The organism is Zoogloea sp. GDB6, from assembly GCF_056724105.1.
Genome location: NZ_CM161497.1, coordinates 2517134 through 2573765, shown reverse-complemented (window position 1 = coordinate 2573765; position 56632 = coordinate 2517134). Strand labels below are relative to the sequence as shown.

General features: G+C 60.8%; 55 protein-coding genes (2 of these 55 cut by a window edge). 24 read left to right on the top strand and 31 right to left on the bottom strand.

From position 1 onward, the window contains the following. From AC1PQG_RS11610 to AC1PQG_RS11595, 4 genes are all read right to left on the bottom strand, one after another. On the bottom strand, nucleotides 1-299 hold the 5' portion of the coding sequence (locus AC1PQG_RS11610) for an SET domain-containing protein-lysine N-methyltransferase (RefSeq protein WP_481122706.1). 256 nt of this gene lie to the left of the window's left edge; 299 of the gene's 555 nt are visible here — the first part of the coding sequence; its start codon is at nucleotides 297-299; its stop codon lies off the left edge, out of view. Continuing rightward, complete coding sequence (locus tag AC1PQG_RS11605; protein WP_481122705.1) at nucleotides 296-1543, bottom strand: MgtC/SapB family protein; 1248 nt, start codon at nucleotides 1541-1543, stop codon at nucleotides 296-298. The genes AC1PQG_RS11610 and AC1PQG_RS11605 overlap by 4 nt, the downstream gene beginning before the upstream one ends. A 120-nt stretch (nucleotides 1544-1663) precedes the next feature. Continuing rightward, the gene (gene copK / locus AC1PQG_RS11600; protein ID WP_481122704.1) at nucleotides 1664-1954 is read right to left on the bottom strand and encodes a periplasmic Cu(I)/Cu(II)-binding protein CopK; all 291 of its coding nucleotides are present in this window, start codon (nucleotides 1952-1954) and stop codon (nucleotides 1664-1666) included. 77 nt (nucleotides 1955-2031) lie between these two features. Next, entirely contained in the window at nucleotides 2032-2520 is a 489-nt protein-coding gene (locus tag AC1PQG_RS11595; RefSeq protein WP_481122998.1) for a NapC/NirT family cytochrome c, read from the bottom strand. A gap of 1066 nt (nucleotides 2521-3586) precedes the next feature. On the opposite strand from AC1PQG_RS11595, the gene cysK reads away from it, so the two are divergent. Beyond that, on the top strand, nucleotides 3587-4564 hold the full coding sequence (cysK, locus tag AC1PQG_RS11590) for a cysteine synthase A (protein WP_481122703.1): 978 nt from the start codon (nucleotides 3587-3589) through the stop codon (nucleotides 4562-4564). Between the two features lie 712 nt (nucleotides 4565-5276). On the opposite strand, the gene AC1PQG_RS11585 is transcribed toward cysK, so the two are convergent. From AC1PQG_RS11585 to AC1PQG_RS11540, 10 genes are all read right to left on the bottom strand, one after another. Beyond that, entirely contained in the window at nucleotides 5277-6386 is a 1110-nt protein-coding gene (locus AC1PQG_RS11585; protein WP_481122702.1) for a glycosyltransferase family 4 protein, read from the bottom strand. Nucleotides 6387-6689: 303 nt separating this feature from the next. Then, nucleotides 6690-9824 (bottom strand): efflux RND transporter permease subunit, encoded by a 3135-nt coding sequence (locus AC1PQG_RS11580; RefSeq protein WP_481122701.1) that lies wholly within the window; start codon nucleotides 9822-9824, stop codon nucleotides 6690-6692. A gap of 13 nt (nucleotides 9825-9837) precedes the next feature. Beyond that, on the bottom strand, nucleotides 9838-11457 hold the full coding sequence (locus AC1PQG_RS11575; RefSeq protein ID WP_481122700.1) for an efflux RND transporter periplasmic adaptor subunit: 1620 nt from the start codon (nucleotides 11455-11457) through the stop codon (nucleotides 9838-9840). Then, nucleotides 11454-12707, bottom strand: a complete 1254-nt coding sequence (locus AC1PQG_RS11570) for a TolC family protein (protein ID WP_481122699.1) — start codon at nucleotides 12705-12707, stop codon at nucleotides 11454-11456. The genes AC1PQG_RS11575 and AC1PQG_RS11570 overlap by 4 nt, the downstream gene beginning before the upstream one ends. A gap of 90 nt (nucleotides 12708-12797) precedes the next feature. Further along, nucleotides 12798-13139, bottom strand: a complete 342-nt coding sequence (locus AC1PQG_RS11565) for a copper-binding protein (RefSeq protein ID WP_481114117.1) — start codon at nucleotides 13137-13139, stop codon at nucleotides 12798-12800. Between the two features lie 30 nt (nucleotides 13140-13169). Next, a complete protein-coding gene (locus tag AC1PQG_RS11560; RefSeq protein WP_374487306.1) occupies nucleotides 13170-13601 on the bottom strand; it encodes a DUF411 domain-containing protein in 432 nt (143 codons plus the stop codon). Between the two features lie 95 nt (nucleotides 13602-13696). Further along, nucleotides 13697-14371, bottom strand: a complete 675-nt coding sequence (locus AC1PQG_RS11555; RefSeq protein WP_481122698.1) for a c-type cytochrome — start codon at nucleotides 14369-14371, stop codon at nucleotides 13697-13699. A 41-nt stretch (nucleotides 14372-14412) separates the two neighbouring features. Further along, complete coding sequence (locus AC1PQG_RS11550) at nucleotides 14413-15834, bottom strand: multicopper oxidase family protein (RefSeq protein WP_481122697.1); 1422 nt, start codon at nucleotides 15832-15834, stop codon at nucleotides 14413-14415. Nucleotides 15835-15850: 16 nt separating this feature from the next. Next, entirely contained in the window at nucleotides 15851-17293 is a 1443-nt protein-coding gene (locus tag AC1PQG_RS11545) for a TolC family protein (protein WP_481122696.1), read from the bottom strand. 9 nt (nucleotides 17294-17302) lie between these two features. Further along, nucleotides 17303-17620, bottom strand: coding sequence for a hypothetical protein (locus AC1PQG_RS11540; protein WP_374486940.1), 318 nt, complete (start codon nucleotides 17618-17620; stop codon nucleotides 17303-17305). Between the two features lie 180 nt (nucleotides 17621-17800). Between AC1PQG_RS11540 and AC1PQG_RS11535 the strand changes: the two genes are divergently transcribed. The 5 genes from AC1PQG_RS11535 (at nucleotide 17801) to AC1PQG_RS11515 (ending at nucleotide 21217) form a co-directional block, all read left to right on the top strand. Then, entirely contained in the window at nucleotides 17801-18484 is a 684-nt protein-coding gene (locus tag AC1PQG_RS11535; RefSeq protein WP_374486942.1) for a heavy metal response regulator transcription factor, read from the top strand. Further along, a complete protein-coding gene (locus AC1PQG_RS11530) occupies nucleotides 18484-19926 on the top strand; it encodes a heavy metal sensor histidine kinase (RefSeq protein ID WP_481122695.1) in 1443 nt (480 codons plus the stop codon). The genes AC1PQG_RS11535 and AC1PQG_RS11530 overlap by 1 nt, the downstream gene beginning before the upstream one ends. Nucleotides 19927-19947: 21 nt before the next feature. After that, the gene (locus AC1PQG_RS11525; protein WP_481122694.1) at nucleotides 19948-20319 is read left to right on the top strand and encodes a hypothetical protein; all 372 of its coding nucleotides are present in this window, start codon (nucleotides 19948-19950) and stop codon (nucleotides 20317-20319) included. Between the two features lie 162 nt (nucleotides 20320-20481). Beyond that, nucleotides 20482-20664, top strand: coding sequence for a hypothetical protein (locus tag AC1PQG_RS11520; RefSeq protein ID WP_079436208.1), 183 nt, complete (start codon nucleotides 20482-20484; stop codon nucleotides 20662-20664). Nucleotides 20665-20773: 109 nt separating this feature from the next. Continuing rightward, entirely contained in the window at nucleotides 20774-21217 is a 444-nt protein-coding gene (locus tag AC1PQG_RS11515) for a GNAT family N-acetyltransferase (RefSeq protein ID WP_481122693.1), read from the top strand. 43 nt (nucleotides 21218-21260) lie between these two features. On the opposite strand, the gene AC1PQG_RS11510 is transcribed toward AC1PQG_RS11515, so the two are convergent. The 5 genes from AC1PQG_RS11510 to merT form a co-directional block, all read right to left on the bottom strand. Beyond that, complete coding sequence (locus AC1PQG_RS11510) at nucleotides 21261-21536, bottom strand: CopK family periplasmic copper-binding protein (RefSeq protein WP_374486945.1); 276 nt, start codon at nucleotides 21534-21536, stop codon at nucleotides 21261-21263. A 517-nt stretch (nucleotides 21537-22053) separates the two neighbouring features. After that, entirely contained in the window at nucleotides 22054-22467 is a 414-nt protein-coding gene (locus AC1PQG_RS11505; protein ID WP_374486407.1) for a hypothetical protein, read from the bottom strand. Nucleotides 22468-22950: 483 nt separating this feature from the next. Next, entirely contained in the window at nucleotides 22951-24642 is a 1692-nt protein-coding gene (gene merA, locus AC1PQG_RS11500; protein WP_374486408.1) for a mercury(II) reductase, read from the bottom strand. Between the two features lie 10 nt (nucleotides 24643-24652). After that, complete coding sequence (gene merP, locus AC1PQG_RS11495) at nucleotides 24653-24931, bottom strand: mercury resistance system periplasmic binding protein MerP (RefSeq protein WP_374486409.1); 279 nt, start codon at nucleotides 24929-24931, stop codon at nucleotides 24653-24655. Between the two features lie 12 nt (nucleotides 24932-24943). Further along, entirely contained in the window at nucleotides 24944-25294 is a 351-nt protein-coding gene (merT, locus tag AC1PQG_RS11490) for a mercuric ion transporter MerT (protein WP_374486410.1), read from the bottom strand. Nucleotides 25295-25365: 71 nt separating this feature from the next. Here merT and merR point away from each other — a divergent pair, with 71 nt between their 5' ends. Continuing rightward, nucleotides 25366-25773: an Hg(II)-responsive transcriptional regulator gene (merR, locus tag AC1PQG_RS11485; protein WP_079436218.1), complete on the top strand. Its 408-nt coding sequence runs from the start codon at nucleotides 25366-25368 to the stop codon at nucleotides 25771-25773. Between the two features lie 139 nt (nucleotides 25774-25912). Here the strand turns inward: merR and AC1PQG_RS11480 are convergent, their stop codons facing one another. The 3 genes from AC1PQG_RS11480 to cadR all read right to left on the bottom strand — a co-directional run bounded on the left by AC1PQG_RS11480 (nucleotide 25913) and on the right by cadR (nucleotide 29245). Beyond that, entirely contained in the window at nucleotides 25913-26611 is a 699-nt protein-coding gene (locus AC1PQG_RS11480) for a hypothetical protein (protein ID WP_481122692.1), read from the bottom strand. A gap of 42 nt (nucleotides 26612-26653) precedes the next feature. Continuing rightward, entirely contained in the window at nucleotides 26654-28582 is a 1929-nt protein-coding gene (locus tag AC1PQG_RS11475; protein WP_481122691.1) for an FTR1 family protein, read from the bottom strand. Nucleotides 28583-28747: 165 nt separating this feature from the next. Continuing rightward, nucleotides 28748-29245: a Cd(II)/Pb(II)-responsive transcriptional regulator gene (gene cadR, locus AC1PQG_RS11470; RefSeq protein WP_481122997.1), complete on the bottom strand. Its 498-nt coding sequence runs from the start codon at nucleotides 29243-29245 to the stop codon at nucleotides 28748-28750. 114 nt (nucleotides 29246-29359) lie between these two features. Between cadR and AC1PQG_RS11465 the strand changes: the two genes are divergently transcribed. The 8 genes from AC1PQG_RS11465 (at nucleotide 29360) to AC1PQG_RS11430 (ending at nucleotide 40680) form a co-directional block, all read left to right on the top strand. After that, nucleotides 29360-31624, top strand: coding sequence for a heavy metal translocating P-type ATPase (locus AC1PQG_RS11465; protein ID WP_481122690.1), 2265 nt, complete (start codon nucleotides 29360-29362; stop codon nucleotides 31622-31624). 27 nt (nucleotides 31625-31651) lie between these two features. Continuing rightward, a complete protein-coding gene (locus tag AC1PQG_RS11460) occupies nucleotides 31652-32011 on the top strand; it encodes a DUF2946 family protein (protein ID WP_481114107.1) in 360 nt (119 codons plus the stop codon). 135 nt (nucleotides 32012-32146) lie between these two features. Beyond that, entirely contained in the window at nucleotides 32147-33451 is a 1305-nt protein-coding gene (locus AC1PQG_RS11455; RefSeq protein WP_374486414.1) for a TolC family protein, read from the top strand. Between the two features lie 18 nt (nucleotides 33452-33469). Then, nucleotides 33470-34708: an efflux RND transporter periplasmic adaptor subunit gene (locus tag AC1PQG_RS11450; protein WP_374486415.1), complete on the top strand. Its 1239-nt coding sequence runs from the start codon at nucleotides 33470-33472 to the stop codon at nucleotides 34706-34708. Between the two features lie 17 nt (nucleotides 34709-34725). After that, nucleotides 34726-37890: a CusA/CzcA family heavy metal efflux RND transporter gene (locus tag AC1PQG_RS11445; RefSeq protein WP_374486416.1), complete on the top strand. Its 3165-nt coding sequence runs from the start codon at nucleotides 34726-34728 to the stop codon at nucleotides 37888-37890. 149 nt (nucleotides 37891-38039) lie between these two features. Next, nucleotides 38040-39320 (top strand): site-specific integrase, encoded by a 1281-nt coding sequence (locus AC1PQG_RS11440; protein ID WP_481122689.1) that lies wholly within the window; start codon nucleotides 38040-38042, stop codon nucleotides 39318-39320. Nucleotides 39321-39325: 5 nt separating this feature from the next. After that, complete coding sequence (locus tag AC1PQG_RS11435; protein WP_481122688.1) at nucleotides 39326-39991, top strand: hypothetical protein; 666 nt, start codon at nucleotides 39326-39328, stop codon at nucleotides 39989-39991. Beyond that, nucleotides 39988-40680: a PIN domain-containing protein gene (locus tag AC1PQG_RS11430; RefSeq protein ID WP_481122687.1), complete on the top strand. Its 693-nt coding sequence runs from the start codon at nucleotides 39988-39990 to the stop codon at nucleotides 40678-40680. Before AC1PQG_RS11435 ends, AC1PQG_RS11430 begins: the two co-directional genes overlap by 4 nt. A gap of 17 nt (nucleotides 40681-40697) precedes the next feature. On the opposite strand, the gene tnpC is transcribed toward AC1PQG_RS11430, so the two are convergent. Together tnpC and AC1PQG_RS11420 are read right to left on the bottom strand one after the other, a co-directional pair. Further along, nucleotides 40698-41054, bottom strand: a complete 357-nt coding sequence (gene tnpC / locus AC1PQG_RS11425; protein WP_481122686.1) for a Tn3 family transposase post-transcriptional regulator TnpC — start codon at nucleotides 41052-41054, stop codon at nucleotides 40698-40700. After that, nucleotides 41051-44083, bottom strand: coding sequence for a Tn3 family transposase (locus AC1PQG_RS11420; RefSeq protein ID WP_481122685.1), 3033 nt, complete (start codon nucleotides 44081-44083; stop codon nucleotides 41051-41053). The genes tnpC and AC1PQG_RS11420 overlap by 4 nt, the downstream gene beginning before the upstream one ends. 124 nt (nucleotides 44084-44207) lie before the next feature. On the opposite strand from AC1PQG_RS11420, the gene AC1PQG_RS11415 reads away from it, so the two are divergent. From AC1PQG_RS11415 to AC1PQG_RS11405, 3 genes are all read left to right on the top strand, one after another. Next, on the top strand, nucleotides 44208-44579 hold the full coding sequence (locus tag AC1PQG_RS11415; protein WP_481122996.1) for an RtcB family protein: 372 nt from the start codon (nucleotides 44208-44210) through the stop codon (nucleotides 44577-44579). Further along, nucleotides 44580-44777, top strand: a complete 198-nt coding sequence (locus AC1PQG_RS11410) for a hypothetical protein (protein ID WP_481122684.1) — start codon at nucleotides 44580-44582, stop codon at nucleotides 44775-44777. A 118-nt stretch (nucleotides 44778-44895) separates the two neighbouring features. Next, entirely contained in the window at nucleotides 44896-45906 is a 1011-nt protein-coding gene (locus tag AC1PQG_RS11405; RefSeq protein ID WP_481122683.1) for a hypothetical protein, read from the top strand. A 3-nt stretch (nucleotides 45907-45909) separates the two neighbouring features. Here AC1PQG_RS11405 and AC1PQG_RS11400 read toward each other — a convergent pair whose 3' ends face one another. Further along, nucleotides 45910-46953: a DNA-binding protein gene (locus AC1PQG_RS11400; protein WP_481122682.1), complete on the bottom strand. Its 1044-nt coding sequence runs from the start codon at nucleotides 46951-46953 to the stop codon at nucleotides 45910-45912. Nucleotides 46954-47235: 282 nt separating this feature from the next. Here AC1PQG_RS11400 and AC1PQG_RS11395 point away from each other — a divergent pair, with 282 nt between their 5' ends. Then, nucleotides 47236-47829 carry a hypothetical protein gene (locus AC1PQG_RS11395; RefSeq protein ID WP_481122681.1) on the top strand — a complete coding sequence of 198 codons (594 nt, stop codon included), beginning with the start codon at nucleotides 47236-47238 and terminating at the stop codon, nucleotides 47827-47829. A gap of 87 nt (nucleotides 47830-47916) precedes the next feature. Here AC1PQG_RS11395 and AC1PQG_RS11390 read toward each other — a convergent pair whose 3' ends face one another. Next, on the bottom strand, nucleotides 47917-49581 hold the full coding sequence (locus AC1PQG_RS11390) for a sigma 54-interacting transcriptional regulator (protein WP_481122680.1): 1665 nt from the start codon (nucleotides 49579-49581) through the stop codon (nucleotides 47917-47919). 159 nt (nucleotides 49582-49740) lie between these two features. Further along, a complete protein-coding gene (locus AC1PQG_RS11385) occupies nucleotides 49741-50019 on the bottom strand; it encodes a NifU family protein (protein ID WP_481122679.1) in 279 nt (92 codons plus the stop codon). Between the two features lie 484 nt (nucleotides 50020-50503). Between AC1PQG_RS11385 and AC1PQG_RS11380 the strand changes: the two genes are divergently transcribed. From AC1PQG_RS11380 to AC1PQG_RS11360, 5 genes are read left to right on the top strand one after another with little or no spacing between them, the layout of a single operon-like run. Beyond that, nucleotides 50504-51370: a phosphonate ABC transporter ATP-binding protein gene (locus AC1PQG_RS11380; protein WP_481122678.1), complete on the top strand. Its 867-nt coding sequence runs from the start codon at nucleotides 50504-50506 to the stop codon at nucleotides 51368-51370. After that, entirely contained in the window at nucleotides 51367-52257 is an 891-nt protein-coding gene (gene phnD, locus AC1PQG_RS11375) for a phosphate/phosphite/phosphonate ABC transporter substrate-binding protein (RefSeq protein WP_481122677.1), read from the top strand. The genes AC1PQG_RS11380 and phnD (AC1PQG_RS11375) overlap by 4 nt, the downstream gene beginning before the upstream one ends. Nucleotides 52258-52261: 4 nt before the next feature. Then, nucleotides 52262-53107: a phosphonate ABC transporter, permease protein PhnE gene (gene phnE / locus AC1PQG_RS11370; RefSeq protein ID WP_481122676.1), complete on the top strand. Its 846-nt coding sequence runs from the start codon at nucleotides 52262-52264 to the stop codon at nucleotides 53105-53107. Next, nucleotides 53104-54000 (top strand): phosphate/phosphite/phosphonate ABC transporter substrate-binding protein, encoded by an 897-nt coding sequence (gene phnD / locus AC1PQG_RS11365; protein WP_481122675.1) that lies wholly within the window; start codon nucleotides 53104-53106, stop codon nucleotides 53998-54000. Before phnE ends, phnD (AC1PQG_RS11365) begins: the two co-directional genes overlap by 4 nt. Further along, a complete protein-coding gene (locus AC1PQG_RS11360; protein ID WP_481122674.1) occupies nucleotides 53991-54188 on the top strand; it encodes a Nif11-like leader peptide family natural product precursor in 198 nt (65 codons plus the stop codon). Before phnD (AC1PQG_RS11365) ends, AC1PQG_RS11360 begins: the two co-directional genes overlap by 10 nt. A gap of 102 nt (nucleotides 54189-54290) precedes the next feature. Here the strand turns inward: AC1PQG_RS11360 and AC1PQG_RS11355 are convergent, their stop codons facing one another. The 4 genes from AC1PQG_RS11355 to vnfK all read right to left on the bottom strand — a co-directional run. Continuing rightward, nucleotides 54291-54527 (bottom strand): hypothetical protein, encoded by a 237-nt coding sequence (locus AC1PQG_RS11355; protein ID WP_481114163.1) that lies wholly within the window; start codon nucleotides 54525-54527, stop codon nucleotides 54291-54293. Nucleotides 54528-54537: 10 nt separating this feature from the next. Next, complete coding sequence (locus AC1PQG_RS11350) at nucleotides 54538-55011, bottom strand: NifB/NifX family molybdenum-iron cluster-binding protein (protein WP_481122673.1); 474 nt, start codon at nucleotides 55009-55011, stop codon at nucleotides 54538-54540. A 39-nt stretch (nucleotides 55012-55050) separates the two neighbouring features. Next, a complete protein-coding gene (locus AC1PQG_RS11345; RefSeq protein WP_481122672.1) occupies nucleotides 55051-55944 on the bottom strand; it encodes a hypothetical protein in 894 nt (297 codons plus the stop codon). 106 nt (nucleotides 55945-56050) lie between these two features. Beyond that, nucleotides 56051-56632: the final stretch of a V-containing nitrogenase subunit beta gene (gene vnfK, locus AC1PQG_RS11340; RefSeq protein ID WP_481122671.1), read on the bottom strand. It continues 843 nt past the right edge of the window; the window shows 582 of its 1425 coding nt (coding positions 844-1425); its start codon lies off the right edge, out of view — the gene reads right to left on this strand; the stop codon is at nucleotides 56051-56053.

Sequence of the window (56632 nt, the reverse complement as noted above, 5' to 3'; positions counted from 1 at the left end):
TGAACGGCTCGCTTGATCTGATGATAGAAATCATATTCCACAATCTGTCCATCTAGCACTGCCAGCACGACTCCTGCCTCAATATTTCTTGAAGCAAACAGTCCTTTTCCATGAGTATGGCTCGGCAGAACATCAGCCAGTTCGATATTATTGACAATGAAGTCGCAGCAAAACGCATCGAGCGGCGTTGCGATCCTATTTTCCCGCATTTGAAGTTCTGAATCTTCGCGGAAGGCTTCCCCAGAGCGCATCTTCTTTGAACGTTTTTCGGGCTCTGTCTCTTTGTCGCTCTTTCTCATTTCACAAACCAGAGCCCTATGCCTACACCCAGACCAATTCCCGCCATTCCCGGCAAGCAGCGTCGCAGAAAGCCATGTCCCGCAATCCAAGCTAAAAGCGCGGTTTTAAACACGAGATTCGATAGTATCGCGATACCTATGGCGCGAGCTGCCTGTACGGCCTCCAGTTTCTGTGTTTCAAACAATCGAAGTGTGGAAAGAACGATGGCATCCAGTTCAGTTAAACCAGAGATGAATGAAACGAGATAGAGCCCTCGATTCCCAGCCAGATCTGAAAGCCAGGACGCCAGCAGCAGGATCGCTGCGTACATCGTGCCGAATGTGAGTGCAGCTCTAATTTCGGTGGGATTCGTTACCGCAGGTAGCGGTAATTGCTCGCCCTGTCCAATCTCGCGCCATAGAAGAAACACCGCCACCCCTCCTGCCACGAAATTCCCGATCAATACCGGCCAAAGCGTCGCCATCATCTGAGGCGATACGGTTGAAGTAATCACTCCGAGGCGTAAAGGCACGATCACGTTGGCCATTAAAATGACGAATGTTGATAGTGGAGCCAAGTTGGGGGACCGCTGCGCATGGCGCGCATACGCAAGTGTTGTCGCGGTACTCGAAACAAGTCCACCGAGGACACCCAGCAAGGGGGCCCCCATATTTCCAACAATCCGCATTGCAAGATAGCCGGTGAGACTTAAGCCCGAGATCAGGACGACCATAATCCAGACATGGTGTGGATTGAAGGCGCCATAGGGCCCAAAGCCCGTCTTCGGTAGTAGCGGCAGGACAATGAAGCTTAAAGCTGAAAACTGAAGGATTGACGCCAGATCCTGAGGGCTGATCCGCTTGCCCAGGCTTCGCAATTGCGCCTTGAAATGGAGAAGCGTGGCCGAGACGATCGCCACCATGACTGCGTATTGGCCGTGCCCCAGCCAAACCATCGCACCCAAACTAAAGCAAAGAACCACGGCAATACGGGTCGTGTACCCGCCGCCGGAGCCCCCGCTATGCCCCGCCTCTGTGGGCTGGATGGTGACAATCCAAGTGACCGACAATAACGCAATCGGAAGAAAAAATGGGATACCAGCACTTTGACTGACCAAGGCTGCAACGGATCCAAACAGGGCTACCAACGCGGTGGTTCGTAAACCAACCGATGAGCCCGTTCTTTCCCGTTCAATCCCGATCAAAAGACCGATTGCAAGGCTGGTGAGAAATGAGACCAAGTGATCACTGACAGCGGGGGGCACGATGCGCCACCTTTCTACCCATGGCAATCCTGCATCTGTTAGCTTACTGAGATGGGAACGTGATGGTGTCAATACTTGGGAGAGACGATCAATGTAGCTGACACGCCCCGCCGCATTTCATCAATATCCGTCAGAATGATCTTTCTTCAGCAGAGACTCAAGGCGCATGACTTCATCGCCATGCATCATGATCTTCTGACCCTCTCGCGTTTCCATTACAGTATCCGGCTTCATCCTTGTGGCGCGGCCATAGTGGTCCTCCATGGCCATTTTCCCATCCTTGAAAATGTAAAGGGTTGAGCCATCCTTGAGATTAAAGACCTGTTTCGCTTCTGCCCGGGCGGCATCATTCGCGAGCGCCGCGGCACTGATCGCACTCGTCAATACGAATACCAGAATGTATTTGAACATAACTTCCTCCATTGATTATGTCTCGCATTGATCCTTGGGCGCGCCATCATCTCTTCGCCGCGCGATCGGAACGGCCCTCATTCGTTACTATCCCGATACTCCCTGGGCAGTTTGTGTGCAATGCCTTTGTGGCAATCTATACAGGTCTGCCCCTCCGCATCGGCCTTCTGATGCTTTACGAAGACCGTTTGTTTCTGAAACTCGCTACTCATACCGTCATAGCTGTGGCAATTTTTACACTCACGGGAATTTGACGTCTTCATCCTTTCCCATTCGTGCGTCGCGAGCGTCATGCGTTTTGCTTCGAATTTCTCCTTCGTGCCTATAGTGCCAGTTATCTTCCCCCAAACTTCCAGACTGGCCCTGGCCTTGCGGATCATCTTGTGAGTCCAATCCTTTGGAACGTGGCAATCCGAACAAATAGCGCGAACACCTGTTCGATTGCTGTAGTGGATGGTTTGTTTATACTCCTGGAAGACGGTATCCCGCATTTCGTGACATGTCGTGCAGAACTCAAGCGTGTTCGTTGCCTCCAAGGCTGTATGAAAGCCTCCCCAGAAGAAAATCCCCGAAAAAAACCAATCACCAGCACGTGCTAGTGAGAATCACCGCCTCTGCTTTGACTCGGGGATTGATGGGTATTCGCCACGCTCCTAGCTAACTGCCGATGTGCGTCTTCGAGAGCCCTGGCCTCCCGAGCCGAATTCGTGAATTGCAGAGAAAGGGAACGGCAGTGCGCAGCCATCGCCGCGGGATCGCCCTTCGGCCGTCCCAGGTACGAATGTGCCATTTTCTCGTGCCAAGCCGCTTCGGCATCGTAGCTTGCGGCTTTTCGCGAATAGTAATCGGCAATCTGCAGATGCTCTGCCGACGTCTCTGCGCGGGAAATCGTTTCGGGAACGAGGCCTGCTGGGGGTACGGAGGTACATCCAGCAAGCGCAATGAGTACGACTGCGTTGATAGCATGTGCGATTTTCATCATCGCTCCTCATCCGGAATGCTGCTCAACGGTACCATTCGCAGACTGACGGAGAGATATCCACTTAATTACATTTACGTCACCTTTTTGAAAGGATTAAAAATCAAGGAGCGGCATTTAATTTCAAGCAAGGAAGAAGGCTGACTACCTGCTGGCATCAAAGGCAATCAGCCTTCCCTTCAGGTAACGCCCCGGGAGCGGCTTCGGCCTTGCCTAACGCAAGGCGCTGCATGCCCGCTTCTCCGAGGAATCCTACGGTCGTTTTGCGTGGCAGGAGTTCTGGGTGGTTGGCAATGCAGGAGAAGTGGATACCAAGCGCTTGCAAGGGGCACGATGTTGGGCGTGGTCGAGTCACTGAGGATGGTCGGCGACAAGGCTTGCGGTTGGCTTACAGCAATGTAATGCACTTGCTCCGTGAAAGTCAGCTTAGATCGGGCATACTGCCGGCATACAAATGCGGATTGGATTGTTTCAATAACTCTGGTCGGGAGCTCGGATTGGGATTCCTCGCCGAGGATTACCGAAGCGATTCAAGAGGCGCGGATCTCACAGTAGCCACTCGCATTGAATGAGAGAACCTATCCGTGCTTGGCTGGCAGTACGCTGGCTGGCCCTAGATTCAACTGTATTTCCAATAAAAGGAGAGTGACGCTATGTCCAACTGGTTTGCCGACAATTCGCTGTCCATCGGGCACACGCCCCTTATTCGCCTCAACCGCATCGCCGACGGCGCGCCCGCCACAGTGCTGGCCAAGATCGAGGGGCGCAATCCCGCCTACTCGGTGAAGTGTCGGATCGGCGCCGCCATGATCTGGGACGCCGAGAAGCGCGGCCTGCTCGGGCCGGGCAAGGAACTGGTCGAGCCGACCAGCGGCAATACTGGCATTGCGTTGGCCTTTGTCGCCGCCGCCCGCGGCATCCCCTTGACCCTGACCATGCCCGAAACCATGAGTCTGGAGCGCCGGAAGCTCCTCACCGCCTACGGCGCCAAGTTAATTCTGACCGAAGGCGCCAAGGGCATGTGCGGGGCGATTGCCAAGGCCGAGGAGATCGCCGCTTCCGACCCGAACAAGTACGTGCTGCTGCAGCAGTTCAAGAATCCGGCCAATCCGGCCATCCATGAATCGACCACTGGGCCGGAGATATGGAACGACACCGACGGCAAGGTTGATATCTTCGTCTCGGGCGTCGGCACCGGCGGCACCATTACCGGCGTTTCCCGCTACTTCAAGCAGACACGGGGCGCCAAACTGCAGTCGGTGGCAGTCGAACCATCAGCCAGCCCTGTGCTGAGCCAGACCCGCGCCGACGAGCCGGTCAAGCCGGGGGCGCACAAGATCCAAGGCATCGGCGCCGGCTTCGTGCCGCAGGTACTAGACCTCGCGCTGATCGACGCCATCGAGCAGGTCAGCAACGAGGAGGCTGTCGCCTACGCCCGCCGCCTTGCACGCGAGGAGGGCATCATCTCCGGCATCTCGAGCGGCGCGGCAGCGGCCGTGGCCAGCCGCTTGGCGCAACGTCCTGAGAACAAGGGCAAGACCCTCGTCGTCGTTCTGCTGGATTCGGGCGAGCGCTATCTGAGCTCGGTACTGTTCGAGGGCCTGTTCAATGAGTCCGGACTGCCTACGTAATCCAGGATGACCGAGCTTTTGCGGTCGATTCGACGGCGTGACCTTCAAGCCCTGTGAAGACGACTTTCGAGCGAGGTCGGCGGCGAAGGCACTGACCCTGTGCAAGGGGCTCCCTGTAGCCTTGGTCGTGCTGCGCCGCCTGCTCTTGCCATTGATGGGCAGCACCGCGTCTTACCTCATATCAACGATTGCCATCATTTGGTACGCCGGGCAAGCCGGCCAGGCGGTGTTCTTCGAGTTCGCTCGGCTCTGCCTCCGGGCTAAGTCGGCAGACGCGTGAGGACGGATCAAGCTCGCGATGGTCGCGGCCCGTTTGCCGGCGCGCAGCGAGCCGGCAAACGGGCCAGTTCTGGCGCACGATGGCAATCGGCCGGATCTGGTTCTCGATCCAATTGTTATGTGTGCCTTGCAAAAGCACGATCTCATACGACTGCGCTGTTGGTGGGAATTGACTGTGTTGAACGAAATGGATCCCGCGACACGGTTGATGTGCACGAGCAATCAGCCGGTCGCGTCTATTGAGTAGTTTAGTGCGAGTGCGCCGAGTGGACGTGCCCTCCGCTGTCATCAGGGGCGAAGCCAGAGCTTGCGCACCCCCCCAAGATTAGCAGCATGGTCGCAGCCATGGCGATTGCGATTTTCTTCATCAACACCTCCTATCTTTGCGTTAAGTTGACAACAAAATCTGCGCTTATTCTCCCTGCGGTCTGGATCAAGAAGGACGCGAAGCCAAAGTCTTTTGGTATAGCGCAAAGTTCGACGCAACCATCTTTTCAATGGAGAACCTCTCCCGGACAATAACCTGTCCGAGGTGACCCATTACGGAGCATTTCACTGGATTGGAGAGTAAGGAGGCCACCGCATGAGCCATGGCTTCGGAATCCCCCGGATGGACGATAAGGCCGGTGAGTTCATGCTGAACGATTTCAGGCATTCCACCCAAGTTGGTCGTGACAACCGGAATACCGCTCGCCATCGCTTGAAGGCCGACATTGGCAGCCCACTCTTGGAGCACGGGGTGAATCAACAAATCGGAGGCTCGAAGAATGGTCGAAATATCGGACCTAAAGCCTATAAATTGGACATTCTCCCTGAGGCCCAGCGTCTCAACCTGATTCTCCAGCTGTGCACGCATGACACCGCCTCCAACAACCAGTAGAAGAACATTCTTGAAGTGATTTTTCAGACGGAGAAGTGCGTTTAACAGTACAGCATGACCTTTTCCTGGCGCGAGTTGTTCAATCACAGCCAGGATGGGTACATTGGGCGGTAACCGGAGCACCGCTCTTGCCTCAAGCTTGGTCATGGCAGAGTTGTACTCGTTCGCGTCGATCGCACTATGTATAACGCTGATTTTTTCCGAAGGGAATCCTGAAGCTTGCATCTCGCGTGAAATCCAATCTGAGACGCAGGTGATTGCCCTTGGAATCCTTCCGATGCAAAATCTGTTCAAAACACCTGATGAAATCCGCCTATCACTTCTACAAGTAATGATTACGTTGCGATGTCCCGCCCATTTCGCAGCGAGCGCTCCTAGCGTGTCCGCACCCTCGCCGCCATGCAGGTGCACGATATCCGGCTTTACCGCGCGAATGATCCTTATCAGCTTAAAAACGAGCACCAAATCGAGATTTCCGCCGTAGCGTACCCCTTGAACATCAAGCCCCTCACGCCTTGCAACGTGATAAAGCTCACTGCCGTCAGGGCACACAAGCAGCGCAGGCATCCCGTGCCCTTTCAATCCTCGCACTAGGTGCTTGGTTTGCATGACACCGCCGAATAGATGTCGCCCTGTCTCAATGTGTAGGGTTCTGATTGTCATGTCACCTTTTCCATGCCTCCGCTCTACTGTCTCCACATGTACGGCGGTGACAAGAGTTTGCGACCTTGTGACTGACAATCAGATGAGGCAGGAATTACATTTCGGACATGGTCAAGACAGGAATCTTGTTCAAGGTCTCAATAGCTCGTGAGCTTATTCGTATCAGTGGCCGAGCCACTTTGGACCGCTCATGTTTCGCTTGAGACGGGTTGTAGTGGCTGGCATGAACAGAACGGACGTGTGCCGTCACTGCGATCTCGATCACAATGCTGCTATTTGTTTGGCCTTACCTCAGGAAGCGCTCTATTGTTCGATACCTCGGTTAAGGCGCCACTGCTTGACCAGCGCGTAGATCGCGGGGATCACGGCGAGGGTCAGAATGGTCGAGGAGATCATCCCGCCGACCATCGGCGCGGCGATACGGCTCATCACTTCCGAGCCGGTGCCAGTGCCCCACATGATCGGCAAGAGGCCGGCCATGATCGCGACGACCGTCATCATCTTCGGGCGGACGCGCTCGACGGCGCCTTCCATCACCGCCTCGTACAGGTCGCCCACGTGGGGTGCGCGGCCTTCCTCGCGGCAGCGGGCCTTGAGCGCTTCCCAGGCGTGATCCAGGTAGATCAGCATCACCACACCGGTCTCCGCCGCCACGCCAGCCAACGCGATGAAGCCGACCGCCACCGCGACGGACAGGTTGTAGCCGAGCAGCCACATCAGCCACACGCCACCGACCAGCGCAAAGGGCACCGACAGCATGACGATCAAGGTTTCGGTGATGCGCCGGAAGTTGAGGTAGAGCAGCAGGAAGATCGTCAGCAGCGTGATCGGGATGACGATCTTCATCTTCTCGATCGCGCGCTCCATGAACTCGAACTGGCCGCTCCAGGTCACGTAGTAGCCCGGCGGGAACTTGATTTGCGCGGCGACGGCCTTCTTTGCATCCGCCACGTAACCGCCGATGTCCCGATCCCGGATGTCCACAAAGATATAGGCCGACAACAAGGCATTCTCGGTGCGGATGCCCGGGGTGCCTTTCGCCACCATGACCTTCGCCAACTGTCCCAGCGGCACCATCGTGCCCCCCATGGTCGGCACCAGCACTTCGCGGGCGATCTGCTGCGGGTCGGAACGCAGCTCACGCGGGTAGCGCACCGTCACGCCGAAGCGCTCGCGCCCTTCGACGGTGGTGGTCACCATCTCGCCGCCCAGCGCGCTGCCGATCACGTCCTGCAGGTCGCCGACGGCCAGGCCGTAGCGGGCCAGTTGCTCCCGGTCGGGCTCGATGTTGAGGTAGAAGCCGCCGGTGATGCGCTCGGCGAAGGCGCTGGTGGTGCCCGGCACCGTTTTGACGACCGCCTCGATCTCTTTGGCCAGTTTCTCCATTTCAGCGAGATCCTTGCCGAAGACCTTGATGCCGATCGGCGTGCGGATGCCGGTGGACAGCATGTCGGTGCGGGCCTTGATCGGCATCGTCCAGGCATTGGCGACGCCGGGGAACTGCAGGGCCTTGTCCATTTCTGAGATCAGCTTGTCGGTGGTCATGCCCGGCCGCCATTCGGATTGCGGCTTGAGGTTGATGACGGTCTCGAACATCTCCGTCGGCGCCGGATCGGTCGCCGTGTTGGCGCGGCCAGCCTTGCCGAACACCGACTCGACCTCGGGGAAGCTCTTGATGATCTTGTCCTGGGTCTGCATCAGCTCGGCCGCCTTGGTGATCGACATGCCCGGCAGGGAGGCCGGCATGTAGAGCAAGGTGCCTTCGTTCAAGGTCGGCATGAACTCCGAGCCAAGACGCGAAGCCGGATAGATCGACACGCCCAAGGCGAGCATTGCCAGTACGATGGTCAGCTTCTTCCAGCGCATCACTGCTGCGATGATGGGCCGGTACAGCCAGATCAACACGCGATTCACCGGGTTCTTGGCCTCCGGCATGATCTTGCCGCGGATGAACAGCAGCATCAGCACCGGCACCAAGGTGACGGACAGGAACGCGGCGCCAGCCATCGAGAAGGTCTTGGTGTAAGCCAGCGGCGAGAACAGGCGGCCTTCCTGGCCTTCCAGCGTGAACACCGGCAGGAAGGAGACGGTGATGATGAGCAGCGAGAAGAACAGCGCCGGGCCGACCTCCTTGCAGGCGGCCAGCATGGCTTCGAAACGCTCCGCGGTGGAGTGCCCTTCCGGCAGGCGTTCCAGGTGCTTGTGGGCGTTCTCGATCATCACGATGGCGGCGTCGATCATCGCGCCGATTGCAATGGCGATGCCGCCCAGGCTCATCAGGTTGGAGTTCATGCCCAACAGGCGCATCGCGATGAAAGCCATCAGCACGCCCACCGGCAGCATCAGGATCGCCACCAGCGCACTGCGCACATGGAGCAGGAAGACCACGCACACCAGCGCGACGATCAGCGACTCCTCGATCAGCGTGCCCTTGAGGGTCTCGATGGCCCGGTGGATCAGTTCGGAGCGGTCATAGACGGTCTGCACCGACACGCCTTCCGGCAGGCCGGGGCCGATCTCGGCGATCTTGTCCTTCAGGTTGTGGATGACCTCCAGCGCATTCTGGCCGTAGCGGGCCATGGCGATGCCGGCTACCACCTCGCCGTCGCCGTTGAGTTCGGTGAGCCCGCGGCGCTCGTCCGGCGCCAGTTCGACGCGGGCGATGTCGCGCACCAGCACCGGCGTGCCGCCCTCGGCCTTGACCACCAGTGCCCCGATGTCGTCCTTGCCGCGCAGGTAGCCCTTGCCGCGCACCATGTACTCTGTCTCGGCCATCTCCACGACGCGGCCGCCCACGTCCCGGTTGGAGTCGCGGATCACTTGAGCGACCTTCATCAGCGGAATGCCGTAGGCGCGCAGCTTCACCGGATCGACAGTGACCTGGTAGGTTTGCACGAAGCCGCCGATGGAGGCCACCTCGGCGACGCCGTGGGCCTTGGCCAGCTGGTAGCGCAGATACCAGTCCTGGATCGTGCGCAGCTCGGCGAGCGTCTTCTCCTTGGCGATCAGCGCGTACTGGTACACCCAGCCGACGCCGGTGGCGTCCGGCCCGATCTGCGGTGTCACGCCCTTGGGCATGCGGCCAGCGGCGAAGTTGAGGTATTCGAGGACCCGCGAGCGGGCCCAGTAGATGTCGGTGCCGTCTTCGAAAATGATGTAGACGAAGGACGCACCGAAGAACGAGAAGCCGCGCACGACCTTCGATTTGGGCACCGACAGCATGGCCGTGGTGAGCGGGTAGGTCACCTGGTCCTCGACCACCTGCGGCGCCTGGCCGGGGTATTCGGTGTAGACGATGACCTGCACGTCGGAGAGGTCGGGCAGCGCGTCGATGGGCGTACGCAGCACCGCAAACACCCCAGCCGCGAGAATGAACAGTGTGGCGAGCAGAACCAGGAAGCGGTTCCGGCCCGACCAGTCAATGATTTTGGCCAACATGATGGATCCCGTGTCAGTGGCCGGCGTGAGGATTGGCTGCCGGCGCCGAGGCGGCCGCCTTGCCGGCCGGGGCCGCCGAGGTGATGACCCATTCGCCGGGCTGGCGCTCGACGAATTCAACCTCCACCTTGGCCCCTGGCTTAAGGGCCTGGAGCAGCGAGGGATTGGCCACCTTGAACTCCATGGTCATCGCCGGCCACTTGAGGCTGGCGACCGGGCCGTGACTCAGGCTGACCGTCCCGTCCTTGGCATCGACACTGTCCACCGTCCCTTCGGCCCGGTGCCCGGCCGCTTGGGGCGCCGCCGCAGGCTTCTCGCCGTCCTTTCCGGACTTCGGTGCTCCACCATGGCCCGAATGACCAAAGCCACCGACCGCCGCTTTCAGGTTGCTTTCCGCATCGATCAGGAAGTTGGCGGCGACAACCACCTTTTCGCCGGCCTTGACGCCATCCATCACTTCGATATGGTTCTCGCTACGACCGCCCAGCTTCACGTCCCGTGGCTCGAAACGGCCTTCGCCGTGCGCGACAAGGACGATCTGGCGGGTGCCACTGTCGATGACCGCCGAGCTCGGCACAGTCACGACCTGGCCCTTGCCCTCCACCGGTACCTCTACCTGCGCAAACATTGCGGGTTTCAACAGCTGCCCCGGGTTTGGCAACTCCACCCGAACCGCGACCGTTCGCGTTTCCGCATTCAAGGTCGGATAGACATAGCTCACCTTGCCCTCGAAGACCTTGTCCGGATAGGCATTGATGCGCACCTTGGCGAGGCTGCCGCTACGCACCAGGCCGATGTCCTGCTCGAACACGTCAGCGATGACCCACACGGACGACAGGTCGGCCACTTGATACAAGGTGTCGCCCGGCATGAAGCGCATCCCTTGCAAAGCCTTCTTCTCGGTGACGACACCGGCCACCGGGGAGCGGAAGGTCAGCGTGCGCTTGGTGGCACCCGACTTGGCAAGAGCACGGATCTGCTCTTCTGAAATGTCCCAGTTGCGCAGGCGCAGCAAGCTCGATTCGGCCAGTTGCTTCATGCCGCTCTGTGCTTCGCTGCCGGCATCCTTCAGCGCGTCGACGCCCTGGGCGGCAATGGCGTATTCCCGCTGGGCCGACACCAACTCGGGGCTGTACACCTCGAAGAGCGGCTGGCCTTGGGCGACCGGCTGGCCGGTGACATTCACATGCAGGCGCTCGACGTAGCCCTCGAACTTCGGCGAGATCGCGAAGCTGCGCCGCTCGTCGATCTCCACGCGGCCGGCGGCGCGCACCGTGCGGTCCAGGCTGCGCAACTCGGCCGCCTCGGTGCGCACGCCGAGCTTCTGGACCTTGTCGGTGCTGATCTTGATCGCGTTGGCTGCCGCGGGTTCGTCATCCGCTTCGCCTTCATAGACCGGGATGTAGTCCATCCCCATCGGATCCTTCTTGGGCGTCGGCGACGTATCCGGCAGGCCCATCGGGTTGCGGTAATACAGCAGCTTGCGCTCCTTCTTCGCGCCATCCATCGGTGCCGCCGCAACCGGACTGGCAGCGGGTTCATGGCCTGACGAAGGGCGTTGCCCGAGCCAGTAGCCGCCACCGGCAGCCAACGCAACAGCAAGGCCGACCGCAATGCCTGCGCCTGTTTTCATAGGTCTTCTCCGAGAATGCGTTCGATGTCGGCCAGGCGGATCTGTGCCTCGGCCTGGGCCTTGATTTGGGATTGCCGGGCTTGGCGAATCTGCCGCTGGGCGTCGAGCAGCGTGGCGAAGTCCACCTTGCCGGTCTCATAGCCGGCCAAGGCCGCCTTGAAAGTAAGTTCGGATTGCGGCAAGAGGCTCGTTGAGGCCAGGCTCTCGGTCCGGCGAGCCGCATCGAAACCGGACAGGTTTTCGGCCAGATCGCCCAGAACCTGATTGGCGGTCGCATCCCGGCGCGCTTTGGCGGCGGACAGCATGGCCTCGGACTCCCGCTCCTGGGCCCGGCGGCTGCCCTGCTGTAGCGGCAGGTTCAGTTCCACCATCAATTCCCATTCACGCACCGCGCCCTGGTACTGGATCGGCGAAATGCCCAGCGTGAAATCCGGGTAACGGTTCTTGTAAGTGAGTTCGCGACTCTTCTCCGCCGAGCGAATGCGGGCTTCGTCCGCGAAGATCTGCGGGTTCCTTGTCCTGGCCCGCTCTTCCAGGGTCGTCGGATCGAGCTGAGCGGGCGCGGGTAGTGTCCGCAGGCGTTCCGGGGCTGCCAAGGGCGAAGACGTCGGCCTTGCAAGAAGCGCGTTCAGGCGCGCCTGCAGTTGCCGACGTTCGTTCTGCAGGGCGACCAACTCATTTTTCATGCCGGTCTGTTCGACCTGGGCGCGGATCACGTCCTGCTGAGCAGCCAGACCGCCGGCGTAGCGCACCTGGGCGATCTTTTCGAGACGGACCATCAGGTCGAGGATTTCGCGGGTCAGCTGCTCGTTGCGATAGACGTACTGGAGCTGCGAATAGGCGGTCTTGATGCGGGCGGCCAGTTCCGCCCAGGTGCCGCTGGCACGCCCTTCGGCGCCGCGGGCATCGAGTTCAGCGATCTCCCGCTTCAGATCCCGCTTGCCGAGCCAGGGCACGTCCTGCATCAGCAGGTAGCGCGTGCTGCCGACCTGGGCCGGCAGCAGCGCCGGATTCTGTTCGCCCATGCGCGTGATGTCGCGCAGTTCGGTACGGAACTTCGGGTCGGGCAGCGCACCGGCGGGCACGATGCGCTCTGTGGCGGCGTCAGCTTCAAACCGCATCGCCGCGTAGTCGGGGTTGCGACTGCGGGCATAGTTCAGCAGCGAATCCACGTCGGCGCCGATCGGGGCCTCCTGTGCCTGAGCTACCCAACTGAATGCGCCCAACAACGCGATGGCGGCCCACCGCATCCGCCTGCCTCGTATTCTCATGTTCCACTCCCTGGACGGTGACGCCTGGAAGGCGGGTGCTTCCCCGCGCTTCCGACATCGCGAAGCAACTTAGTCGCGCTGCAAGTGCACGACGGTCATGGCGCCGTTGATCTGCTCTGCCATGAAATGGATTGTGTCCCCGGCCTTCACCTGATCCAGCCAGGCCGGATCCTTCACGCGGAACACCATGGTCATCCCCGGCATGCCGTTCGGCAGCGGGCCGTGGGACAGTGTGAGTTTGCCGGCCGACTTATCGACCTTCTTCACCAGACCTTCGGTCATTTGAGATGCAGCCATACCGTGGCCCGCATGGTTGTGGGCCGCCGCGTCGGGCGTTTCATTATCCGCAAAGGCCGGCAGACTGACGGTGCCGACAAGGACGGCAAAGACGATTCCAAGGGTCGTTTTCATGATTTGATCCAGATGAACGCAATTGAATGATCAGTGGCGGGCAAACACGCGGCTGGAGCCATCGGTACGCACGAGCAGCGTCTCGTAGGGCATTGGCCGGTCGCTCTCCATCCCTGGGGAGCCCGGCGGCATCGACGGCACGGCAAGACCAATGGCTTGCGGCTTCTCTTTCAGCAAGCGCTCGACGTCAGCAGCCGGGACATGCCCTTCGATGAGGTAGTTGCCGACTTTAGCCGTATGGCACGAGCCGTAGGCTTCCGGCATGCCGAGCTTCTTGCGCTGCCCCGGAACGTCGGTCACATCGTGCGTCCTGACCTCGAAGCCCCGGGCGCGCAGGTGCTCTACCCATTTCCCGCAGCAACCGCAGTACGGACTTTTGTACACATCGACCGGCGCTCCAGCCAGTACCGAGCCTGCCATCAAGCTCAGGACGGAGGACACGATCAGTGTCTGCAGTTTCATGGCGATTCCTTGGGTGATGGGATGACTCATTTTGGCAAGCGCTCCCCGACGGGAAGCTGTCCCAAAAATTACATTTCGGTAATCTTGGCGCGGCGTCAGTGGTTATGCTTGAAGCCGGGCGGATGGGTGTGGCCCTTCTTCTCGGTGGGCGGCGCCGATGTCGGCGCTTCCGCGTGAGGGTCAGGGTCGTCGTCATGCGCGTGCCCATCGTGATGCCCATCGAGCCCGCTATGGCTGTGTCCCTCGCTGGAGACGACCAAGGCTCGATAGTCGGCAGCGGTCAGCCCGGGGAGCTTCTGAACAAACGCGACCAGATCCCAGATCGCCTCGTCCTCCATCCCGCCCTTGGACCAGGCCGGCATCCCGGACGCTTTGATCCCGTGCTTGATGATCCAGAACTGGCGCGCCTCGGCAAATTGCGGATCGAGCACCGACACCGGCTTGTCGGCCAGTTTGGGGGGCGTCGGATATAGCCCCTTGCGAATCTCCGAGTCTTCCGCACCCGGAGACAAATGGCAGCCCACGCACATCGCATCGTAGTTGCCGGAACCGCGGCGCACGCGCTCGGGATTGGCCAGGTCGATGGGCGGCTTGATATCTCCTGCCCGAACGGCGATGGAGCGCTCCCGGGCGAACTCCAGCAAACGGTAGGTCAGCGGGTGATGCGGCTCATCGGCCGCGATATTGATGGCGCCGGCGTACAGGGCGACGGCGCCCGAGGCCGCGCCCACGGCAGCCAGCGCCGCAACGGTGATCAGGGTCTTGTTCATGATGATGTTCCTCGGTTCTCGTTATCGTGCGTGACCGCAACTTAGTGTCCGGCGTGCGGACCCGGTTTTCGGACCTGAACTTCCGTTGCTGCAGGCTTGCCCTGTGCCGGCATGGACTGTCCTCCCTGGCTGCTTGCACGTGGGGGCTCGGCAGCGGGCCCAGTCCATTCGTAAGCACGCGTTCCAGGCGGTTGCTTGTACCAGCCGGGGTCGGCGTAATCGCCGGCTTTCTGCTCGGCACGGACCTTCAGGACGGTGAACATGCCGCCCATCTCGACGGCGCCATGCGGGCCTTGGCCCGTCATCATCGGAAGCGTGTTGTCCGGCAGCGGCATTTCCATTTCCCCCATGTCAGCCATACCGCGCTCACCCATCACCATGTAGTCGGGGATGAGATCGGTGATCTGCTTGGCGGCCTCCCGGTGATCGACACCGATCATCGTCGGCACGTCATGCCCCATCGCATTCATCGTGTGGTGGCTCTTGTGACAATGGAACGCCCAGTCCCCCGGTTCGTTGGCAATGAATTCGACCTGGCGCATTTGCCCGACAGCAATGTCGGTCGTCACCTCCGGCCAGCGGCCGCCCTTGGGTGTCGGGCCACCATCCGTGCCGGTCACCGTGAATTCATGGCCATGCAGGTGAATCGGATGATTCGTCATCGTCAGGTTGCCCACGCGGATCCGCACGCGATCGTTCTGGCGCACGTTGAGGGAATCGATGCCCGGGAAGGCCCGGCTGTTGAAGGTCCACAAGTTGAAGTCGAGCATCGTATTCACCTTTGGCGTATAGCTACCCGGATCGATGTCGTAGGCGTTCAAGAGGAAGCAGAAGTCCCGGTCCACCTCGTCGATGAGCGGATTTCGCTCCTTCGGATGGGTGACCCAGAAGCCCATCATGCCCATCGCCATCTGGGTCATCTCATCCGCGTGGGGGTGATACATGAAGGTACCCGGGCGGCGTGCCACGAACTCGTAGACGAAGGTCTTGCCCGGTGGGATCTGAGGCTGGGTGAGCCCACCGACACCATCCATTCCATTGGGCAGGCGCTGTCCGTGCCAATGGATGGTGGTGTGCTCGGGCAGGCGGTTGGTGACGAAAATGCGGACCCGATCGCCTTCGACCACTTCAATGGTGGGGCCGGGGCTTTGTCCGTTGTAACCCCACAGGTGGGCATTCATCCCGGGCGCGATTTCGCGCACAACCGGTTCAGCCACCAGGTGAAACTCCTTGACCCCCTTGTTCATGCGCCATGGCAGGGTCCAACCATTGAGGGTGACCACCGGGTTGTAGGGCCGGCCTGCGCCAGTGACGCCGCGGGGAAGATGTGGCGGTGCCGTGTTCGGATCATTCTTCGTGATCAGTTCCGGCAAGGCGGCCATGGCCACCGGACTTACCGAAGCCGCGGCAACGGCACCTCCGGTCAGTCCCAGACTTTGGATGAATGCGCGACGTGATGTCATCGGATGTCCTTTTGGTTCAGTGATCCGGACGGCCGGTGCTGGCCGGTGCGGTGCGTGCGGGAGGAGCCAGGGACGGCTTACCGATCAGGGCCATCTGCAGATCGCTTTGGGCGATCCAGTAGTCACGCAAGGACTCGATGTAGCTGTTCACGCTGGTGATCTGGGAACGGGCGTCGGCCAGCAGATCGAACACCCCGATCAGCATGCCGTTGTAGCGCAGCAGGTTCTCTTCGGCGATCCGTTTGTTGAGCGGTACGATTTCGTCCCGGTAGTGCTTGGCGATATCGAAGCTGCTGCGGTATGCCGAGTAGGCTTCGCGTACTTCCGAACGGGCATTGATTGCCGCCTCGGCCGCGCGTTCGATTGCTTGCCCATAGATGGCTTCGGCCTTGGCGACCTTGCTGCCGCCAAAATCGAAGAGCGGGAGCTCGAAACTCACTTCGTAGCCGCGTTTGTAGCCACTGTCCCGCGTCCCCTCCAGGACGCGCGCCGGACCGAACTCCAGCACGTTGATGAAGCGCGTGGCCTGGGTAAGGCCAAGGTTCTTGGCCAGCGCTTCCGTTTCGAGACGGACGGCCTGGAGATCCAGCCGCTGATCAAGCGCGGTCTGTTCAACGGCCGGCTGTTCGTCGGGTGCCTTGGGCAGATCCGGCAGGCGCTCGGGGAGCTGAATCGACTGTGGCGACGGCAGACCGAGCAGCTTGGTCAAGCGTTCCCGCGCCGCGATATGGACTTGCTCTGCGCGAGCCAGATCGAGAGCGGCTGAGGCATAGAAGCCTTGCTCACGCGCCTGCTGCAAGCGATTGAAATTACCGACCTCGGCCATCTTGCGAGCCAGTCCGGCACCCGCTTCTGCAGCTTGCCTGACTTTCCGGAGGTAACGCACCGACTCCTCCGCGGCGATCGCACCGAAGTAGGCTTTGCGCGTCTCCGAGGCCACCCGGGCAACCTCCAGCGCCGTCATGCGCTGGGTCTGGGCGAAATTCCGCTTCTCGACCTCAACGGCCATGGGCATCGTGATCAGCGCAAACAGGTTGAAGGTCAGTACCTGTTCGATCTTGAACTCGCGCACACCATTCTCGGCTCGACTGGCACGCAGCATGGAGAAATGGGGGTTGGGCAGCCGCCCGGCCTGGACCATTTCAGCTTCGCTGATGCCAAGCTCGTAGAACGACGCGCGCAGCCCGCGGTTGTTATAGATGGCGACCTGAACCGCGTCCTCCACCGTCAGCGGCTTGGTCAGCAATTCGGCGACGCGGGCATCGACCTCCTTGCGGTCCGCATCGTCTCTGGCCCAGCGGGCATCGGCGCCGATTCGGGCACGGGTCGTATCCCGGACCGTGCCGAAGCCTCCGTCCGCAGAAAAGCTGGCACAGCCGCTGAGGGTCAGCGTGCCGAGCACCAGCACGGTCAGGGTCTTGATCAGCCCCAGGGGGCGTACGGATAGGTATGAGCGCATGGCGGCCTCCTAATGATGATGGCCGGCAGGCGGCATGGCCGGCGGCGTCGGCGCCGCATCGCCCTTTTTCTGCAAAGCCTCACGGGCTTCACGAGCCTCAGCGGGCTGGTCAGGCGTAGAGGGGGCTGCATGTGCATCCATTCCGCGCTGGACCGATTCATTGGCGGCGCGCCACGGCCCGACCGGCGGTTCCGACCAGGCGTGGTAATCCGACAGGGAGGACACATACGGGGACGGGCTGGAGCTCGTCTCCAGCAAAGGCGGCGTAGCCGCCCAGACGCTGTTCATCATGGCCAGCGCCGATAGCCCGAGCAAATAGGATCGCATCGGTCTTCTCCATGGGGTCAAAAGGTAGGCTGGGAATCTGGCGTTCCCATGGCGAGCAGTGTGCGGCGCAAAAACCGACAGGAGACTGACCCACGAATTACATCTTTGTAATCTTGGGAAAAACGGAAGTGCGTTGCGCCACACTAGCGCCAGCCGTATGAGCAGGAAGCGAGGAAGACCATGAAAATACTGATCGTCGAGGACGAACCCAAAACCGGGGACTACCTCAAGCAAGGGCTGGTCGAGGCCGGCTTCAATGTGGATTTGGTCCGGGATGGCATGGACGGACTGCATTGTGGAATGAACGAAGCCTACGATCTCATCGTGCTCGACGTGATGTTGCCGGGACTCGATGGCTGGCGCGTCCTGCAGGCCCTGCGCAAGGCTGGCAAGGAGATGCCGATCTTGTTTCTGACCGCCAAAGACAGCGTTGATGACCGGGTCAAGGGGCTGGAGCTGGGCGCTGACGATTACCTCGTGAAGCCCTTCGCCTTCTCGGAGCTCCTGGCCCGGGTGCGCACACTGCTACGCCGTGGTGTGAAGAACAAGGAAGTCGATGCCTTGCGAGCAGCCGACCTCGAACTGGACCTCCCGCGTCGGCGTGTCACCCGAGCAGGTCGGCGGATTGATCTGACCGCCAAGGAGTTTGCCCTCCTTGAACTGTTGCTACGACGACGTGGCGAAGTGCTCCCGCGCTCGTTGATCGCATCGCAGGTATGGGACATGAACTTTGACAGCGACACCAACGTGATCGAAGTGGCCGTGCGCCGCCTTCGCGCCAAGATCGACGACGGCTTCGAGCCCAAGCTGATTCGCACTGTGCGGGGCATGGGCTATGTGCTGGAAGAACAGGAGAGCGAATAGTGCGCACGAGCGTCCGCCGCAAGTCCCTGACCTTCCGCCTGACCCTGCTTTTTGCGGCAGCCTCGACGGCCGTGTTGCTGGTTCTGGGGTTGATCGTGGCCCAGTCCGTCGAACACCACTTCGAAGAACAGGACATGGAGGCCTTGACCGGCAAACTTGAACTGATTCGCCATGCCATGGCGAAGGTCCGCTCACCCACGGACCTGGCGGCCATTCCCCAGCAGATGGATGACTCACTGATCGGACATCACGGCCTGGTCGTCGCACTCAAGGGACCGGATGGGCGCACCCTGTTTGCGACCGAAGGCGCGCCTTTCCCTCAACCGCTGCTGGATCGTGTCAAGACGGCCGGGGTCAATCACCCCTACGTCTGGCAAGTGGATGGACAAATGCCTTTCCGGGGCATTGCGGCCGAGGTGCCGACCGGGGTGCCGTCGTGGCCGCCGGCCGTTGTCGCAGTGGCGACAGATATCTCCCATCACCGCAATTTCATGGACTCGTTCATGAGGACACTGTGGCTCGTCATCGTGGGCGGCACGGCCGCAACCGGTCTGCTCGGCTGGTTCGTCGCCCGCCGAGGCTTGGCACCTCTGCGCGAGATGAGACGGAGGGCAACGGAAGTGAGCGCCCAGCATCTTGACCAGCGCCTGCCAGTGGACACCGTGCCGGTCGAACTGGCCGAGTTGGCCGAATCCCTCAACGACATGCTGGCCCGGCTGGAGGAGTCCTTCACGCGTCTCTCGGACTTCTCGTCCGATCTGGCCCACGAACTCCGCACGCCAGTCAGCAACCTGATGACGCAAACCCAGGTGGCACTCTCGAAGACCCGCACATCAGGCGAGTACCGGGAAGTGCTGGAATCCAACGCCGAGGAGTACGAACGCCTGTCGCGCATGATCTCGGACATGCTGTTCCTGGCCAAGTCGGAAAATGGTCTCATCGTGCCAGGTCAGGAAACCTTTGATCTGGCGGACGAGGTCATGGCCCTGTTCGATTTTTACGGGGCCCTGGCCGAAGAGAACGGCGTGGCCCTCAAGCTAGAAGGTTCAGGATGGGTGACCGGAGACCGGCTGATGCTCCGACGCGCCATCGGCAACCTGCTGTCCAACGCACTTCGCTACACGCCATCGGGTGGGCACATCACCGTAACGGTCAGCGTCATATGCGACAACACCGACACCGAAACCGAAACCGTCCACCTCGCCGTCGAGAACACCGGGGAGCCTATCCCGACAGAACACCTGTCCCGTCTCTTTGATCGCTTCTACCGTGTGGACGCATCGCGCCGCCATTCGGGCGATGGCGCCGGACTGGGCCTTGCGATCACCCGTTCCATCCTCCGCGCGCACCAAGGCGACATCGAGGGTCGGACGGGGGAAGACAGCAACATTTTCGAGATGTGGATACCGACATCGATCGTCACGCCCCACGGCACGGACTGATCCGTTTGCAGGCTCACGGCCATGATCTGCTCAGATGAATTCTCTTCGTCAAACGACCTTTTGCTTGAAGCGACGAGTCGTCGCCTGAAGGCCCTCGGACTGCAAACGCTCCAGGCGACGGATTCGGGAGACGCCGAGACGGTCACGGCCTTGTTTGCCCAGTTCATCGACTGCGCGTATCGCAGCTACGCGTTAGAGGAGCGCTGGCTCAAGGCCTGTGCGAGCCCTGATCGGGAAGCCCATCTTCGGGAACACACCTACCTGATCGAACTGACCGCCGAGCTCTACATGAACCTCATGGACGATGACCGACAGACCTGCGCTTCAATACGTCAGGTACTGCAGGAGGCCTTCCTGCCGCACATTACTGTCCGGGACCGCGGCTCATACTGAACCACCACACTGTGGCTTCATGAGCAGAGTGCGCTATCTGCCGGATATATCCAGTGGATACATTCTCTTTTTTGATCTAGTATCCGAGTGCCTTCCCGCCGCGTGGAAGGCGTTCTTACGTACTGTGCCCTTACCATGAAACACTCTGCCCGCAGCCTTCTTATGAAGAAACACGCTTCGTCCCTCAAGGCGAAGAAGCGGCTTGTCGTGTCCGTGGAGTCTGTCCGGCCGACTCAGGCTGTTCAGGAGCGCGCGGTACATCTGGCCGCTGCGGCTCGGCGCGCCAAAGAAGCCCACTTCCTCGACAAGTACCGGATCGCGCTGCCCCCGGCTGATGCTGCCTGAAGAGGGGTATGGCTACCTCCCGATCACGGAGGTGGAGCCCGCGACCCTTGGGGCATTCACCTGCGGAAAGCCTCGGCTGGACGAGTTCCTGACCACACAGGCGCGGGCCTTGCATGAAGCCAGACTGGGCTTCACCAACGTGGTCTTCCATCAGCAGTTCGAAGGTCCAGTCGGCTACTTCACGCTCGCCAACGACGCGATCAAGCTCAACGACTCCGAGAAGTTCGAATTGGGGTTCGGTGAGCACATCGAACTTGCTGCCTTTCCCGCCGTCAAGATCGGGCGACTTGCGGTCCATCAGGATCTGCAACGCAGGGGAGTGGGCGGCGCCTTGATGGCACTCCTCCTCGGTGACATTCTCAATACGGCGGGCTTGTCTGCTGCGCGATTGATCGTCGTCGATGCGGACAACGACGACGCGGTTCTCTGCTTCTACGAAAAGCTCGGTTTCGAGACCAGCCTGTGGGCGGAAGACATGGCCAAGAACCACACTAAGAAGCGCGCTCCCGCCGCCACGATCAAGATGCACCGGGACGTCTTCAAGGGCCTCTGAACGCGAGTTGAAGCGAATGGTCCGAAGACCATCCGCCACCACCTCAGAACTTCGGGTTCAGCGTTCCCTTTTCGGTGATTGTCTTCCACAGGGCATCGTTCTTCATCACGTACTTGGCTCCGTCCTTGGCTTCCATCGTCACACCGTTCCGCATCTTGACGCGATTGCCGGCGGCGTCGATATGAACCATCGTCCCGTCCTTTTTCACAAAGACTTTGCCACCATCCTTGAGCTCAATGGTCTGTGCCGTGACCCGCTCGCCGGCGGCCAAAGCGGACAGTGAGACAGCCAGTAACAAGGGTATCAACAGCTTGCGCATGATCATTCTCCTTCGCATGGATTAGATTGATTGCATTTGCTTTTCTGGGTCGATCTACCACATCTGAATCACCTCCATTTCCGATTCAGGGTTGAGGTGACACCGCCGCCGCAGGTCGGCCGAGATCACGAACAGTGATCGGAGCGGCACGGTGATCATGTCGCCAAACCTTGGAACAGGCCGGCAGCCATCGCCATCTCGCAGAGGCAGCGGGGATGACCAGCGTTCGGAGCCAGCAAGAGGAGGCCTGAGCCAAGCTCAGGGCCTTGGCCGACATCCAGCATATGTCGAGCCTCGGTACTGGGGACCGCGGTGCCTAAGGCCAGTGCAAGAGCGAAACAAACGAAGCCAATGGACAGCGCGGAGCGAGTCGGCGAACACGGAGCCTCCAGACATGGAAACGAATCAGCTCGGGCGAATCCCCATGCGAGCGAGCCTAAAGGTCACAAGCACGGGGGAGCAGAACCGTTGTGCTGTATCGACCGCTCAGGTCGTCAGCACAGTGTCGTCGGGAGGCCTAAATGCGGAAGCAGCAGTGCAAGATGGCGTGCGGTGGGAACGACTCAGCGAGGAAGTTGGCTAAGGCGGCAGGCGGGAACCGGAAATTCAGCTCGGATGCTGTGGAAACGACATAGAGGCTGGTCAGCAGAATTGCAGGCAGCGTCGGGATCTGCGTCTGATCATTCAGCTGACCAAAATGGGCATGTTCGGTGCAAAGATTGGGATTAGCCATGTCCGGTCGCTCCATCCCGTCACAACAGGCGGGTATGTCCATGGATGGGTTGTCGTCCGAGGACATGATGGATACCGATACTTGATTCAATCCAACCGGAGAGGACTGAGGACAGGCATACGACACAACCGCCATTTGCGCGAACAGAAATACCCCAATCAACAGATGACAGATTAGTTGTTTGAAGTGGCGGGTCATGGTTAACACGCCACAGCGTCAGGCTGACGACGTCCGTTGGCATCGGGCTCACTTTGATCGAGGTCTGCGCCTCCCAAACGGAACCTGCTGCAAGTGCTGCGATGATCGGATGAGACCATGGCATTAGTGCGCCAACACAACGCTCGGCAAGGTTTTCCAGCGTGGCGACTATCGCCCTCCACTGATTGATTGGCTCGAGAATTTCGGCGTCGCCGGGTCATTTCACACCACACATGAAAGCACAACTCATTTTCACTTAATGAAGTCTAGTTCAGACAATGTCGGGGGACCACCACCGAATCCAGCTAAGATTGTTTGCAAACGCGTCAACTGGGTATTTGCCTTCGGTCCGATAGGGCGGGCATCCGGCGCGTCCAGCGCCCGGCACTACCGCGTCAGCGGGGCCAGGCGGATCCCCGCATGAGAAGGCCGCCGGCACGAAACACAGCCGCGGCAGAGCATCCACATCGAACACCCCAGTTCTCACCCGGCGCAACAGGACAGTTGCTTCACGTCCTTACTGAAGGTCTGCGCCGCGAGCTTGAGTCCCTCAACCATGGTCAGATAGGGAAACAACTGGTCGGCCAGCGCCTGCACGGTCATCCGGTGGCAGATCGCCAGCGCCGCCGTCTGGATCAGCTCGCCCGCTTCTGGGGCTACCGCCTGTACGCCGATCAGCCGCCCCGTGCCGACCTCGGCGATCAGCTTGATGAAGCCGCGCGTATCAAAGTTTGCGAGCGCCCTTGGCACATTGTCGAGCGAGAGCGTTCGGCTGTCGGTCTCAATGCCGTCGTGCTGTGCCTCCGCTTCGCTGTAACCCACTGTCGCTACTTGTGGATCGGTGAATACCACCGCCGGCATCGTTGTTAGGTCCAGCACCGCGTCGCCGCCGGTCATGTTGATCGCGGCGCGTGTGCCGGCCGCCGCTGCCACATAGACGAATTGTGGCTGGGCGGTGCAGTCACCGGCTGCGTAGATGTGCGGCGCGCTGGTGCACATGGCGCGGTCGATGACGATGGCCCCTTGCGCATTGACCTCGACGCCTGCCGTATCGAGATTGAGGCTGCGGGTGTTCGGTGCGCGGCCGGTGGCGATCAGCAGCTTGTCGGCGCGCACGTCCCCGTGTCCGGTGGTGAGCATGAATTCCCCGTCAGCATAGACGACCTTGCTCGCCTGGGTGTGCTCTAGAACCTCGATGCCCTCGGCGCGGAAGGTGGCCGTAATGGCTTCGCCAATGGCCGGGTCTTCACGGAAGAACAGCGTGCTGCGCGCCAGGATCGTGACCTGGCTGCCCAGGCGGGCGAAGGCTTGCGCCAGCTCGACCGCGACCACGGACGAGCCAATTACGACCAGCCGCTCGGGAATGCGGTCGCTTGTCAGCGCCTCGGTGGAGGTCCAGTAAGGCGTGTCCTTCAAGCCGGGGATTGGCGGGGTCGCGGGGTTGGCCCCGGTAGCGATGAGGCAGCGTTCGAAGCTCACCTCGTGCGTGCCACCGTCACCAGTCGCTACGATCAGCGTACGCACGTCCTTGAAACGGGCTTCGCCACGCAGCATGGTGATGGCCGGGGTGCTCGCCAGGATGCCCTCGTACTTGGCGTGGCGCAGTTCTTCTACTCGGCCATGCTGCTGGGCCAGCAGCCGCTCGCGCAGCACGATCGGCGCTGCGGTAGGCAGACCTTCATCGAACGGGCTTTCGCGGCGCAGATGCGCAATGTGTGCGGCGCGGATCATGATCTTGGAGGGCACACAACCGACATTGACGCAGGTGCCACCGATAGTGCCGCGTTCGATGAGCGTAACGCGCGCTCCACGTTCCACGGCCTTCAAGGCCGCCGCCATCGCCGCACCGCCGCTGCCGATCACGGCGACATGCAGCATCTGCTCGCTGCCACCGCGCTTCGTATCGCCGCCCAGCCAACCCATCGCCTTGTCCAACAGTCCGCCGGTCAGTTTGCCTGCCGAGTCGGCAATCCGTGCGCGGTAGCCAAGCTCTGTCACGGTCGCGACCAACGGGTCCAAGCTCATGTCCGCGTCCATGTCGATCTCGGCCCGTCCTTGCGGATAGGACACTGAGGCCGAGCGCACACCGGGCACGTTCCCCAGAGCCTCCTGGATATGCTCGGCGCACGACGTGCACGTCATGCCATCGATGTGGAAGGCGATTGTTTCGGCCATGATGGCGTCCTCACTGCTTGACGGTAGCGGGGTAGCCCGCGTTTGCCATGGTCTTGGTCAAGGCTTCGGCGTTGGTCTTTGCGTCGTCGAAGGTGACGATGGCTATCCGATTTTCGTAGCGCACTTCGGCCTTTTTCACGCCGTCCACCTTGGTAAGTACTTTCTTGACCGTGATTGGGCACGCGGCGCAGGTCATACCGGGCACAGACAGGGTGATGGTTTGGGATGCAGCCCAGGCAGGGGGGCTCAGGGTGGCGGCCAGGGTGATCAGGATTGCGAGTTTTTTCATGACAATATTCTTTCAGTAGAACAGCGGCAGGACATAGGGAAAAACGAGGGCAACCAAGACCAAGGTGGCCACGATCCAGAAGATCGCCCTGTAGGCCTTCGCCACCCGCGGCACGGCACACACCTCACCCGGCGTGCAGGCCTGAACCGGGCGGAAGATGCTGCGCCAGGCGGAAAACAGTGCGATGAGCGCCGCACCGATGAAGAACGGTCGGTACGGTTCCAGCACGGTCAGATTGCCGATCCAGGCACCCGAGAAGCCGAGCGCGACCAGCACGAGCGGGCCGAGGCAGCAGGTCGAGGCGAGGACGGCCGCTACGCCGCCGGTCGCCAGTGCGCCACGGCCGTTCTTGGGTTCCAACATCAGGTTCTCCTTCCGGGATTTCGCTTGATGTTGTAACGTTATTTCCGTAGTCAACTACGGAGTCAAGCGCCATGGAGAACGCTTCGGAGAACCTGACCATCGGGGCCTTCGCCAAAGCAGGCGGGGTCAATGTGGAGACGATCCGCTTCTATCAACGCAAGGGCCTGCTGCCGGAGCCGGAGCGGCCGTATGGACGCATCCGCCGCTATGGGCAGACGGACGTGGCGCGGGTGAAGTTTGTGAAATCAGCCCAGCGCTTGGGGTTCAGCCTGGAGGAAATCAGCCAACTCCTGAGGCTGGAGGACGGCACGCATTGCGGCGAGGCGGCTGAATTGGCTGCTCTACGCCTGGCTGATGTACGTGCCCGCCTAGCAGACCTCAAGCAAATGGAGGTGGCGCTGTCGAAGTTGGTGAGCGAGTGCAACGCGCACCACGGCAATGTCTCCTGCCCACTGATCGCGGCTTTGCACTGCTGCTAGGTCAAAAGCCGTCGCGCGCCTTAGCGTACGATTTTTCCGTTTCGTGAGCTGCGTGGGTCAGGTGATCGCGGACTAGAGACTCCACGGCCCCCATGTACGTCATCAAGGACCTCTACACGCGTCAGCTGCGACTGACAGGCTACCCCCTCCCGTGAAACGCCTCCAAGTAGGTCGACCATACGCCGTTGAGGAGTTGCCGGTAGCGATGTATGTCGCCCGGACGAACGAAAAGGTCCTGCCCGAAGAGCGGCGTCCCGATGTCCGGTTTATGGACAATGACCGTCGGGTCATCGAGCGCATCCTGCTCCCAATTAGCCAGAAAAAGATGGGGCGCAGCCGCATAGAGTTCTTGAGCCGACGTGCCATCTCCGTGTTTGACGGTATTGGCCAGCAGACGGAGTTCATCCAGGCCAGAACGCTGGTCCATGCTCAGGACCGGATCCGGGAGCGTCTTGTCCCACGCTTTGAGCACATCGGGCCCGAACTTGAGCGGCTTTTGGTGTAGGACTCGAACGTGGAACGCCCGGACTTGCTGCTCAAACAGGTGGTAGAGACTGACCGCGAACATGTTCTGAAGCCCCTGGCGCAAATCGAGAACGATGTCGAAATGCGCTAACGACGCTTCGAAAGCAGCCTCATGAGCCATTTGCGGATCGAGCCAGTTGCCATCGTTGGCACACTCACGGCTCGCTCGGTACGCCTCCTGTTGAAGCGCCTCGACTTCCGCGTGTACGGAGTCAAAGGTCGGCAGGAGGCGCACCGTCAAGGTCTCGACAAGTCGGTCAATCTGATTGCGGTACAGCTGTCGGTAATGTTCCAGTTCCCAGTGAGTCAGCATCGCCGTCCTGTCCTCGCCAAAGGCCGGGGGACAACGACGTTATCACGATTGCGTGGCGGCCCGTTGCGACCTCAGATTGTAGGCGACGCTTGCCACAATAATGAGCAGGATCAGGACCTGTGCGGTAACGGTCTGGATCGACGGGTAAACACCCAGCACATCAATGCGCGGTATGGAGAGGGGCGTGATCTGCAGGACGCCGACCTTTTGCAGTGCGGCCACACCTTTGCCCATCAGAACGACGGCGAGCGCCCCGACCAGGGCTGAACTGAAGGCAAAGAACTGGCTGATCGGCAGACGTGCCGCGGAACGCAGGAGTACCGCTGCGACCGCCGCCAGGATGACGATGCCGGAGGCGAGGCCGGCCAGCAGATAGACGCCATTGTCCTGGGTCCAGAGCGCTGCATAGAAGAGGACCGTTTCGAAGACTTCACGATAGACGGTGACGAAGGACAACACGAACAGCATCAGCGCCGATTTCTTGCTCAGCGCGGACGACAGCTTTTCCTTCACATAGGTCTGCCAACGACCCGCAAGACTCTTCTGGTGCATCCACATGCCCACCGCCAGGAGTACAACGGCGGCAAACACGGCGGAAACCCCCTCCGTCATCTCGCGGCTGGCGCCGCTCACATCCACGACATAGGTCGCCACTAGCCAGGTCAGGCCCCCGGCGGTGAGCGCTGTCATCCATCCCGCATGCACGTAGGGCAGCACATCGGTGCGATCCGCTTTTTTCAGGAATGCCATCATTGCGACGACCACCAGCAAGGCTTCCAGGCCTTCCCGCAGCAGGATGGTCAATGCGCCAAGGAAGGTCGAGAGGGCGTCTTTGGTGCCCCCCAAGGCCTCCTGCGCTTCATCGAGCTGGGCTTGCAGTTGCTGGGCAATGTCGTGGGCACGCTCGACCTGCCCGGCAGTCAGTGCATTGCGGTAGAGTCCCATCGTCTTTTCGATGTCGTGGAAAAGCGCTTGATTCTTGGCGGCCAGCGCCGGCTCGACGGGCTCGAAGCCATCCAGATAGGCCGACAATGCCAGCTGCGAGGCCAAGCGTTCGTTTCCGTTGTCCAGCGCGACAACGCTCTCCCTCAGCTTGTCTTTCGCGATCTGTATGCTGCCCGTGTTTGACGTTGCGAGTAACTGGGGCGTGCTCCGTAGGTAGGCGGTGAGCTGGCGAGCGGCATCGGCACCGACGGTCTTGGCGAGCGCTGCCTCGGAATGCTGGCTCAGCGTCGCCAGGGTCGGCACGGCCTCACGGAGGGCAGGTTGCGCGGCCCACAATTTGGCCCCTGCCTGCTGATCGGCCTCGGAGTACGACAGCGTCGAGGCGAAGTAGGCCAGTGCCCAGCGGTCTTCGTCCGAGAGCTGTACGAATCCCGGCATGGACGTTCCCGCCACCCCCCGCGTGATGATCTGCTGAAGCGCAAACACACTGCGCTCCCGGGCGCGTTCGTGGTCGGCCAGCGCGATGGGAGGTGGGTTCAGCTTGGCAGCGAGTGGGCCGTCCGCATGCCCCGAGACGCCGTGGCACGACGCGCATTGGCTCTGATAGAGCGTGGCGCCCCGTTGTAGATCGGGCAACTTGCCGGGGGCCATCGAGACCGGGTAGGCCGCGATGAGTCCACCCGCCAATTTACGGGCTTGCTCGCCGACGGATGCGGCCAAAGCCTTCTGTGCGATGAGCGCACGTAGCTCGGCAGCATCGCTCGCGAGGGCTGGTGCAGCCGCCACCGCCGGCAATTCGGCCAACTGTCGTTCGGCGGCCTGCGCAAATTCCTGCATCTCGGCATATTCGGCTTCGTTGGCGACCTGTCCCTCATTAACGGAACGGCCATAGTCGACGGCAAGGTAATCCAGCAGCTGCCAGATCTGCTTGGTCTTGTCTTGCGTCGCTTGAGGCGCAACTTGGGCGATCGAGACCGTCGCAACCAAAGAAAACAGAACGATTGAAAGGAGACGCAGGGCTTGCATGAGGGGTCTTACCGTTGAATGTCTTTTTTTGATTCTGCGTGCAAATGAGAATGAGTGCAATTCCTTTTCTCACGCACAATCCCATCCCAATGCGTCTCGCACCTTTTCACGGCGACTCACGCCCCAAGTGCAGAAAGCGATAGAGCGGTGTTGCGAGAAGCCTCTTCAGCTATCGCGCGTCGCTTGTTTCCGTGGGGTCACATGCGGTCTCCCGCCGGCATGCGTTGCAGCGAGGTGGCTCTCCGATGCGGAGGGCGTGGGGACCTCGGTCACCCCGTGCGACAGCTCATTCAAGATTCCACATGCGGCTGCTTGCCGGCCTTCCTCACAACATGCGCGCAACACCTGAAGCTGCGTTTCCAGTTGCTGCAACTCCCGTATCCGCTCGGCAACGTGGCCGATGTGGGCATCGAGCAACGCGTTGACGTCCTCGCAACTTTCCGACGGGGTGTCCCTGAAACGCAGGAGCACCCGGATTTCGTCCTGTGTCATGTCGAGGGAGCGACATCGCCGAATGAAGGCGAGGCGTTCGAGATGAACGGCATCGTAGATCCGATAGTTGCCTTCCGTCCGCGCTGCACGCGGGAGCAGCCCTTCGCGCTCGTAGTAACGAATGGTGTCCACCGGCGTCCCTGTCTGCTGGGCGAGCTGACCGATTTTCATTGCAAGGCCTGAAGCCCGGCGTGGGCTCAATGGTGAATCGAGGAAGGTCATCACCTTACCCGCTTGACTCTGGAGTTACTACAGGGTTTCCAATGGCGGCAACCGGAGATCACCATGAAACCCCTGCCCATCAGCCTGCGATCCGAGACGCAGCCCTCATCCTGCGGGTGTAGCGGCGCGTGTCACGCCCCCGAAGCGTCTTCCACGAATACGAATGCGCCTGCGCAAGCCGACAGTACGGAAGGCGGTTTGCTGCTCCGCATTCCGGCAATGGACTGTCCCACTGAAGAGAGCGAGATCCGTCGGGCGGTCGAGCCTATCCGTGCGATCAGCGGGCTTCGCTTTGATTTATCGGCCCGCACTCTGCGCATCGATGCGCCAGATGAAGCGCTGTCCAGCATTATCGATGCTATCCGCAAGGCGGGCTTTGCCTCATCTCTCGTCAAGCCGGACTCGCCAGCGGACACGGGGCACGATGGTTTTTTTGGCGGCACCGCGTTTCTTGCAATTGCACTCGTTCTGGCGCTGGGGGCAGAACTCCTGGCCTCTGTGATGCCCAACGACCTGCTGGCCAAGGTTGCTGGGATGGGCTTGGCCTCCATGGCGATCGCGATGGCGGGGTTTTCAACCTATCGCAAGGGACTGGCTGCCCTGTCCCAGGGCCGTCTGAACATCAATGCCTTGATGTCGGTTGCGGTGACCGGTGCCTTTGCCATTGGGCAATGGCCCGAGGCAGCCATGGTGATGGCCCTGTATGCCATTGCAGAACTGATCGAAGCCAGGTCGGTCGATCGGGCACGGAATGCGATCAAGGGCCTGCTCGCGCTTACGCCCGAAACCGCCGAGGCAAAGCAGCCCGATGGCAGCTGGCGTGCGCAGGACTCCCGCGATGTCGCGCTCGCTACCGTCATCAGGGTCAAGCCCGGGGTCCGTATCCCTCTGGATGGCGTCGTGACGGCGGGGAACAGCGCGGTCAATCAGGCACCCATCACCGGTGAGAGCCTGCCTGTGGACAAGACCGTCGGCGACCCCGTCTTTGCGGGCACGATCAACGAATCGGGGCTATTGGAATTCAAGGTGACGGCGCGCTCCAGCGATACCACGCTGGCCCGGATCATCCATGCGGTTGAAACGGCGCAAGGCAGCAAGGCGCCCATGCAGCGCTTTGTCGATCGTTTCGCGACAGTCTACACGCCGGCCGTCTTCGTGATCGCACTGGCCGTGGCGCTGCTCACTCCATGGCTATTGGGATGGAGCTGGACTCAATCCTTTTACAAGGCCTTGGTTCTCCTTGTGATCGCTTGCCCCTGCGCCTTGGTGATTGCAACCCCCGTCACGGTCGTGAGCGGACTCGCCGCTGCAGCGCGCCGGGGGATCTTGATCAAAGGCGGCGTCTTCCTTGAAGAAGCGCGCAAGCTCAAAGTCATCGCCCTCGACAAGACAGGGACGATCACCGAAGGCAAACCGAAACTGGTTGCCACCGAAATCGTGGACCCGACCGTGCCCGAAAAACTGATTTTGGAGTGGGCCGGTAGCCTGGCCGCCCACTCCGATCATCCCGTCTCGAAAGCTATTTCAAGCGCACTGGCGCCAAGCTCAAACACGACCGACCATTTCACAGCGTTGCCAGGGCGCGGTGTCCAAGGGCGTATCGATGACCAAGACCTGATTCTCGGCAACCACCGTTTGATCGAAGAGCGGAAGCTGTGCAATCCCGCTGTCGAGGCCCGACTCTTTGCGCACGAGGCGCAAGGTCGCACGATGACACTCCTGGCCAACGAACGGGGGGTGCTGGCGATGTTTGCCGTCGCCGACACGATCAAACCCCACGCCCAGGAGGCCATCTCGGCTTTGCACGCCTTGGGCGTGAAGTCGATCATGCTGTCCGGCGACAACCAGGCGACGGCCAAAGCGGTCGCCATGCAGGCCGGTGTGGACGACGCACGCGGCAACCTGTTGCCTGATGACAAACTCAATGCCATTGAGGCTTTGCAGAAAGAACGTGGCCCCACGGCGATGACCGGTGACGGGATCAACGATGCGCCGGCCTTGGCGCGCGCCGATATCGGTATAGCGATGGGGGCTGCTGGCACGGACACCGCATTGGAAGCTGCCGACGTCGTGATCATGAACGATGATCTGCGCCGGATTCCTGAAGCCATTTGGCTCTCGCGCACGACACACCGGGTGCTCTGGCAGAACATCGTTCTGGCGCTGGGAATCAAGACGGCTTTTTTTGTCCTGGCCTTGCTGGGCAGCGCGACCATGTGGATGGCGGTGTTCGCCGATATGGGGGCGAGCCTGCTTGTCGTCGGCAACGGGCTGCGACTACTGCGCCTTCAGCATCCCGCCGATAAACTCACCAAGGCTCATCTTTGAGTTGGAGCGTCTTCCGGTATACTTCTGATGATGCGTTTTTGGGTTGCCGTCCTTCTGGCTGTATTCATGCCGCTCCAGCTTAGCTGGTCAGCGGTAGGCGCCTATTGCCAGCATGAGGCAGGCAAAAAAGCCCACCATTTCGGACATCATAGTCACGAGCACAAAGCATCGAAGGCGGAGGCCTCCAAGCCATCTGATTCTGGCGAAGGTGTCTCCATCGACGGAGACTGTGGGCTGTGCCACTACAGCGCTCTCAAAATTCTCGGGCAGGACACACTCTGCCTGCCTCGGTGTCCGGTGCCCTCTACACCGGAATCAACGCCAGCCTTCTTTCGCACCCACATTCCCCCAGGCCCCGAACGGCCCAACTGGATCGCTGCGCTCTGATTCGGCGCAGCGACCTGCTTTAGTTTCCACTTAGGTTCCACTTAGAGCCCGCCGTCAGGCTGCGCTCGCGCCGGATCTCATCTGTTTCGTCGTCCTGTCGGTTTCTGCCGACGACTGCACAACAAGGAGATTTCAATGCGCACCCCCGTGCCATTCAGAACCGCTTTTCCGCTGCTCGCGGTCCTTTTTGCGACCGCATTCGGTGCCCATGCTCAGGCTCAGGCTCAGGCGCCGGCATCGCTTTCCTCCCAGACTGTCGTCCTCAATCAACTTCCCATCGAAGCCGGTGGTCCGCTGACGCTTGCCGTAGCGCTCGATCTGGCCCTTCGGGCCAACCCTGACATCACCGTAGCCCTTCGCGAACGCGAAGCCAGCGAAGGCGCTGAGATCCAGGGACGCGCACGGCCCAATCCATCCATCGAGTATCTTGTGGAGGACACCCGCGCCACGACGCGCACCACAACCGTACAGCTCAACCAGCCCATTGAGCTCGCAGGCAAGCGGAGCGCCCGGATTGCGATCGCCGAGCGCGGCCGCGACCTCGCTGACATCGAACTGGCCACTCGCCGTGCCGAGATCCGTGCCTTGGTCATCAGCACTTTCTTTGACGTACTTTCGGCACAAGAGCGAACCCGGCTCGCAAAAGAGACCGTCACCCTCGCGGAGCGAGCCACAGCTGCGGTTTCCAAGCGTGTCATCGCCGGAAAAGTCTCTCCCGTCGAGGAGACCAAGGCGCGTGTCGCGGAAGCCGGGGTCCGGGTCGAACTGGCTCAGGCTCAAGGTGAGCTGCGGGTTGCCCGTCAGCGGCTGACAGGGCTCTGGGGCAATCCGATCCCGCGATTCGAACGTGCAGAAGGTGACGTTGACACGCTTCCGCCAATACCGTCTTCCAACACGGTCGAGCAGCGTATCGAGGCATCACCCGTCCTAAAGCGGGCCTCAGTCGAGATCACGCGGCGCACCTCTGTCACGGCGCTGGAGCGTGCCCGGCGCATTCCTGACCCAACAATCAGCGTCGGGGTAAAACGTGCCGAGGAGCTTGGTCGAGATCAACTCCTCGTGGGCGTGTCCATCCCAATTCCCGTCTTCGACAGCAACCGCGGCAACCTCCTCGAAGCCCTCAAGCGGGAAGACAAGGCGCGGGACGAACATACCGCCCTGCGGGTCCGGCTTACCGGTGATGTCCTGCAGGCCCGTGAGCGGCTGAGCAACAGCCGACTTGAGCTCGAATCCCTACAACGCGACGTGCTGCCCGGGGCGCAACTGGCCTACGAGAACGCAGCGAAGGGTTTTGAGCTGGGCAAATTCAGCTTTCTCGATGTCCTCGATGCCCAGCGGACGCTATTCCAGGCACGTAACCAATACCTGCGCGCCGTAACCGACACCCATCGGGCCTCGGCCGAAATCGATCGCCTTCTGGCTGATCGTATCTCTGAATAACGCAAGGAGGATTCCAAGATGAATCTGAAGAACATGACGACCCGGATCAGCCGAAAGCACCTGATCGCCGTAGCCCTGATCATCGCCTTTGGCGGAGTAGCAGGAGGGTTCATTCTGCACAGCGGACAGGCAGCCAAGGCAGACGGCACCCACGCCAACGATGCTGCACATGATGACGCGGAACACCATAACAAGCCCGCGACGGAGATTCCACCGGACCGAGAGGAAGGCAAGGTCGAGCTCAGCGACGAGCAGATCAAGACCGCAGGAATTGAGATCGACAAAGCCGGCCCAGCCCGGATTCGATCATCTCTGCAACTCCCCGGGGAAATTCGCTTCAATGAGGATCGCACAGCGCACGTCGTTCCGCGTGTTGCCGGGGTCGTGCAGAGTGTGTCGGCCAATCTGGGACAGATCGTCAAGAAAGGGCAAGTGCTGGCCGTACTGGCAAGCCCGGCGCTTTCTGAACAACGTAGCGAGTTGATGGCGGCTCAGAAGCGGTTGAGCTTTGCCAGAACAGCCTATGAGCGGGAGCAGAAGCTGTGGGAGCAAAAAATCTCCGCCGAGCAGGACTACCTGCAGGCACAACAGGTGTTGCGTGAGGCCGAAATTGCCGTTGCCAACGTGCAGCAGAAGCTCACCGCCATCGGTGCCAGTGTGGATGCGGATGGCGGCCTCAACCGCTATGTGCTGCGTGCTCCCTTTGATGGAATGGTCGTTGAAAAGCACATAGCCCTGGGTGAGGCGGTCAAGGAGGACGGCCAAGTGTTCACGGTCTCCGATCTGACCACTGTCTGGGCGGAAATCAGTGTGCCGGCCAAGGATCTGGCCCGGGTCAGGGTTGGAGAAAAGGTCTCCATCAAGGCTTCGTCCTTCGACTCTACGGCGACCGGCACCGTGGCCTATGTGGGCGCGCTCATCGGTGAGCAAACCCGTACGGCACGGGCTCGGGTGCTCCTCTCGAATCCCCAGGGAAGCTGGCGTCCTGGCCTCTTCGTCAACGTGGAAGTGATCTCGAACGAAACCAAAGTGCCGGTCGCCGTGCTTTCGGAAGCGATCCAAAGCATGGACGGAAAGAGCGTTATGTTCGTCCGAGTCGATGATGGTTTTGTGACGCAGCCCGTCAAGATCGGGCGTAGCGATGGAGCACGCACCGAAATCCTGTCCGGACTCAAGACAGGCACCCCCTATGCCACTGCCGGCAGCTTCGTGCTCAAGGCGGAAATCGGCAAAGGCTCGGCTGAACACGAGCACTGAGGGAAAGGTGAACGATCATGTTTGAACGCATCATTCGCTTTTCCATTGAACAGCGCTGGCTCATCCTTCTGGCGGTTTTCGGGATGGCTGCGCTGGGGGTCTTCAGTTACCAGAAGCTTCCCATCGACGCCGTGCCCGACATCACCAATGTCCAGGTCCAGATCAATACCCTGGCCCCGGGCTACTCCCCGCTTGAAACGGAGCAGCGGGTGACCTACCCCATCGAAACGGTGATGGCCGGTCTGCCCAACCTGGTCCAGACACGCTCCTTGTCTCGCTACGGTCTGTCCCAGGTGACGGTGATCTTCAAGGATGGGACCGACATCTACTTCGCACGACAACTGGTGAACGAACGGATCCAAGGCGCGCGGGACAAGCTGCCCGCCGGCATATCGCCAGCCCTGGGGCCGATATCGACCGGGCTCGGCGAAATCTACCTATGGACGGTGGAAGCAAAGGAAGACGCCAGGAAACCGGATGGCAGCCCCTACACCCCCATCGACCTGCGGGAGATACAGGATTGGATCATCAAGCCACAACTGCGCAATGTGCCGGGCGTGACGGAAATCAATTCCATTGGCGGCTATGCCAAGGAATATCAGGTCGCTCCCTTGCCGGAACGCCTGGCGGCCTACGGCATGACGCTCCAAGAGATCGTCACCGCGCTGGAACGTAACAATGGCAATGTCGGGGCCGGCTACATCGAAAAACGAGGGGAGCAATACCTGGTTCGCGCGCCCGGGCAGGTGAAGACCGAAGAGGACATTCGCAACGTCATCATCGGCACCGCGCAGGGTCTCCCGATCCGCATCCGTGACGTGGCCGAGGTAGGCATTGGCCGGGAGCTTCGCACTGGGGCTGCCACCGATAATGGTCGTGAGGTGGTGCTCGGCACCGTCTTCATGCTGATCGGCCAGAATAGCCGCACAGTTTCCCAGGCCGTGGTCAAGAAAATGGAGGAGATCAACCGCAACCTGCCTGCCGGGGTGGAGGCAGTCACCGTCTATGACCGCACCACGCTGGTGGACAAGGCGATTGCCACGGTGAAAAAGAACCTCCTCGAAGGTGCCATTCTCGTTATCGCCATTCTGTTCCTGTTCCTGGGCAACATCCGGGCAGCGCTGATCACCGCCTGCATCATCCCGTTGGCGATGCTGTTTACCTTCTCGGGCATGGTGGCCAACAAGGTGAGCGCGAACCTGATGAGTCTCGGGGCACTCGATTTCGGCATCATCATCGACGGCGCCGTGGTGATCGTCGAGAACTGTGTCCGCCGGCTATCCCATGCGCGGGCATCCCTGGGCCGTCCCCTGAACCGGACGGAGCGCTTCCACGAGGTTTTCAAAGCCTCGCGCGAGTCGCGTCGAGCATTGCTTTTTGGGCAACTGATCATCATGGTGGTTTACCTGCCGATCTTTGCCCTGACCGGCGTCGAGGGCAAGATGTTCCATCCGATGGCCTTTACCGTCGTCATTGCACTCCTGGGCGCGATGATCCTGTCGGTGACCTTCATCCCAGCCGCGGTGGCTCTCTTCATCGGTGACAAGGTGTCCGAGAAGGAGAACCGCCTGATGCACTTGGCCAAGGAGGCCTACGCACCTGCACTCCAGTGGGCCATGAGCGCCAAGCCCGTCGTGCTCACGTTTGCCCTCGTGACAGTGATGCTCAGTGGTCTGATCGCCATGCGGATGGGCAGCGAGTTCATTCCGAATCTCAATGAAGGTGATTTCGCCATCCAGGCCCTGCGCATCCCGGGTACCAGCCTGACGCAGTCGGTAGCCATGCAGCGGCAGCTGGAGAGCCGACTGAAAGAGAAATTCCCAGAGGTCGAGCGTGTCTTTGCACGGACGGGGACGGCCGAAATCGCTTCGGACCCGATGCCGCCTAACATCTCGGATGGCTACATCATGCTCAAGCCCGAGAAGGACTGGCCCGAGCCCAGGCGAGCGCGTGACACCTTGCTGGAAGCCATTCAGGCCGAAGTGGCCACCTTGCCTGGAAACAATTATGAGTTCTCTCAACCCATCCAGCTTCGTTTTAACGAGTTGATCTCCGGTGTCCGAAGTGATGTGGCCATCAAGATCTTTGGCGACGACATGGACGTTCTGAATGGAACGGCCACGGAGATTGCCGCCATGCTGGAAAAAATCAATGGAGCCTCCGAAGTGAAGGTGGAGCAAACCACGGGCTTGCCAGTGTTGACCGTTCAAATCGACAGGGACAAGAGTTCCCGCTACGGGCTGAATGTCGGGGATGTGCAGGATGCTGTGGCGACTGCGGTCGGTGGTCGTGAAGCCGGGACCGTCTTCGAAGGCGATCGTCGTTTTGACATCCAGGTCCGGCTGCCCGACAACCTGAGGAGTGATCTGGAGGCGATCAGGCGGCTCCCGATTCCATTGCCACGCGGCGGTGCCGCAGGAGAGACCCGGGCGAATTTCATTCCACTGGCCGAGATCGCCACCCTGGACCTGGCCCCCGGCCCCAACCAGGTGAGCCGGGAAAACGGCAAACGACGAATCGTGGTGAGTGCCAATGTACGAGGTCGGGATATCGGTTCCTTCGTTGGGGAGGCCGAACGGGGTCTCTCACAAATCAAGGTACCCGCAGGATACTGGACAACGTGGGGAGGCACCTTTGAGAACCTGCAGTCCGCCACGGCACGCCTGCAAGTCGTCGTGCCCGTTGCGCTGCTTCTCGTTTTTGTGTTGCTCTTTGCGATGTTCGGCAACATAAAGGATGGCCTCCTGGTGTTTTCGGGCATCCCGTTCGCACTGACCGGAGGCATCATTGCCCTGTGGCTACGTGACATTCCCCTTTCCATCTCGGCGGCAGTGGGCTTCATTGCCTTGTGCGGCGTTGCGGTACTGAATGGCCTGGTGATGATTGCTTATATCCGCAGCCTGCGCGAGGAAGGCCAGGCGCTTGATCCCGCGATCCGCGAAGGGGCTTTGACCCGTCTGCGCCCCGTTCTCATGACGGCGCTGGTGGCATCCCTGGGTTTTGTGCCGATGGCGATCGCAACAGGGACGGGTGCGGAAGTTCAGCGCCCCCTGGCCACTGTCGTGATTGGTGGCATCCTCTCATCGACCATCCTTACTCTGCTTGTGCTGCCACTGCTATATCGCTTGGCACACGGCTCAGATGAAGACATTGAAGGCGAGGATTCACCTGGGACTAATTGATGTTTCCCTGAGCGCTCATCCACACAAGCCTGCCGGCAGCCCCATTCAACGGCGGCCGACAGGCTTGCGAGTCCGCTCATTCACCCATAGCCTTTTACGGGATTTGGCTTGTTTCCCCTGTGGTGGTTTTGTCATACCCTTGATGCTTCATGAACCGCCTTGACCAATACCTTGAAGCTGCCCAGCGGGAAAACACCCGACTGAGCTACGAGTCGGCCTTGCGACACTTCGAGGTCGAATGGGGAGGCTTCTTGCCGGCCACCACTGACTCAGTTGCCCGCTATCTGGCCGACTACGGCAGCAAGCTTGCGTCCAGCACGCTGCGCCAGCGTTTGGCAGCGCTGGCACGGTGGCATGCCGATCACGGTTTCGTTGATCCGACCAAAGCCCCCCTGATTCGCCAGGTTCTCAAGGGCATCCGTGCGCTCCATCCCAGTCAGGAGAAGCAGGCCAAACCCCTCGAACTTGACCGTCTGCAGCATATTGTCGATTGGCTTAACCGAGGGATTGCCCTTGCTCAAGAATCTGACGATCGACGGGCGCTCCTCCGGTATACCCGCGATCGGGCACTTGTCCTCGTTGGTTTCTGGCGGGGCTTTAGAGCGGACGAACTTTCCAGTCTGCGCATTGAATACATCGAGGTCGTCCCGGGCGAAGGCTTGACCTGCTATCTCCCGCGAAGCAAAGGAGACAGGGAATTTGCGGGACGGCGCTTCCAATGTCCGGCCTTGTCGAGACTCTGTCCCGTGACCGCATATTCGACATGGATCGCAACCGCGGGACTCGTCGAAGGTGAGGTTTTTCGGAAGATTGGGCGATGGGGAAGCCTCGCGCCGACGGGACTGCATCCGGGAAGCCTGATCCCGCTGCTGCGGGAGATCTTTGCTGCTGCGGGGATCGAGGAATCGGGAGACTACAGCAGTCACTCACTGCGCCGAGGCTTTGCAGGGTGGGCCCGGGCCAGCGGTTGGGACGTGAAGGACTTGATGGCCTATGTCGGCTGGAAGGACATCAAGTCGGCCATGCGTTACATCGATGCAGTGGATTCCGGGCTGCAGGCGCGATTCGAGAAGGGGTTGATCTTGCGGGAGGTGCCTGCTGAAGATAAAACCGCGCCGGCGGAGTCACGCCTTGCGTCCGAGACTGCCACTGTCCGCGTAAAACTCACGTTGATCCGTCTGAGCGAGTCAGCGCGCGGCATGAACCGGGCCCGCCAAGCCATTGAACAGCACTGTTTCGAACCCTTGAACATGCGCCGTATCAACGCGGACGGCTCCGAGTACGAACTGGCGATTCCCCTTGTATCCAGAGATGCGCTGGACGAAACGATCTATGAGTTGATCGACACGATGTATCAGCTTGCGGATGACAATCACTGCGGACTCGAAACACGCTTCCACGAACCTGCGACCAACACCACCTGGGATTGATTCACATGGATAACGATTTGGGCTCCTTCCTCGTTTTTCGGGAACTGACGGTTCGCGGCCCTTCTCCGGCCCTTGAGCGCTTGGGAGATGTGATCCAGGAGAACTTGCCCGCGCACTGGTTACGCGACAAGACCAAGGAGCAGGAAAATACCCGCATGTTCGGCGATAGATCGCTGCTTGTTTTCGAGAGGGATGGTTCTGGAGGGTTACCCGCTTCCGGGGTAGCCATGCTGACTGACGGCGAGAAGGCGGAGGTCGTCAATATCGTCCCGCTCGAAAAAAGTCAGTTGTCCGTCCAGGAGTACAACGCAGTTCTGGTTGAACTGACCACGAGCGCGATACAACCTGCTGCTGTGGCATTGGGGCTCAAATGCGAACTCACCGACGACTTGAAGCCTTTTACGGCATGGGTCAGCCCCGCGGCAGGGGACGCCTTGCGGCGCTTCAGCATTCTGGCCAACCATGGAACAGGCTCGGCCCACCCGCTGGACAGGGAGCGCTGGTTTGCTTTTCTTCTGCACTGCCATCAGGACCGATGTGAACTGGACACGGACATGCTGCAGCGATGGCTGATGGAGCAAGGCGGCTGGACCTTCGAGCGTGCAAGTGATCTGGCCATCGAATATGAGTTCGGACGAGGCCTGTTGAAATTTGCCGAGCAGAACGCATGAGCACCGACGATGAGGACGTTCGTCAGCCGTGGGTCCTCATTCTCGATACCTGTGTCCTACTCGATATCGTTCGATCGCCAGTCCGACGCGAATTCTCCCCAGAGAGTGCACGAGCACTCGTCGATGTCTCCAGCCGGGTACGTGCTCAAGCTCAGGAATTCCGTATCGTCATCCCTTCGCTAGTTCGCGAAGAGTTTGAACTGAACCTACCAAAGGTCCAGGATGACGCGGTTCAAGAGCTTTCCCGGACGCTGTCGAATCTCTCCCATGCACACCAGACACTGGACATTCTGTTAGCCCGAACGTCGAGCCCTTTGACTCATGACGCGGCCCAATGGATCGCGGATTGCGTAAGCTTTGCGCGAGACCTGATCAATGCCGCCCAAGAGCTCCCGACCTCCGACGAAGATGTCCGACGTGCGGGCATGCGCTCCTTGAAAGGCGTTGCGCCTGCGAAGCGGGGCAAATCCAGCTTGCCGGATTGTGTGATTACCGAATTCGCACTGCGTATCGCCCGGGAAAACCTCCAGAATGCCGGCGCGCCCTCAGTCCTTTTCATCAGTTCCAACGATACTGACTACTGTGACGGCCGACGCCTGATTGCATCGCTACAAAGTGAATTCGATGCAGCAGGACTGGATTTCTGCAGGAACTGGGCGGAGTCTCGCGGAAGCATCATACGCAGGTAGGTGAAGACCCATGCCGATCAATCCTCTAAGTGGGGTTCAAGATCTGCGAGGGGCTGAATCGCGCCTGCAATGTCGCAGCACGCCCTGGCCACCGACTGAAGCTCTTCTACCAGCGCAGCTGCCGCCTCCCACAAATCCTCCTTGTATGGCTCACTAAGCGGAGCACCGTTGATCACCGTGTGGGCCATACGGTGAAGGCGCAGGATGTCGTCTCGAATCCCATTGTTCTGTTTGAGGCGCCGCATGATCGGCTCTAGGTGTTCAACCTGCCTCAGCAACTCAGTTGTGTCATAGCCGTCTTGCAGATCGACCAGTTTGGCCGCGTTCACGTCGCCGTACGGCGTTGTTAAAAAGTTCGGAGGCGGTATTTTCATTTTGATTCAACCTTGGTTTTTGCCTGCCGCGCATATTGGACGGAGGCCGCAGCCTCTTTGAACGTGGTATCGCCAATCCAGGCTTCGGGCTTGCGATTGAGTTTGAGGCTGTAAACCCCGAAACGCTTCACGTGCGCCACCTGGTAGGGACTCAGGAAGGACACTTCCTCGTCCGAAATCTTCCATCCCTCCCGCTTCATGCGTTGAAGCGTCCGGATCATGTCGACAGTGTTATGGAGAATCAGGGCTGAAGCCACGAGATCGTTGTAGCGCAACCGCTTCTGCTGCTCGTCCGGCTCATTGACGGCGATGACGTCTCCACCGAATGAGACCCATTTTGCAAAGCCGTTATAGGACTCGACCTTGTTGGTGTTGGCCGTGATCTCCTGACGCATCTCCCGGTTGCCGATCCACTCCAACAGGAACATGGTCCGAACGACATTCCCCAACTCTTGAGCAGCGAAGAAAAGACGGTTCTTGCGACTGCTGGAGCCCAGCTTACGGAGCAGCGTGGCGGAAGAGATCCGGCCCGCGTAGATGGAAAGCGCAACCTGCATCAGGTCTTTCCAGTGGCGCTCGATCAACCCCCAGTTCACCACACCGGAGAACAGGCGGTTGATGTGTTCGTATTTCGCGGCCTTTTCAGGTCGGTAGAGCGTCAGATTCTTCCAGTTCCGGATTCTGGGCATCAGCTTGATGCCCAGAAGATGGGTAAAGGCGAAAACCGTCGAAGACTGCCCCTGAGTGTCGGAATGCACCGTATCGGATTCGACAGACAGGCCCGCCTTGAGCAACCCTTCGATGACGTAGATAGCCTCCCAGACACCGGGTGCAATGAAGTGCCGGAACACCGCAATGTAGTTGTTGGCAACGTGGCGGTAAGCAACGGCGCCCATCTTGCGATACCGAAAATGGTATCCGGCCAGCAGATTCTCGTCGAAAAAGTCGTATTGCGTACCGTCGGCGGCAACGGTCTTGCCGTCCCCCCAGATCTTGGGCAGATCCAGCCGAAGATAGACCTCGTTGAGTTCGCGCTGCGCGGCTTCGAGGCTCTCGATCGACAAGTGGCGGCGATTAACGAACGAGAGCATGTGCTGCGTGATGCCGTTGTTGCTGAGATGCCTCGCGGCCTGACTAGGACCCAGGTTGCAACCCATGGCAAAGATAGTCAGCAGATAGCGTTCGGCAGGCTGCTTGATCTTGGCCATGTTGCCGGAAAGCGGGCCGAAATGTCGGGTGAATCCCACCCATTGCTCGATGTTTCCCAGCACGTCAAGGATGTGCCGTGCGGGCATGCGTTCCGTCAACGCATTCTGCAGTGCCACCGCGGATTGCGGGATTTCGCGGGCAGTCGTCTTACGCAGCACCGGCTCTCCGAAGGCATTCAGAACCACGTCACCATGGCATTCGGGAAACCTCTCGTCCAACGTCAGCGCTGTCTTGCTGAGTGCGTCGCGTAGTCCCTTCACAAAGTCGTCGGCCTTGAGCGGAAGTCCGATTTTCTCGCAGTAGGCGGGAAGGAGTGCCTGGCATTCTTCCCAAGGTATCAACTGATCACGGTAATCCGCGAACTCCTCGGAGCCGGCGATGCTGAGATCCCCCGCACGCAAATCCTCTGCCAGGTGTGAGAACACGCAGATTTCCAGGTGACGACGGCTGATTCCAGCATGGACACCGGTCGTATCACCGGTGCGCAGAAGCTTGCGCCAGCGCTCCGCAGCGAACGAGAGGTTAACACTGTCCCCGATCCAGTCAATGCGATGCTTGTCCTGATACAGCTTGATGACTTCAAGCGCGTCGATCAATGTTCGATCTTGGCTGCTCGGACGAATATCGAGAAGATGTGCGAGCCTGAAGAGCAACGAGCGATGAGGCCGGAAGTGCTTCCAGATCAGCGGCAGATAATTATTGCCGCTACTGGCCTGTATCTGAGCACAGCGCTCTCGAATCTGTTCGACGCCTCCCGCAGGCTCAAGATACTCTCGAATTTGGGCGCCGGCAGCGGCATTGTCTGGCTCGTCCGCCAGAATCGACAACACACCGTCCAATGTTCCGACAAGGCGCTCAACCTGGCCTCGCTGGTCGATCTGTATCCTTTCCAACTCTTCCTTCGCGCGTTTGTGGATGGTGGCCACGCGGCGAAGGAACATTTCAGCCAGCTGATCCCGGGCGCGAACCTGCATGCGGTGGATCAGAGCAACCATCAGCGTGTAACGCTTGGCTTCGCCACACTCCTTCAGTTCCGATACATCGTAGACCATCGCCTGTCCGGCAAAATAACGCACCTTGGTGTCCGGGATTCCCTCGAAGACCCTCTCCAACCCAGGGATCGACTCCAGCCACTCCAGGTGATCAACCAGTGTTTCCAAGTGCTTGCGGGTCGGGCGTTTCGCTGATTTCTTGAGCCGGTTGTATTCACTTTGGCGCTGCTCGAACTTGTCCGTCTGCAGGAGCGCTTTTAGGTTTTCACGGTGCGCGTCGCCGATGCGCCCAGAAACCGATTCGAAAATCCGCGTCTGCACCGCGACATGGGCTCTCTCAGCCAGATTCTCCAGCGTCGAGAAAGCTGGGAGTTCGTAGCGCACCATGATCAACCCCTCGATCATGGCATTGATGATGTCGGATCGTTGATCTAGCAGCTCAGCAGCTTCGAGAGCAAGGCGTTCGGTCCTGGCAACAGCATCCGCGCCGTAAAACGACTGAACACGCAGGTACTCCAGCACCTTTGCCTTATGGCGCAACAGAGTGACACCGGATACATGTTGAGCACGGATTGACTTGCCGAGCCCTAAAGCTTCACGGATATGATCGATGACTTCGGGAGGAGCTGCGTCGACAGAGGAAGGAAAGTACCACAGGTGCTGAAAGCACTTCAGCAGCACCCCCAACCCGAGTCTCGTTGAAGCCGATCGCGCTTGGCTTTTCAACCATTCAAGGTCTTCGGCCTCAACCGTAAAAAACTGCTTCAGATCCTCTGTCGAATAAAAGCTGAGGAACTGGGGATACGCCGTGCTCTCCAGTGAAGCCATCAATGTCTCCGCAAGGCAGATTTGATCGGCACGAGTCTAACGGCTTGGGAAGGAAGGCGCGGGAATTTTGCGGAAGTGAAAATTGCACTCTTTTAAATCATAGAGTTACGAGGGATGTGTACAGATTTTCCCTTCATCCCGGTCATACCCCTTCATCACCCGCAAGGGCGCCATCTCAGCCCAGACTGGTGAATTGGGAATCATCCCCGGCAGCATGGGGACGAGGTCCTACATCGTCCGTGGGCTGGGCAATGCCGAGTCGTTCTGCTCCTGCTCCCACGGGGCGGGACGGCGGATGAGCCGCAGCGCCGCCAAGCGCCGGTTCAGCCGCTTCGACCTCGAGGCGCAGACCGCCGGTATCGAGTGCCGCAAGGATGGCGGCGTGGTCGATGAGATTCCGGCCGCGTACAAGGATATCGATCAGGTGATGGACAACCAGCGTGATCTGGTGGAAGTCGTCCATAGTCTGAAACAGATCCTTTGCGTGAAGGGGTAAATGATGGCGACCAAGAAGACTCTCCTCGTCCTGCCCCGGACCAAGCCGCGCAATCCCTTGCTGGTGCCCGGCCTGACGCGCCGCGCTGGCCCGCACGGCAAGACTCGCAAAGCCGTTCGCCAACAGATGCGGCAACGTACCCAGCAAGCCATCGCAGCCCTGTTGAACGGCGACAAAACGGAATTCGAAATCGACTGACCCCGCCCGCTCCACCGCGGAGCGGGCTCATTTTTCAAGGAGAAAACCATGAAACCACCGATTGCCCGAACTTTTGCGCATGCAAGCACGAACGCTGACCCATTCATGGAAACCCGACATGGAACACCACACTATCGACGAAATCCTCGCTTGCCTTCGCGGTGAGCGCACCGTCTATCCGTACTACCGCGATCGCTACAGCATCGGGCTGCTGCGCCAGTTGAGCCGTCACAGTCGGCGAGGCGAGCCGCTCAGCGTCGCATCCCTCAAGAGGTCCCCGTATGCGTCGCTCCTGCAGAAGCCGCGGATCAAATCCGCTCTGGCCAAACTCGGCCACGACCGGATCGACGATCTGTTCCTCGCTGCACACGACCATGACCCGGACCAGGAGTATTTCGTCCTGACCCTCGACACGTGGGGAAATGAGCAACGCGCCGGAAGGCAGCGCCGGCAGACCTCGCGGCCTGGTCTGAATCTCGTCCTGCAACTCAATTTCAGCAGCGATCACGATCGTCGCTACCAGAGACTGGGCTGCCGGAGTTCATTGTTCAACTACAACGGCCATCCTGTTTCGGGTAGCCGCAACACGCTGGCGTGGGCGCGCATTGATCTTGATTGGAACAGCAATTGCGCGCTGATCGAAGAAATCCAGTCAGACTGGATACGCAGCGTCGCCTGGCTGGCGCGACGGGTCGAAAGAAAACTGCTGTCCGGTTGTCCGGCGACCGACGTCATCCTGTATCGCGGCCTACGTTTGCCTCTGGCTGTTGCGCAGACTTATTGCGCCTACATCCAGGAACGCTACGCTGCGATCTGGGCCGAGGCCATATTGTGGGCGAGCGTCCAGTTCATTCGGGAAGAGCTTGGCTTGAGTCAGGTCTTCTACCACAGCGAACAGGGCGGCCGGCTGCTGAAGGGCATTCGCGGGTCGGCGCCGCCACGCTCGCTCTACACCGACCTGCCCCGGCGTTTCTGCTTTGCGTCCACGCGCGATGTGCCGGACTTCCTCGCTGAAGACAGGGAAGTCCGGCAGCTTCTGCGGCAGTACCCAGAAATCGAGTTCTTTTGCTTGCGCCCTGACAGCGCTGAGTCGGTCAGTAGCCTGCGATTGACTTGGCCGGTGTCCTGACAATTACGCGTTTTGTTTCTTGAGCTGGCCGATTTCGGCCAGCGCTTCGGCCAGCAGGGTTTCTGCACGTTGGGCGCGTGCGGTTTCTGCGAGGCGGACTTCGTCGATGACACGTGCCCTGGTCTCGGCAGCGGCCACCGCGGACTCCTTGCCGTGCGCGGCTTCGGTTGCAACCTTGAGCTGCGCTTGCAGGCGTTCGATTCGCCCTTCAGCGGCGGCGAGTGATGTTTCGATCTGGCGCGTCTTGGACAAGGCTTCGCGCAGCGCCGCCTTGGCTTCCTCGGTCTGCTCACGCAGCTTGCTTTCGCGCTCTTCGCGGTTGGCCAGTTGCTGACGCATGGCCGTGATGTCGCCGAGCTTTTCCTGACGGACCTGATCGATCTGCTTGACCAGCAGTTCGCGCTCGAGTGCGCTGCGATCCTGTTCATCCTTCAAGGACGTGCTGTAACGATCACGATCGGTCTGCAGCATCTTGGTCAGCCGCTCGGACTCCGCGGCAAACTTCTGCTCCCGGACTTCTGCCGCATCCTCAAGCTGCTTGATCCGGCCATCCTGCACATCCTTCTGGCGCTGGGACTCCTGCACCTGCTGCCGCAGTTCCGCGATCGTTGCATCGCGGACGCGTTGCGCCTCGTTCAGCGCTTCGAGTTGTGCGGCTGCCTGCACCGCGGCGGCATCCTGTTGTTCGATCCGCTGCTCAGCGGCCTGCAGACGTACACGGTAAGCGTCTTGCTCCTGCTCCAGCGCCTGGCGCTGGGCGGCAAAGAGTTGTTCCGCGTGATTGAGCGCCAGAGACCAGATCCGGGACATGAAGCCATCCGCCGACGAAACCAGTTCATCCGGCATGCCTGGGACGCTGCGCTTCCGGAAGAAGGTCGCGCCCGTTTCACGACGCCACTGGTCTATATAACGCTGAACAACCTCGCTGGACCCCTTGTTGCCAAGCTCCGCATAGACGAGATTGAAAGACGGATTTTCACCTTGAGCCAGCAATTGAAAACAAATTTGCTCGACGGCTTCGAAGTTGACGCTGCTGCTGCGTGCCATGGACTGTTCCCCTCCGCACAAACACGACTGAATATAGAAATGGTCTGAAAGATAACATACGTTTAAATCCGGTTACCGTTATATTTATAACGGTATGAGTGTGCGAAATTAAAGTCCCACCTGGTACGCAATCCACTGTGACTGTTCGCCATCGTACGCTGTCGTGTCTTTGGTCATACCTTGCCGCGGCGCGGGATGAGGCTGGCAGCCATATTGCGAGGTCATAGAAGGCTTGGCTCGCCTCTTGCATGCGCGTTGGGTAAATCCTCATCCCGGTATGCCATGAATCAGACCACGCCTGCGCCCTCCCTCTGCTCCCGGCATCGACTTCCCGACAACGCCGACGGAACTTCGGCCCACATCTTTCGGCTGGAGCCGTATCACTTCACGCGAAATCTCCCTCCGGACATTCGTGACAAACTGAAGGATATCTTTGCCAACTGGTCCGATGACGCTTATACGGAAGCCCGTGTTCAGGAGATCATCGATCAGGCGCCGGACTCCCTCGGAATCCGGATCGTGGCCTATCGCTTTTATTTCTATCGCCGTCGCTCGGGCGATGCAGCACGATGGGCATTGGCCTGTCTCGATTGGCTGTCGGCGCGCCTGGAATTACCTGCCGATTGGCGTCATGTCACTCCGGACATGGCGGATTTCACTGAATGGCATGCGTTTCCACGCCTGTGGCTACAGTCCTTGACCGCTTACGCCTATAACCTCGCGCGCCTGCAGCGCATGGATGAATCCCTGGCTGCCCTGGCTAAGGTCGAGGAACTGGATCCCAGCGGCCGCCTCGGCGCTGCCAGCCTGCGCGAAGTCTTCATCGCCCCCGATCCCAGCGCAGGTATGGTTTTTCCAAAGCCCTTCGAGGCGTGATCATCCGCAACGCCGGGGCAAGCCCGGCAGCACCACAACGCTGAACCGGGCGCCAGGCTGATAGCACAGGCACGAATGATCCGGGGCTTAGCGGAAATCCTTGTGGTTCAGCTTGTACTTGCTCAGGCGCAACCCCAGGATACGGCGGGTCAGACCTAGTTGGGTGGCGGCTTCCGTCGTATTGCCATGACTCGCTTTCAACGCGTCGACGATCATTTCGTACTCGATCGCATTGAGCTTGGCATCCAGGGAGCCGAGCATCGAGGACTCGGAAACCACCGGCGTCTGCAGCGACGGGGGCAAGTTATAGCCATGAATCACGCCGTCCTCGGCGAGGATGATCGCCCTCTCGACGACGTTTTCCAGTTCGCGCACGTTGCCTGGCCAGTGGTAACTCAGCAACATGTTGATCGCCGGCGTTGAAATGCGCTGGATGTCGACGCCCATTTCACGGGAGAACTTCGATACGAAATGGTCGGCCAGGGCGACCACGTCGTTGCCCCGTTCGCGCAGGGGCGGAATGGTGATCGGGAAGACATTGAGCCGGTAATACAGATCCTCGCGGAACGTACCCTTCGTGACCATATCCACGAGATCCCGGTTGGTGGCCGCCAGGATCCGGATGTCCACGCTGATCGGCATATTTCCGCCGACCCGTTCAAAGGTCTTCTCCTGAAGAACTCGCAGCAGCTTGGCCTGCATCGGCAAGGACAGTTCGCCGACTTCGTCCAGGAAGATCGTGCCGCCGTCGGCCTCCTCGAAGCGCCCTTTGCGCTGGTTCGCCGCGCCGGTGAACGAGCCTTTCTCGTGGCCGAACAGTTCGCTTTCGATGACACTTTCCGGCAGCGCCGCGCAATTGAATTTGATGAAGGGGCCGGATGAGTTCGGGCTGTTGTAATGGATTGCGCTGGCCACCAACTCCTTGCCAACGCCACTTTCCCCGAGGATCAGGACCGTCGTCTTGGAGCGCGTGATACGCTCGATCATCCGGTAGACCTCTTCCATCGGCTTGGAATTGCCAATGATGTTGGCCGGCTTGAATTTCTCCTTGAGGGCGGTGCGGAGCCGTTGGTTCTCGTCCTCGAGCGCCACCTTCTTGACGTTCTCGAGCAGGTACAGCTCCACGGCCTGGGCCGTGGTGGCAGCCAGGATGGACAGGACTTCCACGTCAAGCTTCAACAGCCGGCGGTTATCGTAGATCCTCTCCGCGCTGATTGTGCCCATGACCTTCCTGCCACGCAGGATCGGCACGCAGAGGAAAGACAGGCGAGTGTCGCCGATGTTGCTGCGGCTGCCGGTACGGTTCAGGAAATTCGGTTCGTCGCTGATCTTCGGGACCACGATGGGCTGGCCGGTCTCCACCACCCGGCCGGTGATCCCCTCCCCGAGGCGATAAATCCCCCTCGCCTCCTCCTCCTCCGTCAGGCCGAAGCTCTCGTGGATGAAGATCTTGCCCGAGTCCGTGTCGTAGAGGCTCACCATGCCGCGGATCACCTTCATGTGGCGCTTCATCAACTGCAGCAGGATGTTGAGGATCTGCGAGAGATTGCCCGTTTCGGTGACGATCCGGCTGATCTCGTACAACAGCGGCAGCAAGTCGGTACGGCATTCCCCGAGGTTGCATTCACACAGATGGGGCAGTACGTCCCGTTCCGCAAAGTCCGGGATGCCAGGCGACTGCTTTGCCGTGCCGCTGGCCGGCTTCACTTCGGCCCCACGGCCGAATTCCTCGTCGACCACACGATCACTCATTTCCATGCTCCTTCACCGTCCGCTCGTGAGCAGGACGAAAACGCCACCGCAGCATTCGGTGCTCCGGCATTACGGGCCGTCGGGCTGCACCAAAATATATACAAGTATATAGCGATGGCCGTTCATCATTCATAGATAACCATTATTCCAGAATGGCTTTCAGTCGATGGGGACAGGCACGATTCGGACCGGCTCGTTCAGGGCTGCCATCAATTCGCGCCGCACCCCACCCAGGGTTTGGCCGGCCAGTGTGCAACTGACACAGGCGCCGGACAGGCGGACGCGGACGAACAAGCCGTCCACCGCAATCAGTTCGATGTCGCCGCCGTCCTTCTGCAGGCGGGGACGAACGTTCTGGATGGTCTCGGCAATCAGTTTCAGGCGCGCTTCGTCGCTGGCAGCAGTAGAAGGTGCATCTGTGGAAAATTCAGTAGTCATGGCAGTGGTGCCCGGAATGTGGTGCCTTCCGTGGCAGCAAGCCGCGTGCCGGAAACTGATCGGCGTGTCCATGGACCACGGCGCTACGGCCTGAGCGTAAGTCGTTCCCCTGGCTGCCGGGGATATCCAATCAGGACAGGGATAAGAAAGCGTACCGCGGCGTACGCGATGATGTTGCGTTGCACAAAAAAGAACGGTCACCCCCGCCGCGAGTGGAGCGCCAAACGGCGTCGAAACGTCCCTTTCCGTTCATCCAGCCCGGAACGTACTTTCTGGAACCCACTGCCACGCCTCCCCAACCTGATCCCGTTTCGCGTCGTATCCGGCGTGCCGCAAGGCCTGAGGGCCTGTGGCAACCGCAATCCTGGGCCGGTCGTCGCAACGTGAGGCCGGACCCGCTGCACCCTTTGGCATAGCGCTTGCCATTTCCTCCCCATACGGCAGCCGCACTGTGCTGGCTGCCGAGCCCAGCGGGAGCCCCACCATGACCAGTCTCATTCTCGGATCCGCCTTCATCTCGCGCCTGTGTTCGGCGCTGTCTTCACGGTCCGCGCCCCTCCTCCCTGCCCGTGCCGTGGTTGCCGACGGGGCCACGGTGGGTGGACTGTGCCTGGAGCGTGTCACCGTCCAGCGTGGGCAGCGGCAAGTCCTCACCGACGTTTCCATGCCGATCCTGGAAGGTGGTGTGACCGCCATTGTCGGTCCGTCCGGCGCCGGCAAGACGACCCTGCTCGGCGTGCTCAACGGCCTCATCCGGCCGGCGGCCGGGCAGCTCACGCTGAACGGAATGGGTTGCCTGTCGTCGCCGGAAACCCTGCAGATCCACAGACGGCGGACTGCCACGGTGTTCCAGGAACACGCCCTGATCGACCGCCTCAGCGCGCTGAACAACGTATTGCTCGGCCTGGCCGATCGCCGTCATCCCCTCAGCCCCCTGCCCTGGCCTGCCGAGCTTCAGGAACAGGCTGCAGCCGCACTAAGGGAGGTCGGCCTGCTGCGCCACGCCCATGCACGCGTGGCAAATCTCAGCGGCGGCGAACGCCAGCGAATCGGCATTGCGCGTGCAATGGTGCGGCAGCCGCGCCTGCTGCTCGGCGACGAACCCTTTTCGGCACTGGACTCCGGGCTCGCGGCGTCGCTCGGCAATCTGCTCAAGGGGTATGCGCAGGCATCGGGCGTCACCGTCGTGCTCGTCCTGCACCAACTGGACATGGCCCGCCGCCTGGCCGATCGCATCGTCGGATTGCGGGATGGCCGGATCTGCTTCGACGGTCCAGCAACGGACTTCGATCTCGCGGTACAGCAACAGCTCTTTACATCCACGCCTTCCCTCTCTGGAGAACCGAAATGATCAAGCTCATTCACGGGGCACGTCTTCTGTGCGCCCTCATCCTCCTGTGCATCGGCATTTCCGCCGGTGCTGCCGATACCGCCGCGCGCCCCGACAAACTGGTGCTCGGCCTGCTGCCGGGGGAATCCGCGCCCACGGTGATGCGCCTGAACGAAGCCCTGCGGGCCCATCTTGAAAAGCGCCTGGGCCTACCCGTGGAGCTGATGGTCGGTGCGAGCTACGCCGCTACCGGCGAAGCCCTGCGTTTCGGGCGCATCGACATCGCCTATCTCGGGCCAGTCACCTACATCCTGCAAAGCCGGCGGGCCAGGCTGGAGCCGTTCGCCCGACCGTCCCATCCGCAGGTCGGCCCGTCCTTCCAGGCTGTGATCATCGTCCCGCAGGACAGCCCCGCGCATGCGCTCGCCGACCTCAAGGGCAAGGACGTCGCCTTCGGCGACCCGGCCTCGACCTCAGGCACCTGGGTGCCGCGCTACCAGTTGCTCGATGCCGGCCTGGTAGCCGGCCGCGATTACACGCTGCGCGTCCTTGGCGCCCACGATGCGGTCGCGCTGGCGGTGGCCAACAAACAGGTTGCCGCCGGTGGCCTGTCCCTGCCGATCTACCAGCGTCTGCTGAAGGAAGGGCGCATCGATGCGTCGCGCGTGCGCATCCTGGCCGAGTCCCCGGCTATCCCGGAATACATGTGGACCTTCCGCGAAGGACTCCCCCCGGCGCTGAAGGACGAGATCCGCCAGGCCTTCCTCGACATGCGGGATAGCGCGGCCCTGGCAGTGTTCCGTGCCGAGGCCTTCGTGCCGGCCGCCGACGGTGATGTGGACAAGGTCCGCGGCTGGATCGAGGCGATCCGGAAGAGCTCCCCCGACGCCGTTCCGTCCCCCCGCTGACATCATGCAAGCCCAACGCTCAATCCCGCTCCGGGATATCGATCCTGCCATCGACGCCGTGCTGCGCAGTGCCCACCAGCAACGCCGGCGCACGCGGGCCGTCGTCAGCCTGCTGGCTTGCGCCGTCGTACTCCTGGCGGCCATCGGCGGCGCCTTCGACCTGCCCCGTTACCGCAACACGCTGTCCACCATCGCTCAGCTGCTGGGGGATGCCTGCCCGCCGGACTTCAGCCGCTGGCCCCGATGGGGGCAACCGCTGCTGGACACGCTGAGCATGAGCGTCGCCGGCACCTGCTTCGGGCTGCTCGCGGCCATTCCGCTGGGCGCGCTGGCCGCCCGCAACATCGCGCCGGGCTGGCTTGGTGGCCCTGTACGCCTGGCCCTCAACGCCATTCGCTCCATCCCCGGGTTGGTGTGGGGAATCATGTTCGTCGCGGCAGTGGGCTTCGGCCCGCTACCGGGCATCCTGGCTCTTGCCAGCCATTCCACGGGCATGCTCGGCAAGTTCTGCGCTGAGATCCTCGAACATGTGGACGCCGCGCCCGGCAATGCGCTGCGCGCCCAGGGCGTTTCACCGCTGGGCGTGTTGCGCTTCTCGGTGCTGCCGCAAATCCTGCCGCGCCTGGTGGACGTCACCCTGTACCGCTGGGAGCACAACCTGCGCGCTGCTACGACCCTGGGTGTCGTCGGCGCCGGCGGGATCGGGCTGGAGATCGTCACCGCCTTCCATCTCTTTGAATACCGGGAGGCCAGCGCGCTGATCCTGCTGCTGCTCGGCCTGGTTTCGGTGATCAACATCCTCGGTGGCCGCCTGCGCCGCCACTTTCTCGACGGACTCGCACAGCCATGAGCACGCCCTTGCGCTGCGGCCTGCTGCCCGGCGAGTCGCCTCCTGTCGTACTGGCGCGCAATGCGCCATTGCAAGCCTATCTCGAGGAGCAGTTAGCGATGCCCGTCGAGCTGATCGTCGGCGAAACCTATGCCGCCACCGGTGAGGCACTTCGCGCCGGCCGGCTCGATATCGCCTACCTGGGGCCCGTCACTTACATCCTGCAGAGCCGTAAGGCCGAGCTGGAGCCCTTTGCGCGGCCGACTCACGCCGGCAGTACCGGTCCCACCTTCCAGGCCGTCATCGTCGTCCCCCACGCCAGCCCGGCTACCAGCCTCCACGACCTGCGGGGCAAGGAGATCGCGCTGGGCGACCTGGCCTCCACGTCGGGTAGCTGGGTGCCCCGCCACCTGCTACTGGAGGCGGGACTGGTCGCCGAGCGGGACTACCGCCGGCGGCATTTCGGCGGCCACGACCGGGTGGCCAGCGCCGTGGCCGAAATGCGCGTCCCGGCTGGTGGCATGAGCAAGGAGGTCTACACGCGGCTGCTCGGCGAGGGGCTCATTCTGCCGAACAGCTTGCGGGTGCTGGCCACATCCCGGTCGATCCCTGAATACATGTGGACCTTCCGCGCCGGGCTCGACCCTTACCTGAAGGAAGACCTGCGCCAGGCCTTCGTCCGTCTGCGCCTGCCCGCGCCTTTGCACGCCTATCGCGCTGACGCCTTCATCCCGGCTGTGGATGCGGACGTAGACCGGGTTCGCCAGTGGATGGAGGACATCCTGCAGGCGCGCCTCGTCCCCGGCGGCGCGCCGCTGGCCTTCGGCGAGCCCGGCCTGGATGCGCGGACGGCCTCCCCTTTCAGCTGTCCCTTCACCAACGCTTCACAACCGGAGATCCATCCATGTCCGTAGATTCCGCCGTGTCCTATATCCGCCGCATGCGTTCCGACGCCGATTTCCGCGAGGCCGTGCAAGCCCTGTCCGAGGATGAACCGGCCTCCTGGGCTTTCCTCAAGGAAAGCGGCTACGCGTTCTCCATGGACGAGTTCCGCCTCGCCCAGGATGAGATTTACAAGGAGTACGGCATCACGCCGATGTAGTCGTTGTCGTTGCGCCCATGCTGGGTGCAGCAAAGCGAAGGGCCCGCTCCGGGAGGAACGGGCCCTTCGCTTACTGGACTTCGCCGGAAAAGGAGGCGGACCTCAGCGCGGCGGCGTGCCGAACAGGGTCACTTCCAGTTCCAGCACCGCCTTCACCACTTCGCCATGGCGTTCGTCGGCGGTCGAGGCATCGCCCAGGCCGGCACGCTCCATCCAGACGCGTGCCTGCTCCAGGGTTTGCCGGGCCTCCCTTTCCGCCTGGGCCAGCAGCGTCATGCTGCCGAACTTGCGGGCGCCCTTCAGGCGATTAATCGCATTCTGCAGACCACGGGTCTTCATCGTCGTCTCCTCAGCAGGTTTCGGCGTATTCGGCCGGAGCCTCCACGCCCAGAGCGCGACGCATCCACAAGGGCGGACGCTCCAGCATGCGCTGCACGTATTCGACGACCTCGGTGATGTCCCGGCTGTTCTCCATTTTCACCGGATAGACGCCCATGTTCTTGACCGTCACTGCGTGCAGATCGGACAAGCCCTTGCTGAACAGGATCGCGCAGCCGCGCACCGCCTCGATGCGGGCCGTCATGTGCTCCGCGCTGGCGCCGCCGCTCGGGTCGCCCATCGAACAGCCCATGCCGCCGCCGGGCCCCTTGCCACCATTGCCCTTCCCAGCCGCCGTACCGCGGAACTGGACGCTGTCGACGAACTCGCCGCGCTGCAGGCCGACTTCGTAGATGACGAGCTGGCGTGCGGCAGCGAAGTTGGCATTGACCTGCAGCAGGTCGTTGGTGGCGATGGCGATCCTGAGCAAACCGTTCTTTTCCATGATGGGCTCCTAGAGGTTGGGGACGATGTGAGGGACGGGTCAGGTCATCGGCAGGCCGACGACATTCACTTCGCGTCCGAAGCGGGCCCGGAAGCGTTCCGGCAGGTGCACGCCGTCGGCAGTGCGGGCGCGCCACAGGGGCAGCCGGTTCAGGGGCAGGCGACCGTCCTTGAGCGCCTCCACGGGGATGATGTGCAGCACGTTGTCGAAGACGAGGTAGAAGTCCACCGGGTAGCGCGCCGGATCGGCAAAGCGCTTGCCGATCTCGATGCACAGCAGCTCCCCATCGATGCGGAAGGCCGGATTGTCGTTGTCGAAACGGAAATGCCGGTTCATCGGCAGGGTCTGGTTGAACTGGTAGAGAATGCGGTCCTCGTCGTTGAAACCCTTGATCTCGGTGACGATGTCGGTGAAGTACTGGACCAGCATGGCCTCGACGTAGGCCTGCCCATGGGGCTGGTTGAAGGAATCCAGATAGAACAGCACGAAGGATTCGAGCAGTTCCAGCCCCATCGTGGACAGGGTGATGAACTGGGCGCAGCGTCCATGCACGCAGCGGATGCGCACCAGGCCGTCGTCCAGCTCGATGTGACCGTCCGGCAAGGCCCACGCCAGATGGCAGATGCGCAGGATGCGGTAGACCTCCGCCACAATCTTCTCCAGCGTGCTGTGCCTGGGCAGGGCCTGGTATTTCTTCCAGCTGGGCAGGTCCTCGATGTGCGGATGGGCCGAGGTCAGCAACCCTTCGAGCAACGAAAAGGCCATTTCCGTGGCCAGCAGCCCCGGAAGCTGCGGGTGGCTGTCGGCCTCCGTGGAGCCGAAGGAGAGTTTCTTCTTCTTGCTGCAGAACTCCACCTGGCGATACTCGGGCAGGTGGTGGCGGCGGCCGAAACAGGCGGCGAAGTCCTTCGCCAGATCGTCGTGCGAGAGCATCGGGGCGTCTCCGCGGTGGGTTGAGGGCGGAAACGGGGCCGGGCCCCGTTCCATTCCAGCCGGTTCCGCCTGCGCAGAACCGGCGCCTGACTAAGCCGTGGCCGGATTACCAGGTGTTCAGGATCCACTCACGATCCCTGGTGTACTCCATGTGCGCAAACATCGCGTTGGCAATGGACTCCGCCAGCTCCATCGCGCCCTTGTAGCCCACCGTGGGCTTGCGGTAGAGGCCCGCCCGATCGAAGGTCGGGAAGCCGACCCGGACCATCGGGATGTTGGCGTCGATGGCGATGTAGCGGCCCTTCGAGTGCCCCATGATCAGATCGAGCTTCACCTCGCCCTTGGCGATCTTCTTCTCCAGATCCCACAGGTCGGCGTTATGGATGATCTCCATGTCGAAGTGGGCGGAGGCCTTGAGCTCGGCGATGCGCGGGTCCTTCTTGTACTTGCTGCCCTGGTCGTCGCCGATCAGCAGCAGCACCGGCTCCAGCTCCACTTCCATGCAGAACTGGGCGAGGCCCAGCACCAGATCGGGGTGGCCGAAGATGGCAACCTTCTTGTTGGCGAAGAACATGTGGGCCAGGTCGGCCAGCGCATCGAGGGCGATACCGCGCTCGCGCACCAGCGATTCGGGGATGTCCTTACCGGTGATCTCGCTGATCTTGCGCAGCATGTCATCGGTGTTTTT

Bases quoted from the DNA above. Each gene is read 5' to 3' on its own strand.
- AC1PQG_RS11345 (WP_481122672.1), bottom strand. From the start codon at position 55,944: ATGCTCTCGCACGACGATCTGGCGAAGGACTTCGCCGCCTGTTTCGGC.
- merT (WP_374486410.1), bottom strand. From the start codon at position 25,294: ATGTTGGAACCCAAGAACGGCCGTGGCGCACTGGCGACCGGCGGCGTA.
- AC1PQG_RS11555 (WP_481122698.1), bottom strand. From the start codon at position 14,371: ATGAACAAGACCCTGATCACCGTTGCGGCGCTGGCTGCCGTGGGCGCG.
- AC1PQG_RS11575 (WP_481122700.1), bottom strand. From the start codon at position 11,457: ATGAAAACAGGCGCAGGCATTGCGGTCGGCCTTGCTGTTGCGTTGGCT.
- AC1PQG_RS11560 (WP_374487306.1), bottom strand. From the start codon at position 13,601: ATGAAACTGCAGACACTGATCGTGTCCTCCGTCCTGAGCTTGATGGCA.
- AC1PQG_RS11435 (WP_481122688.1), top strand. From the start codon at position 39,326: ATGGATAACGATTTGGGCTCCTTCCTCGTTTTTCGGGAACTGACGGTT.
- AC1PQG_RS11475 (WP_481122691.1), bottom strand. From the start codon at position 28,582: ATGCAAGCCCTGCGTCTCCTTTCAATCGTTCTGTTTTCTTTGGTTGCG.
- AC1PQG_RS11380 (WP_481122678.1), top strand. From the start codon at position 50,504: ATGACCAGTCTCATTCTCGGATCCGCCTTCATCTCGCGCCTGTGTTCG.
- AC1PQG_RS11550 (WP_481122697.1), bottom strand. From the start codon at position 15,834: ATGACATCACGTCGCGCATTCATCCAAAGTCTGGGACTGACCGGAGGT.
- cysK (WP_481122703.1), top strand. From the start codon at position 3,587: ATGTCCAACTGGTTTGCCGACAATTCGCTGTCCATCGGGCACACGCCC.
- AC1PQG_RS11395 (WP_481122681.1), top strand. From the start codon at position 47,236: ATGAATCAGACCACGCCTGCGCCCTCCCTCTGCTCCCGGCATCGACTT.
- AC1PQG_RS11390 (WP_481122680.1), bottom strand. From the start codon at position 49,581: ATGAGTGATCGTGTGGTCGACGAGGAATTCGGCCGTGGGGCCGAAGTG.
- merA (WP_374486408.1), bottom strand. From the start codon at position 24,642: ATGGCCGAAACAATCGCCTTCCACATCGATGGCATGACGTGCACGTCG.
- AC1PQG_RS11455 (WP_374486414.1), top strand. From the start codon at position 32,147: ATGCGCACCCCCGTGCCATTCAGAACCGCTTTTCCGCTGCTCGCGGTC.
- AC1PQG_RS11545 (WP_481122696.1), bottom strand. From the start codon at position 17,293: ATGCGCTCATACCTATCCGTACGCCCCCTGGGGCTGATCAAGACCCTG.
- AC1PQG_RS11360 (WP_481122674.1), top strand. From the start codon at position 53,991: ATGTCCGTAGATTCCGCCGTGTCCTATATCCGCCGCATGCGTTCCGAC.
- AC1PQG_RS11405 (WP_481122683.1), top strand. From the start codon at position 44,896: ATGGAACACCACACTATCGACGAAATCCTCGCTTGCCTTCGCGGTGAG.
- AC1PQG_RS11535 (WP_374486942.1), top strand. From the start codon at position 17,801: ATGAAAATACTGATCGTCGAGGACGAACCCAAAACCGGGGACTACCTC.
- AC1PQG_RS11450 (WP_374486415.1), top strand. From the start codon at position 33,470: ATGAATCTGAAGAACATGACGACCCGGATCAGCCGAAAGCACCTGATC.
- phnD (WP_481122677.1), top strand. From the start codon at position 51,367: ATGATCAAGCTCATTCACGGGGCACGTCTTCTGTGCGCCCTCATCCTC.
- AC1PQG_RS11585 (WP_481122702.1), bottom strand. From the start codon at position 6,386: ATGACAATCAGAACCCTACACATTGAGACAGGGCGACATCTATTCGGC.
- cadR (WP_481122997.1), bottom strand. From the start codon at position 29,245: ATGAAAATCGGTCAGCTCGCCCAGCAGACAGGGACGCCGGTGGACACC.
- AC1PQG_RS11350 (WP_481122673.1), bottom strand. From the start codon at position 55,011: ATGGAAAAGAACGGTTTGCTCAGGATCGCCATCGCCACCAACGACCTG.
- AC1PQG_RS11520 (WP_079436208.1), top strand. From the start codon at position 20,482: ATGAAGAAACACGCTTCGTCCCTCAAGGCGAAGAAGCGGCTTGTCGTG.
- AC1PQG_RS11430 (WP_481122687.1), top strand. From the start codon at position 39,988: ATGAGCACCGACGATGAGGACGTTCGTCAGCCGTGGGTCCTCATTCTC.
- phnE (WP_481122676.1), top strand. From the start codon at position 52,262: ATGCAAGCCCAACGCTCAATCCCGCTCCGGGATATCGATCCTGCCATC.
- AC1PQG_RS11445 (WP_374486416.1), top strand. From the start codon at position 34,726: ATGTTTGAACGCATCATTCGCTTTTCCATTGAACAGCGCTGGCTCATC.
- AC1PQG_RS11440 (WP_481122689.1), top strand. From the start codon at position 38,040: ATGAACCGCCTTGACCAATACCTTGAAGCTGCCCAGCGGGAAAACACC.
- copK (WP_481122704.1), bottom strand. From the start codon at position 1,954: ATGTTCAAATACATTCTGGTATTCGTATTGACGAGTGCGATCAGTGCC.
- merR (WP_079436218.1), top strand. From the start codon at position 25,366: ATGGAGAACGCTTCGGAGAACCTGACCATCGGGGCCTTCGCCAAAGCA.
- AC1PQG_RS11540 (WP_374486940.1), bottom strand. From the start codon at position 17,620: ATGCGATCCTATTTGCTCGGGCTATCGGCGCTGGCCATGATGAACAGC.
- merP (WP_374486409.1), bottom strand. From the start codon at position 24,931: ATGAAAAAACTCGCAATCCTGATCACCCTGGCCGCCACCCTGAGCCCC.
- AC1PQG_RS11410 (WP_481122684.1), top strand. From the start codon at position 44,580: ATGATGGCGACCAAGAAGACTCTCCTCGTCCTGCCCCGGACCAAGCCG.
- AC1PQG_RS11355 (WP_481114163.1), bottom strand. From the start codon at position 54,527: ATGAAGACCCGTGGTCTGCAGAATGCGATTAATCGCCTGAAGGGCGCC.
- AC1PQG_RS11460 (WP_481114107.1), top strand. From the start codon at position 31,652: ATGATGCGTTTTTGGGTTGCCGTCCTTCTGGCTGTATTCATGCCGCTC.
- AC1PQG_RS11570 (WP_481122699.1), bottom strand. From the start codon at position 12,707: ATGCGGTGGGCCGCCATCGCGTTGTTGGGCGCATTCAGTTGGGTAGCT.
- AC1PQG_RS11565 (WP_481114117.1), bottom strand. From the start codon at position 13,139: ATGAAAACGACCCTTGGAATCGTCTTTGCCGTCCTTGTCGGCACCGTC.
- AC1PQG_RS11505 (WP_374486407.1), bottom strand. From the start codon at position 22,467: ATGACCCGCCACTTCAAACAACTAATCTGTCATCTGTTGATTGGGGTA.
- phnD (WP_481122675.1), top strand. From the start codon at position 53,104: ATGAGCACGCCCTTGCGCTGCGGCCTGCTGCCCGGCGAGTCGCCTCCT.
- AC1PQG_RS11510 (WP_374486945.1), bottom strand. From the start codon at position 21,536: ATGCGCAAGCTGTTGATACCCTTGTTACTGGCTGTCTCACTGTCCGCT.
- AC1PQG_RS11420 (WP_481122685.1), bottom strand. From the start codon at position 44,083: ATGGCTTCACTGGAGAGCACGGCGTATCCCCAGTTCCTCAGCTTTTAT.
- AC1PQG_RS11400 (WP_481122682.1), bottom strand. From the start codon at position 46,953: ATGGCACGCAGCAGCAGCGTCAACTTCGAAGCCGTCGAGCAAATTTGT.
- tnpC (WP_481122686.1), bottom strand. From the start codon at position 41,054: ATGAAAATACCGCCTCCGAACTTTTTAACAACGCCGTACGGCGACGTG.
- AC1PQG_RS11580 (WP_481122701.1), bottom strand. From the start codon at position 9,824: ATGTTGGCCAAAATCATTGACTGGTCGGGCCGGAACCGCTTCCTGGTT.
- AC1PQG_RS11385 (WP_481122679.1), bottom strand. From the start codon at position 50,019: ATGACTACTGAATTTTCCACAGATGCACCTTCTACTGCTGCCAGCGAC.
- AC1PQG_RS11525 (WP_481122694.1), top strand. From the start codon at position 19,948: ATGATCTGCTCAGATGAATTCTCTTCGTCAAACGACCTTTTGCTTGAA.
- AC1PQG_RS11480 (WP_481122692.1), bottom strand. From the start codon at position 26,611: ATGCTGACTCACTGGGAACTGGAACATTACCGACAGCTGTACCGCAAT.
- AC1PQG_RS11465 (WP_481122690.1), top strand. From the start codon at position 29,360: ATGAAACCCCTGCCCATCAGCCTGCGATCCGAGACGCAGCCCTCATCC.